Origin of the sequence: Dietzia alimentaria 72, from assembly GCF_000226215.1 — a bacterium.
GTDB lineage: Bacteria > Actinomycetota > Actinomycetes > Mycobacteriales > Mycobacteriaceae > Dietzia > Dietzia alimentaria.
This window is the reverse complement of record NZ_AGFF01000023.1, coordinates 516,976-558,719: the sequence shown is the minus strand read 5'-3', so window position 1 is coordinate 558,719 and position 41,744 is coordinate 516,976. Positions and strand designations below refer to the sequence as shown.

Below are 41,744 nucleotides of genomic sequence, written 5' to 3'. Positions count from 1 at the left end.
TCACCGCCGAACACAACTTCATGACCAGCGGGAGGGACTTCAAAGTTCCTCCCGCTGGTTTTATTTGTGTCCATTCCAAACTTCGTGCCGGCCAACCGGCACACGTAAGGTGAACGACGTGAACGAACCTCGGCAAGATAATAGCGACGGCTCGCCCCGCAGGGGCGATCGCGATGTACCCCGCCGGGGCGACCGTGCCTCGAACACCGACCGGAGAGATAACTCATCTTTCGGGGAACGCCGCGGCAAGCGCTACGACGGAAGGGGCGCAGGCCAGCCTGGCCGGGACCGTGATCATTCCGGTTCAGGACGATCGAGAGACGGTGATAGTGCTGGTCGGTCAACAGATGGTCAACGCTCCTCTCACCCTGTCCCGTCCGATAGCGCCAGGGGCCGGGCCCCCCGTGCAGGGCAGGGGCGGGGTTTGCCCTCCGGGGACCGTAGAGGAGGTGGCCGGCCCGAATCGCGCGGCGGCCGCCCTGGAAATGACCGCCAGCGGGAAGGACGGCCCGGACAGGACGCCCGTCACGCTGTTCGTGAGGACGAGCCCGCGCTCCCCGCGGACATCGAAGCCGCGGACCTCGACCTTGAGATGAGGCGAGACCTGCGCAGTCTCGACAAGGGAAATGCGGACATCGTGTCCAGACACCTGGTCGCAGCGATGTTCTTCGTGGACGATGACCCGGAACGTGCGCTTGCACACGGCCGTGCAGCCAAGAATCGTGCGGGACGAATCGGTGTGGTCCGCGAGACTCTGGGTGTCCTGGCTTACCGTGCTGCGGAATGGTCCGAGGCCCTCGGGGAGCTTCGTGCCGCTCGTCGAATCTCGGGTGGTCCCGGGCTCCTTGCGATGATGGCGGATTGCGAGCGCGGCTTGGATCGTCCACAACGTGCGATCGAGCTCGCACGGGGCGATGAGTCCCGGTTGCTTGAGGGCGAAGATCTGGTGGAATTGCGCATCGTCGAAGCCGGCGCCCGCGTGGACATGGAACAACTGGATGCGGCTCTGGTGACCCTGCAGGACGCAGGTCTCGACGCCACCGCGACCGGAGAATCCGCGGCCAGGCTCGATTACGCATACGCGGAGGTGTTACTCGCCACCGGCCGTACCTCAGAGGCTGCGGAGTGGTTCGGTCACGCTGTCGCGGCGGATCCAGACCACGGAACTGATGCGGAGTCTCGATTGGCGGAACTCGAGGGCCAGGCACCGCAGTGACCGCGACCCTCGCAGCTGCCCACGATGCCCTGTTAGTCGATCTCGACGGAACCTTGATCCGTGGGTCCCAACCCATCCCCGGTGCCAGCGATGAGCTGGAGCGTTCAGGTCTTCCGGTTGTGTACGTGACGAACAACGCGAGCCGGGCACCTGCAGATACCGCAACTCATCTCCGCGACCTCGGCTTCGATGCCCACGCGTCCGATGTCATGACCAGCGCTCAGGCAGCTGTGGTGATGCTGTCCGAATATGTTGGCAGCGATGCGAAGATCCTGGTTGTGGGGCACGACAGTTTCCGCGATCTCGTTCGTGCGGCCGGGTACGACGTGGTGGCCTCCGCTGATGACCAGCCACAAGCCGTACTTCAAGGTCTCTCGCGAGAGCTGACCTGGGCTGATCTGGCGGAAGGGTGCCTGGCTATCCGAGAGGGCGTTCCGTGGATTGCTTCCAATACAGACGCCACGCTGCCCACGGAACGCGGCCTTCTCCCGGGCAACGGGTCGCTGGTCGCCGCGATGCGGACCGCGACTGACCGCGAGCCCGTTGTCGCTGGCAAGCCTGCGGCCGGGGTACTGCTGGCGGCTGCCGAGCTGGCCGGTGCGTCGCGTCCGCTCGTGATCGGCGACCGTCTCGACACCGATATCGAGGGCGCAGTTGCTGCCGGGATGGCGTCGCTCCTGGTCCTGACCGGGGTTCACGGAGTATCCGACTTGTTGTCGGCGGAGCCCGCGCGACGTGCCAGTCATCTGTCGCATGACCTAAGCGCCCTCGCACTGGCGCCTTCGGCAAGTGAGATCGCCACCGCGGTCGATCTGGCGGCGACCGCTCGGGACGGAGTTCTGCACGTAGAAGAGTGCCCCGCCGACCTATCCGGTGTCGCTTTGGCCCGCAGCGTGATCAAGGCCGGCTGGCGGCAGCAGACAACAGCCGTCACCTCCACTCAGTCGGAGATGCGGTCCCGGCTCACCGATGCCGGATTCGTCGTCGGCTAGCGTGGAGACCGTGAGCACTTCCGGACCCGAACCACGCCCCGGGCCAGTGGGGCCTGATATCGACGAACTCCGCGCGTCGTTCGACGACTACCTCAGCGGCTCGGCGGAGAGCGGAACCAGCGAAGCTGAGGGCTCGGACCTGACGGTGAGCGATGACCAGGTTCATGCACTTGATTCGGCACACGAGCTCCTCGCCCGCGCGCTCACCTCACTGGACACCACGCGTTGATGGCAGCCAAGCGGATGCGCCTCGATGCGGAGCTCGTGCGACGTAAGATGTCCGACAGTCGCGAGCGTGCACGTGACCTGATCGACTCCGGACGGGTGATCGTCAATGGCGTCGCCGCGACAAAGCCCGCCACCCAGGTTGAACCGACCACCTCGATCGCGCTGTCCGACTCCGACGAACCCGACTGGGCCTCTCGTGGGGCGCACAAGCTCGTGGGCGCACTAGAGGCGTTCGAGGAGATCGAGGTAGAGGGCGCACGCTGTCTCGACGCGGGTGCGTCGACAGGAGGATTCACCGATGTACTCCTGTCCCGCGGCGCTGCCAGGGTCGAGGCCGTTGACGTCGGCTATGGCCAGCTCGTCTGGCGCCTGCGTAGCGATGACCGAGTGAATGTCCACGATAAGACCAACGTCCGGTCGTTGACGCCCGAGCAGATCGGCGGGGTGGTAGATCTCGCGGTCTCCGACCTGTCGTTCATCTCTCTGGCCTTGGTTCTTCCGGCACTCGCGGCATGCGTTCGACCCGGCGGGTTCCTCCTGCCGATGGTCAAACCGCAGTTCGAGGTGGGGAGGGAGAGAGTCGGCCAGGGCGGCGTGGTCCGGGACCACGCCCTACGGATCGAGTCTGTGACCGATGTCGCTCGCGTTGCGGCCTCGCTCGGGCTGGAGCCGCTCGGATGCGTGGCAAGTCCACTTCCCGGTCCCTCGGGCAACGTCGAGTACTTCCTACAGCTGAGAAACTCCGGAGCCGGTGAGGCCGTGGAGATGAATGCCGATGCAGTGGCGGCGATACGCACCGCTGTCGAGGAGGGGCCCCGATGACCAGCACTACGGTGACAGGTGGTTCCCGACGGATCATGCTGGAGGCCAACCTCGAAAGGCCCGAGATCGTGGCCACTGTCGCTCAGGTTGTCGATGACTGTGCGGCTCGGGGTATCGCGGTGCGGATGCTCGCGGGCACCAGTCGCAAGGTCTCCACGGGTAAGGGCGTCGAGTCGGTACCGGATACCCCGACCGCGGCGGAGGGCTGCGAGCTAGTACTCGTGCTCGGCGGCGACGGTACGTTCTTGCGGGCCTGCCAGTACGCCTCTGCCGCCGACGTTCCGGTTCTGGGAGTGAATCTGGGGCACGTCGGGTTTCTCGCGGAATCCGAGGTTGCCTCGCTGAGCGGTGTGGTGTCGCAGATCGCTGACCGCGACTACCGGGTGGTGGAGAGGATGACCGTGGAGGCGACGGTCATCCACGGGGACACGGTTATCGGGCAGGACTGGGCACTCAACGAGGTCAGTATTGAGAAGGTTTCCCGTCAGGGTGTTCTGGAGGCGTCGGTCGAGATCGACGGGCGACCGGTGAGTGATTACGGATGCGACGGGATGTTGGTGTCCACACCGACAGGGTCGACAGCGTATGCGTTTTCGGCCGGCGGACCGATCGTGTGGCCCGAACTCGACGCCATCCTGGTGGTCCCGAACAACGCACACGCCCTCTTCGCGCGGCCGATGGTCGTGGCACCTACCTCCCAGGTCGCGGTCGAGACGGGGGTGCGGTCCGGACCTGCTGTGGTTGTCCTGGACGGTCGTCGGGTGTTCGATGCGCCAGCGGGCAGCCGGGTCGAGGTGATCCGGGGTAGACGACCGGTGAAGTGGGTGCGTCTCGACGAGTCACCGTTCACCGACCGATTGGTCACGAAGTTCGAGCTGCCCGTCACCGGGTGGCGTGGTCGGTCGAACGTCGACCCCCTCACCTAGGGTGGGTGCGTGCTCACGGAACTACGGATCAGCGGCCTCGGCGTCATCGACGAGGCCGTAGCCGATCTATCTCCCGGCCTGTCTGTCCTGACCGGCGAGACCGGGGCGGGCAAGACAATGGTGGTCACAGGGTTAAGGCTGCTGGCGGGCGGCCGGGCTGACCCCGGACGAGTTCGTAAGGGCGCGACCAGAGCCGTGGTGGAAGGCCGCTTCGACCTGGGGGCGGTCGACACCATGGATCCTGCGGACCGCCACGAGTTGAACGAGCTGCTCGAGGACACCGACGTGGATCTTGACGAAGATGGCAGCGTGATAGCCGCCCGCCGAGTCGGTGGTGACGGACGGTCCCGGGCTCGTCTGGGAGGACGATCCGTCCCCGCAGGGACACTGGCGCGGTTCTGTGCCCCCGTGCTGGCCGTGCACGGTCAGAACGACCAGCTGAGACTGTTGCGTCCGGACCGGCAACGCGACGCGGTGGACTCCCACGGCGGGGAAGGTGCCAGGGTCGCGCTCGAGGCCTATCGGGAGACCCACCGGAGATGGCGGGAGGCGGAGAGCTCCCTGTCCGAGCGCACGGGCCGTGCCCGCGAGTTGGCTCGGGAGGCTGACCTGCTGCGCATGGGGATCGAGGAGATCGACGCTCTGGCGCCGAAGTCGGGGGAGGAGGCGGAGCTCGACGCGCTCATCCGCCGGCTGACCGACTCCGAGGAACTACGTGAGATCGCGGGGCAGGCCCACGAGGTTCTCTCCGGGGACGGGGAGAGCGTGGAACCCGTTGTCGGGATCCTCGACCAGCTCCGCCAGCGACTCTCTGGCGCGGGGGACCCGGCTCTGGATCCCATCGCCACCAGCATCGAGCAGGCCGTGGCCGCGCTCGGCGACGCGGCGACCGAACTCGGTCTCTACCTGGCTGAACTACCGGTGGATGTTGCCGATCTCGACTCCGCTCAGGAGCGTCGACACGACCTGCGGGCACTGACCCGCAAATACGGCACGGATGTCGATGACGTGATCGCGTGGGCGGAGAGGGCTCGCACCCGGTTGACCGAGGTGGACACCTCCGACACCGCGGTCGCGGAACTCAAAGCGACGGTCGAACGTCTGTCAGCCGAACTCGTCGAGCGGGGTGCCGCGCTCACCGCGGTGCGCCGTGCGGCGGGGGAGGATCTAGCCCGGCGCGTGTCGGAGGAACTGGCGGAATTGTCGATGGGTGGCGCGGGGCTGGTTGTGCGGGTCACGCCGTCCGGGGAGGGCCTCACCGGAGCGACCGAATCAGGACTCGACGACGTGGAGTTGGCACTGGACGGGCCGTCGGGCGTCGTCCCTCTGGGCAAGGGCGCCTCGGGCGGCGAGTTGTCACGGGTGATGCTGGCGCTCGAGGTGGTTCTGGCAGAACGCTCCGGGGGCGGCACACTCGTGTTTGACGAGGTCGATGCCGGAGTGGGCGGACGCGCCGCCCTGAGCATCGGCAAGCGCTTGGCGCGACTGGCACGGACTCACCAGGTCATCGCTGTCACCCACTTGGCGCAGGTCGCGGCCTACGCCGACACCCACCTCGTCGTCCACAAGGACGCAGGGACCGTCGACAGTGATGGGGTGGTCTCCGGTGTGCGGGCCGTTGCGGACTCGGATCGGGTCACCGAACTCGCGAGGATGCTCGCGGGCATGGAGGACACCGACACGGGTCTCGCCCACGCCAGAGAGCTGCTCGATAAGGCCCAGGAACAGAAGTCTCAAGCTCAAGTCGACCGTTAAGGCGACACGCCGAGCCGACCTCCCTCGTCACTCGAATCACACGCGTGATACTCGGGCACATGAAGATGTCGGGTCTGCTCAGCCGCCGCTCCAACGACCTCGCCGGTGTCGCCGGCATCGTTCGTCAGGTCCGTGCGGGTTCACCGCTGTCGAGGAAGCTCGGTCCCAAAGACGTCGCCGTGCTCGACCTCAACCGGACCTCGGCCGACACCGCGCGGTGGCTCGTCGACGCTGGTGTCGCCGCCGTCGTGCATGTGCCGCGCGAGGGTGAGGACATGCTGCCGCGTGCGGCGTTCCGCATCCTCGCGGCATCGACCGTCCCCGTGCTGGAGGACGCCGACCTCTCAGAGGTCGCCGACGGCACCCGCGTGCGGATCGATGGTGGCATGGTCTATGCAGCCAAATCCGAGGACGAGATCGCGAGCGGCCGCGAGGCGGACTCGACCACCCTCCTCACGGAGGTCGACACGGCGGAGAAGGGCTATGTCGAGTCGGCTCTTGCGCACCTTGCCAACGCCACCGAGTTTCTCAGCATCGAGCACCAGCTGCTTCTCGACGGCGAGGGGTTGCCCGAGCTCGACGTCGAGTTCACGGACCGTCATGTCGTTGTGGTGACCGGTGGCGAGGTCTCCCGCGACCAGCTCGCTGATCTCAAGCCGTTCATCAAGGAGTACCGGCCGCTGCTCATCGGTGTCGACGGTGGGGCCGAGCTGCTGCGTTCGGCCCGCATGACTGCTGACGTCGTCGTCGCCACCCCCACCGAGGTCTCGGACGAAGTGCTCACCGATGTATCTGTCCTGGTGATCCCCGCTGATCGCGACGGTCGTGCCGAGGGGCTGGAGCGAGTCACCGAGCTGGGCGTCGGAGCCACCACGTTCCCCGCCGCCGCAACCGCGCGGGATATGGCGCTGCTGTTGGCCTTCCACGGGGGTGCCGAGATGATCGTGGTGACCGGTGAGGGCCGCGGGCTCGAGAACGCCTTCGGCGATTCCTCCGCTCCGTCGTCGACCATGGTCGATACCGCCGTCTCGTCCCGCCTGGTCCACGCCGACGCGTGCTCCACTCTCTACCGTTCGCGCGGGGCCGGGATCGGCGTCGCCCTCCTTGTCCTGGCGGCGCTGATCGCCGTGGCCGCCGTCGTGGTGGCGCGGGACTCGGCGCAAGAGCTGCTGGTCTGGGCCGTGGAGACCTGGAATTCCTTCGCGCTCTGGGTCCAGGAGCTCGTCCGTTGATCTCGCTGCGTCGCCATGTCCTGACGCTGGTCGCCGTGTTCCTCGCCCTTGCGATGGGGGTGGTCCTGGGGTCGACGTCCGTGGCGACGTCGATACGGGACGCGCTGGTGGACCGTGAAGAGACGACGGCGACGCGGCTCAAGACGGCAGAGGATGACCTCATGCGCAGCCGGTCGGCGGAGGATCGGCTAGACGCGCTGGCCGGGTCGCTGACCCCGTCCGTCCTGGAGAGTCGTCTCAAGGATCGCCCCGTGCTCGTCGTGGTGACGCCCGGCGCGTCCGACGAGGTCGTGCGTGCGGCGGCGGAGACTATTGCATCGGCCGGCGGGATCGACGCCGGGCGTGTGCGTATCACGGACAAGGCGGTCGACCCGGCCGCTGACGCCGAACTCGAAGCGCTTGTAGCTAACCTCCCGATCGGCGACGCGCCGGCCGAGGACGCCGACTTGGGCACGCAGCTGGGCACCGCACTGGGTCGGGCCGGCTTATTGCGCGCCGAGGACGCCAAGCCGCATCTGAACAACGAGGACCGCTCGACGGTGCTCACGACTCTCGCCGACGCCGGTGTGATCGACTTCGAGCCGGGCACCCTCCGGCCCGGGCAGCTGGCTCTGGTGGTGACCGGGCCGGGGGAGCAGGAATCGACGGCGGTGCGCGTGGCCGCACTGGCACGCACCCTGGACCGTGAAGGGGCGGGCGTCGTGATCGGTGCCGAGGTCGGTCAGCGCGAGGCATACGACGCGGTGACAGTCCTGCGATCCTCGGGTGAAGAGGACGTGTCGACGGTGGACTCGCTCGACACCGATGCCGGACTTCTGTCCTCCGGACTGGCCCTGGCGGAGCAGCTCGACCGGGGACAGGGGCACTACGGACTCAGGTCCGATGCAACCTCCGCCGCGCCGTCGCTCCCCCCGGTGTCGACACGGTGATAGCCTGAAGCCCCGTGGGGTGCACCGGAGCCACACCAGCATTCATTCATTCCGGCGTATGGACACGGGAGTCCCCTTGGCACTGAACCGAGCCACGTCGCGGTCTGCGACCAAGCACATCTTCGTCACCGGTGGCGTGGCGTCGTCGCTGGGTAAGGGGCTCACAGCCTCCAGCCTGGGACAGTTGCTCACCGCCCGAGGCCTTCGGGTGACCATGCAGAAGCTGGACCCGTACATCAACGTCGACCCAGGAACGATGAACCCGTTCCAGCACGGTGAGGTCTTTGTTACCGAGGACGGCGCAGAGGCCGATCTCGACCTGGGGCACTATGAGCGCTTCCTCGATCGGGATCTCAGCGCCAACGCCAACGTGACCACGGGGCAGGTGTACTCGGCGGTTATCGCCAAGGAACGTCGTGGCGAGTACCTGGGGGACACCGTTCAGGTGATCCCACACATCACGGACGCCATCAAGGAACGCATCATCGGGATGAGTGATCCCGACGAGTCAGGTCGCCAGCCCGACGTGGTGATCACCGAGGTCGGCGGCACGGTCGGCGACATCGAGTCCCAGCCATTCCTCGAAGCCTGTCGCCAGGTGCGGCACTCGGTGGGCAGGGAGAACATCTTTTTCCTCCACGTTTCCCTGGTGCCTTACCTGGCACCGTCCGGCGAGCTCAAGACCAAACCGACCCAGCATTCGGTCGCAGCGCTGCGTTCCATCGGCATCGTCCCCGACGGCCTGGTCCTGCGTTGCGACCGCGAGGTTCCCGACGCGCTCAAGGCCAAAATCGCCCTCATGTGCGACGTCGACCTGGAGGGCGTGGTCTCGACCCCCGACGCGCCGAGCATCTACGACATCCCCAAGGTCTTGTTCTCCGAGCACTTGGACACTCATGTGATCCGTAAGCTCAACCTGCCGTTCCGGGACGTGGACTGGACCGTGTGGGGTGACCTGCTTTCCCGCGTGCACGAGCCGCGTGAAGAGGTCGAGATCGCCCTCGTCGGCAAGTACATCGACCTGCCTGACGCCTACCTGTCGGTGACGGAGGCGCTGCGGGCTGGTGGATTCGCTCACCACGCGCGCGTCAATATCCGGTGGGTGGAGTCCGACAGCTGCGCCACCGAGGCCGGTGCGAGAGAGGCGCTGGGCGGTGTCGACGGCATGCTGATCCCCGGCGGTTTCGGGATCCGCGGGATCGAGGGCAAGCTGGGCGCGATCTCCTGGTCGCGCAAGAACCGTATCCCGCTCCTCGGCCTCTGCCTCGGGCTGCAGTGCGCGGTCATCGAGGCGGCCCGGTCGGTCGGTCTCGAGGGCGCTTCGTCAACCGAGTTCGACCCCGACACGGAACACCCGGTCATCTCCACGATGGCCGACCAGGTCGACGCGGTGTCCGGTAACGCGGATCTAGGCGGCACGATGCGTCTGGGGGCCTACCCGGCCGTGCTCGAGAAGGGTTCCATCGTCGCCGAGGGATACGGTGCCACCGAGATCTCTGAGCGTCACCGTCACCGGTTCGAGGTCGACAATGCCTACCGTGAGCGGGTCGCTGAGTCCGGACTGCGGTTCACGGGAACCTCGCCCGACGGCCACCTGGTGGAGTTCGTCGAGTACCCGCGGGACCAGCACCCGTTCTTCGTGGCCACCCAGGCCCATCCGGAGTACAAGTCGCGACCCACGCGGCCACACCCGTTGTTCGTCGCGTTCATCAAGGCCGCACTGGATTACGAGAACGAGATGCGGCTGCCAGTCGAGCCGTGGCGCGCAGATCAGACCGATGAGCCGCCCGGCGCCGGGGCGGGCACCGGATCGAACTCGAACGAGGTCTGAGGACCGTGTCGGACAGAGGTGCCCCGGGGTCCCATGACTACCGGACCGTCGCGAGTCGTCGGATCTTTGACGGCCGCGTGGTCCGGTTACGTGTGGACACCCTGACCATGCCGGGCGGGGGCACAGCCGATCGCGAGATCTGCGACCACGACGACGCCGTGGCGATTGCGGCGCTCGACGCCGGCAATCGTCTCGTCATGGTGCGGCAGTACCGCCACGCGGTGGGGGAGCGGCTCTGGGAGCTGCCCGCCGGACTGTGCGACGTGGACGGGGAGGAGCCCGTGGACACGGCGCGCCGGGAATTGGTCGAGGAGACCGGACTCGAGGCGCGCACGTGGCGTCACGTTATCCAACTGGTGCCGTCTCCCGGATTCAGCACCGAGCGGGTCCACGTGTATCTGGCGACCGACCTGCGCGAGGTCGACCGGCCCGAGCCGGAGCACGAGGAAGCGGACATGGAGATCGCGTGGATGCCCTTCGCGGAGGCGGTGGACGCCGTGCTGGACGGCCGGATCGTCAATGGGATCACCGTCGCCGGGATCCTCGCCGCCCGTGAGATAGACGACCGGTCCTGACGGGTCGCTCGGAATGGGATCCGAGGGTGGGGCCGCAGTGCAGATCCGCGGCTATCTGGACCACCTCGCCGTCGAAAAGGGGGCCTCGCCCCACACCCTGGCCGCCTACCGTCGTGAGCTCGATAGATATCGCCGTCATCTCGCCGAAGTAGGCGTCGACGACCTGGGGTCGGTCACCGAGGCCCACGTTGAGGCGTTCCGGGCCAGGCTGTCCACCACCGACCCCGATCGCGGTAACCGAATTCTGGCCCCGAGTTCCGTGGCCCGAGCACTGGCGGCTGTGAGGGGGCTGCACCGCTTCGCCGCGCGAGACGGAGTGGCAGCCGTCGACGCGGCCGCCTCGGTGACCCCGCCCCGTCCTGCCCGACGACTGCCCAGGGCCGTGCCGGTGGATCAGATGATCTCCGTGATCGAGTCCGCCGGTGACACCGCGACCGACACCGACCCGGCACGTCTGCGCGACCGCGCGATGCTCGAACTTCTCTACGCAACCGGGGCGCGTGCGGCGGAACTCGTGGGGCTCGACGTCGACGACCTCGAGGGGCTCGACCATCCCGAGGGCGGCACCGTAATACTGCGGGGCAAGGGTGGAAAGGAGCGCCTCGTACCAGTGGGGCGGCCGGCGTGCGACGCGGTGGGCGCCTACCTGGTGCGCGGGCGGCCGGCACTGGCGATCAAGGGGGGACCGGCGCTTTTCCTCAACACACGGGGCGGCAGGATCTCCCGTCAGACGCTCTGGAACACAGTCACGGTGGCCGCGGGGCGCGCCGGGGTCGACGCGGAGATCTCGCCGCACTCGTTCCGGCACTCATTCGCGACCCATCTCCTCGACGGCGGGGCGGACATCCGCGTGGTCCAGGAGCTGCTGGGGCACGCCTCGGTGACCACGACTCAGGTTTACACACTCGTCACCGTGGACACGCTCCGCGAGGTCTGGGCGGAGTGCCACCCCAGAGCACGGTAACGTGGCCGGAGACCGCCGCCTGGAGACCCGGGCGCGGATGACACGGTAACGAGAGGAGACGCGGGTGGCGCAGGACTCTGGGGCAATGGATCCCGCACTGTTCTCCCGCGCGGAGCTGTTGGGTGCCGACGACCCAGCAGCCGGTCAGGGTTTTTCGGCCATCCCCGAGCCCCAGCCGTTGACCACGCACGGCCCCGCAGTGGTGCTCTCGATGTGCAACCAGAAGGGCGGTGTGGGCAAGACCACCAGCACGATCAATCTCGCCGCCGCGCTAGCCGAGTACGGCCGCCGCGTGCTCGTGGTGGATCTCGACCCTCAGGGCGCGCTCTCCGCAGGTCTGGGAATCAGGCACCACGAGCTCGAGTTGACCGTCTACAACCTCCTGGTGGATCACACGGTCTCCACGGAGGAGGTGGTGGTCCGTACCCGGGTCGAGGGCGTTGACCTGATCCCCGCCAACATCGATCTGTCTGCTGCCGAGATTCAGCTGGTCAACGAGGTCGGACGCGAGCAGGCGCTCGGCCGCGCGCTGTACCCGGTGCTCGACCGCTACGACTACGTCCTCGTCGACTGCCAGCCCTCCCTGGGCCTGCTCACCGTCAACGCGCTCGCCTGCTCGGACGGTGTGCTCATCCCGATGGAGTGCGAGTACTTCTCGCTGCGGGGACTGGCCCTGCTCACTGACACGATCGACAAGGTGCGCGACCGGATCAACCCACGTCTACGTCTGACCGGGATTCTCATCACGATGTTCGATCGGCGCACCGTCCACGCACGAGATGTGCTCGGCCGGGTGGTCGAGGTCTTCGGCGATCAGGTCTTCGACACCCTCGTCACCCGCACAGTCCGGTTCCCGGAGACCACCGTGGCAGGAGAGCCGATCACAACGTGGGCGCCCAAATCTGCCGGTGCGCAGGCCTACCGGGCTTTGGCTCGCGAGGTCATCCAGCGCGGTAGGTGAGTAAGCCGGTGACCGGACTCGAGTCCTCGCCGGACGCGGACGGGGCGGCACCGGAAGCAGCTGTGGACGAGGTCGGGCCGCGGGAGTTCACCGTCCACCTCACCAACTTCACCGGGCCGTTTGACCTGCTGCTCAAACTCATCGACTCGCGACGACTCGACGTGACCGAAGTGGCCATCCACTCGGTGACCGACGATTTCATCGCGCACGCCCGCGAGCTCGGGGCGGAAGCCGGGCTCGAAGAGGTCACCGAGTTTCTCGTGGTGGCCGCGACCCTCCTTGACCTCAAGACGGCTCGGCTCGTGCCGTCCGGCGAGGTGCAGGACCTCGAGGATCTGGCTCTACTGCAGGCGCGGGACATGCTCTTCGCCCGCCTACTGCAGTTCCGCGCGTTCAGGCGGGTGGCGGAACTGTTCGCGGAACTGGACCGAAGCGCACGGCGCTCGTACCCGCGCACCGCCGGGCCGGACGAGGAGTTCCTGGGCCTGCTGCCGGAGGTCGAGCTGGGCGTCGACCCGGATCAGTTCGCCACGATCGCCGCTGTGGCGTTTCGTCCGCGACCGATCGAAGAGGTGGGGGTGGGGCACGTCCACACCCCGGTTGTCTCGGTTCCCGAGCAGGCTGCCCGGGTCCTCGAGCTGCTGAGGTTCCGGGGCCGGGGCGAATGGGTTGATTTTCAGGAGCTGGTCGCCGGCGTGGGGGAGTCCCTCGTCGTCGTCGCCAGGTTTCTCGCCCTGTTGGAGTTGTACCGGGCGCGCGCGGTCACGCTTGCCCAGGACGAGGCCCTGGGTGCCCTCCTGGTGAGCTGGACCGGCGAGGAGGCCGACGAGGTGACGCGTGGAAGGGACGAGTGGACGTGACAGCGGATGTGAACGGGGCGCCGGCGGCGCCGGACGGGGACGACGGGACAACTGAGCCCGATATGCACGCACCGCCACTGCGCGCCCGGTTGGAGGCGCTCCTGCTGGTGGTGGACCAACCCACACCGGAAGGAGTGCTCGCCTCGGCCGCCGAATCGACCGCCGGGGAGGTGGACGCGGAACTGCGCGAGTGGCGCGACGAGCTCACCGCTGCGGGTAGCGGGATGGACCTGCGGCGCAGCGGCGAGGGCTGGCGACTGTACACCCGTCGCGAGCTGGCTCCGTATGTCGAACGGCTCCTCACGGATGGTGTCAGATCCACCCTGACGAGGGCGGCTCTTGAGACCCTGGCGGTGATCGCCTACCGGCAGCCCGTCACCCGATCGCGTATCGCGGCGGTCCGCGGCGTCAACGTGGACGGCGTCATGCGGACCCTCGTGGCGCGCGGTCTCGCCGTGGAATGCGGCACCGACGCTGAGACCGGGGGCATGCTGTATAGGACGACGGAACTTTTTCTGGAAAGATTAGGGCTCGCGTCGCTTGACGAGCTCCCGGACATAGCCCCGTTGCTGCCGGACGTAGACCTCGTCGACGAGATGAGCGACGATCCCGCGGAGGACCCGCGGATACCTCTGGGGCGGCGCAGGAACTCCGCGCCCGACCCGGAACCACGACACAACGACGAAGAGATGTGACTGACCTATGACAGAGTCCGCTGGCCGAGACGGCGCACCGGTACGCCTACAGAAGATCCTCGCCCAGGCGGGGGTCGCTTCACGCCGGGCCTCCGAAGACCTCATCGCCCGAGGGAGGGTCGAGGTGGACGGCAAGATCGTGCGCGAAATGGGCATCAAGGTCGATCCCGCCACCGCGGTGATCCGCGTCGACGGCACCCGCATCGTCCTGGACGACACGCTCGTCCACCTCGCACTCAACAAACCCAGGGGATACCACACCACCATGGCCGACGAGCGGGGCAGGCCCTGCGTCGGCGACCTGGTCGCGGACCGGGTGGACGCAGGTCAGCGCCTGTTTCACGTGGGGCGTCTCGATGCCGACACCGAGGGGCTGCTCCTGGTGACCAACGACGGCGAGCTCGCCCATCGCCTGATGCACCCGTCGTACGAGGTGTCCAAGACCTACATGGCCACCGTGACAGGCGTGGTGGGCAAGGGCGTGGGCAAGCAGCTGCGCGAGGGTGTGGAACTGGAGGACGGGCAAGCAAAGGTCGATCAGTTCGCGATCGTCGACGTCCACGAGGGCCGATCACTGGTCAAGGTGGTGCTCCACGAAGGGCGCAAGCACATCGTGCGTCGCCTGCTGGCCGAAGTCGGCCACCCCGTCGAGTCGCTGGTGCGGACCCGCTTCGGCGCGGTGCCGCTCGGGGACCAGCGGGCCGGCACCTTCCGCAAGCTCAACCGCAAAGAGGTCTCCGATCTCTATCAGGCGGTGGGCCTGTGACCGCCACGCCCATCCGACGTCGTATCGCGATCGACGGCCCCGCCGGAACCGGTAAGTCGACGCTGGCCCGCACCCTGGCAGCACGCCTCGGGGGTGCCTACCTCGACACTGGCGCGATGTACCGCGTCGCGACCCTGCAGGTGCTGCGCGCCGGCATCGACCCAGAGAACGCCGCCGCGGTGGTCTCTGTCACCGCCGACCTGCCCTTGGAGATCGGCACCGACGCGGGGTCCGAACGCGTCCTCTTGGCGGGCGAGGACGTGAGCGAGGAGATCCGCACCGCCCACGTCACCGCGAACGTCTCCGCGGTGTCCGCCGTGCCGGAGGTCCGGGCGAACCTGGTCGAAGTCCAGCGCAGGCTCGCCTCAGCCGGCGGTACCGTCGTGCTTGAGGGACGCGACATCGGCACGGTGGTCCTGCCCGACGCCGAGGTGAAGGTCTACCTCACCGCCAGCGCGGAGATCCGCGCCCGGCGCCGCACAGACCAGGACCTGGCAGCCGGACGCGAGGCCGACTACGACCGGGTGCTCGCAGCCGTGATCGACCGGGACCGTAAAGATTCCAGCCGCGCCGCGAGCCCGCTCCGGCCCGCAGAGGACGCCGTGGTGATCGACACCTCCGACCTCACCCTCGACGAGGTCCTCGATCGACTGGTCGCACTGGCCGAGGGCATCCACGCGTCGCACGGCGCCACCGAAGAAGGGAACGCACAGTGACGACACATGAGGACTTCGACCTTCCCGCGGGCCCGCCAGAGGAGACCATCGAGGACGGCTGGAACGACGACACCGACTGGGAGTCCGTGGCCGAGGACTGGGCCGACGAGATCGGTACGGCGACCGAGAACGTGGAGATCCTGCCCACGGTCGCGATCGTGGGCCGACCCAACGTCGGTAAGTCCACCCTCGTCAACCGGATTATCGGCCGTCGTGAGGCCGTCGTCGAGGACGTGCCGGGCGTGACCCGGGACCGCGTGTCTTACGAGGCGCTGTGGAATGGTCGCGCCTTCATGGTTCAGGACACCGGAGGCTGGGAGCAGGACGCTAAGGGCATGCACCGGTCCATCGCCCAGCAGGCGGAGATCGCCATGAGCACGGCAGACCTCATCGTGCTGGTTTGTGACGGCACCGTCGGAATTACCGCCGCGGACGCGACGGTCGCCAAGAGTCTGCGTCGCTCCGACACTCCGGTAGTCCTCGCCGTCAACAAAGTCGACAGCGAGAAGGCCGAACTCGAGGCGGCGGAATTCTGGGGGCTCGGCCTCGACCAGCCCTTCGCACTCTCGGCGGCCCACGGACGGGGCACGGCGGACCTGCTCGATGAGATCATGAGGCTTCTGCCCTCCAAGGCCCGCATGCGTGAGGCCACCAACGCCCCCCGCCGCGTGGCGTTGGTCGGTAAGCCCAACGTCGGAAAGTCGAGTCTGCTCAACAAACTGACTGGTGAGGAACGCTCGGTGGTCGACAACGTCGGGGGCACTACGGTCGACCCCGTCGACTCGCTCGTCGAGCTCGGCGGCCGTGAATGGCGTTTCGTGGATACCGCGGGGCTACGACGCAAGGTCAACCAGGCGTACGGACACGAGTACTACGCCTCGCTACGGACTCGCGGTGCCATTGAGGCCGCGGAAGTGGTGGTGCTGCTCCTCGACGCGTCCGAGCCGATCACAGAGCAGGACCTCCGCGTGATCTCCATGGTCGCCGATGCCGGCCGCGCCCTCGTGATCGCGTTCAACAAGTGGGACCTCGTCGACGAGGACCGACGCTACGATCTCGACAAGGAGATCGACCGCGAGCTGTCCAGGATTCTGAGCTGGGCTCACCGGGTCAACATCTCCGCCACAACGGGGCGCGCGCTGGCCAAGCTGGTGCCCGCGATGGAGGCCGCCCTCGACTCGTGGGACAAGAGGATTCCCACGGGTCCACTCAATACGTGGATGAGTGAGGTCGTCGCCGCCACGCCACCGCCCATGCGAGGCGGGCGACTGCCGCGGATCCGCTTCTGCACCCAGGCAACCACTCGGCCACCGACGTTCGTGTTCTTCTCGACAGGATTCCTGGAGGCCGGGTATAGGCGCTTTCTCGAGCGCCGACTGCGGGAGACCTTCGGATTCGACGGTTCCCCGGTCCGGGTCAACGTGCGCGTCAAGGAACGACGACAGCGCAAGTGACCAGCCGATTGGAGTGCGCGCGCACGTTTGCGCTAGTCTGATCCAGTCGCCGCGCGAGAAGCGGAGGCGGACGGGCTGTGGCGCAGCTTGGTAGCGCACATCACTGGGGGTGATGGGGTCGCAGGTTCAAATCCTGTCAGCCCGACACAGAGAAACCCCGGGTCGGAGAAATCCGGCCCGGGGTTTCGTCCATTTGCCGAGGTTACAAAGAAGACACAGGGCGAGCTCGCCGATGAGTCCTTCACGATCAAAGTCGATTCTCGACCTGACAAAGGAACACTTGTGCCGGATTCACCGTTGAACCTGGTGTGATATTCCGTGGAAGTGACGCGTCCAGACGGGGCGCGGCCGAGGAGGGGCGCATGGGGGACGAGAGCACGGCGCACACCGCGCGGGATCGGATTGTGTCCGATATCGACCGGATGTGTCTCGGGGAGGGGCAGGCCCCTGTCGCGGAACTGACCGACCGCTCGGCACTGCTCGTGGCTTGCGGGTTGGTTGAGTCGCGTATCGGTGAGGTTGTGCGGGCGCGTCTGCAACGGAACCTGCAGTTCCCCACGGTCGGCGGCTTTCATCAGGTGCGCATCATCGAGGAGCAGCGTCACGATCTGCGACGAATAATCGCGACACCGGTGTCGTCGATGCTCCGGGTGGCCCTTCGAACCCGATTGGCCGAGCTGGACCGGAAGTATCTCGTTCTCCGGACGAGTTTCACGCGGGGGGCCGGGGTGTTCGCCTTCAGAATCAAGGACATCCGGGCGGACCGGCGACGTGGAGTCCACCTTGACACCGATGACCGCGGTCGTCTATTTGACGCGCTGGCGTCCACGCCCACAATGGCACCGGTCCCGCTGGTACCCAGGACGCTCGCAGAACTGGGCACGGTTGCCGCGGCCTACGGGCAACGGGGGATGGGACGAGTCGTCCTGCCCGAGCGGATGCAGACGGCGGTGCGTTCGTTGCCGTCGATACCTCAGATCCGTGCGGACCGGCGCCGGATCCCGGAGATGTATACGGCGATGCTCATGGAGGTCGGTGGGCTGTACGACCGGCTGTTGCGAGCGTACGCACGGGGCGGGCGTTCAGTCGAGGAAATCCGGTTACAGTTCGACGCCGAGAGTGAGGTCATGGGCCTTTCCGTGGACCTCTGCCGTTTGCGGGAGGCCGCTGCGTCGGCGGGCGTACCGCTGGCGAGTGACGGGTTCACCACGTTGACGGGTATGGGTGCGTCGATCGACGAAGTATGGGCTGAGGTCGTCGAGCGTGCGGTCGCCTTCCGCGAACTCGTGGAGTCCGTGGAGTCCCGTGCGGACACCGCCGTGGCGGAAGCGGAGAGGCTTGCTGGAATCGCGCGGGAGAACGGTGTCACCCCGCAGTCGTCGCCCTACCGTCCCTCGGCCGCGGACCTCGCGGCCGACCATCTGGCCGCTCGCGCAGGGGACCGGATGCTCTCCACCGAGGCGATGCGCAGACTGCGCGGTCAGATCGACCCGGAACGCTAGGGCTCGGACCGGCGGACCGGCGGGCCGCGCCTCCTTCGGCGCGATGGCCTGCGTACGGTGGTGGGAACTGTTCGTGACCGGGAAGGACTCCACGCGTGGGATTTGCCAACCGCTTCTGGAAGCTCATGGGCTCCACCCAGGGCCGCGACACCTCGCGCGCGCAGGTCACCGTCGAAGTGTCACACGGCTTCGATGACTGGGCGGCGGGACTGAACGACGACGAGTTCGCCGATGTCGCGCATGGCCTGCAACTCTTCGGTGATTCGGCGGAGGACCTCGCCAAGTTCCTCGCGCTGGCCCGCGAGGCCGCGAAACGGACTGTCGGACTGCGTCCGTTCGACGTGCAGCTCCAGGGCGCGCTTCGCATGTTCGCTGGCGACGTGGTGGAAATGGCCACGGGCGAAGGCAAGACCCTCGCGGGGGCGATCGCGGCGGCAGGGTACGCCCTCCAGGGGCACACAGCGCACGTCATCTCGGTGAACGACTACCTGGCTGCGCGCGATGCCCACTGGATGGGCCCGATGCTTGAACTCCTGGGCCTGTCGGTCGGGCACGTCACGGAAACCTCGAGCCGTGAGGAGCGGCGCGTGGCTTACGGATGCGACATCACCTACGGGTCGGTGTCGGAGATCGGCTTCGACGTCCTCCGCGAACAATTGGTGACCAACCCCGTTGATCTCATCGCCCCGACCACGGATGTCGCGCTTGTCGATGAGGCGGATTCGGTACTGGTGGATGAGGCTCTTGTGCCGCTGGTTCTAGCGGGCTCGACCTCAGGTGAGGCCCCGTCGGGAAACGTTCTGGCAGCTGTCCGAAAACTCCGCCCGGGACGGCATTACGAAACCGACTCCGAACGTCGGAATATCTTCCTCACTGAGGATGGCGCCGAGGCCATCGAGACGGAACTGGGCGTTGCCGACCTCTACGACGAGCACCACGTCGGCACAACGCTGGTGCAGGTGAACGTCGCCCTCCACGCGTGCTTCTTACTCCACAGGGATGTCGACTACATCGTCCGTGACGGGCGTGTCCAGCTTGTCAATGCCTCGCGTGGACGCGTCGCGGAGTTGCAGCGGTGGCCGGACGGACTCCAAGCAGCGGTAGAGGCGAAGGAGGGCGTCGCAGTCTCCGAAGCGGGGCAGATCCTGGACAGCATCACCGTGCAGGCATTCATTGGACGCTATAACAAGGTGTGCGGCATGACCGGTACCGCGCTCGCCGCCGGCGCTCAACTGCGCGAATTCTACTCGCTAGGCGTGTCCCAGATCGACTCCAACGCTCCGACTATCCGCTTCGACGAGGCCGACCGCACCTACATAGACGGCGACAGCAAGACCCGCGCGGTGGTCGAACACATCGCCCAGATCCACTCGACCGGACAACCGGTGTTGGTGGGCACTCATGATGTCGCCGAGTCAGAGGAGCTGGCCGCACGCCTTTCTGAGAAGGGTGTGAAGTCCGCAGTCCTCAATGCGAAGAACGATGAGGAGGAGGCCGCGATCATCGCGGAAGCCGGCGATGTCGGCAACGTGACGGTGTCCACCCAAATGGCTGGCCGCGGCACCGACATCCGACTTGGCGGCTCCGACGAATCTAGGCGCGAAGAAGTGGTCGAGCTCGGAGGCCTCCACGTGGTGGGTACCGGACGGCACCGGACCGAGCGGCTGGACAACCAGCTTCGGGGACGCGCGGGTCGCCAGGGCGACCCCGGTAGTTCGGTGTTCTTCGCGGCGATGGACGACCCGGTCGTCACGTCGGCGCTCGAGCAGGAGAAAATTCCGACCTCACACGACAAGATGAGTGGTCTGCTCAAGGGCAATCGTGGACGAGACGCCGTCGATCACGCTCAGCGCGTCACCGAGGGCCAGATGCTGGAGATCCACTCCAATACGTGGCGCTACAGCAGGCTCCTCGCAGAGCAGCGCGACATCCTCGCCGAGCGCCGCTCGGCGCTACTGCTGACCGAGAAGGCTTTCGACGAACTGACCGCGAACAATCCGGAGAGAAGTGCCGCGTTAGTGACCGAGCACGGGCGAGACGCCGTTGTGCAGGGTTGCCGGGACATCATGCTCTGGCATCTCGACCGCGGCTGGGCTCGCCACCTCGCGACCATGAACGATGTCCGGGAGTCGATACATCTCCGAGCGCTCGGACGAGAGAACCCGCTCGACGAGTTCCACCGGATCGCGATCGATCATTTCCGTGATCTGGCCTCAGACGCGGTGCGGGAGGCGGAGGCGACCTTCGCCGAGATCGAGTTCACCGATTCGGGGGTGGATCTCGAGGCCAATGCGATGGCGCGGCCCACATCGACGTGGACCTACATGGTCCACGACAACCCGATGGCCGCCGGCGGCAGTGTCTTCTCCGGGATGATGTCGACGTTCCGATGAGTGCGGCGCGCGAAGGCAGGCGGGAGACCGACCTCCGGGAGTGGAGAACTGGCGAGGGCAAAGTACTCGGTGCCAGGATTCCGACCCCCCGGGACGGTCATCTCTCGGCTGCGGTTCCGCCGGGACTTGGCCCGGAGCCACAGCCGAGCCGCCCCGAGGTGAGCGACAAGTTCTGGACTCTTCCGAATGCGATTTCTCTAGGGCGCATCGCCCTGATCCCGGTGCTGATCGTCAGCATTCTGAAGTGGGACGATCCGATGCTCGCACTATGGATCCTCGGCGCGCTGGTCGTCTCCGATTGGCTCGACGGGAAAATCGCCAGGCTATGGAATATGCGTTCTACCTGGGGCGAGCGCCTTGACCCGATCGCCGATCGGATCCTAGTGGCCGCGGTGCCGGTGACCTTCGCCGTGGCGGGGTACATCCCGGTGTGGGTAGTGGTAGTACTGCTGGCGCGTGACGCGCTCCTGGTGGTGTCGTTACCGGCCTATCGACGCCGCGACCTTGTCCCTGAGGTCACCTACCTGGGCAAGGCCGCGACATTCGCACTGTTCTGGTCTTTCCCGCTCCTGCTCGCCGGCCACGCCGGCGTGTTCGGGGGGCAGGCTCTGCAGATCGTTGGTGAGGCCTGCCTCTACTGGGGGGTCGGTCTGTACGTGTGGAGTGGGGGCATCTATCTGTGGCAAGCGTGGAGAGTTGTCCGATCGGTTCCCCCGCGCAGGATCGGATCGGCTGATGTGGGGCCGCCCGACAGTGTGTAATGTCGCCAGATGGAATTCGAAGTGAGCCACTCGAGAAGGGCACGTCAGTGAGCGATCAGAACATCCCCGACCAGCTCCGGTACACCGATGAGCACGAGTGGGTGGAGCGGGTGTCGGACACGCGTGTTCGCATCGGCATCACGGAATACGCGCAGTCCAAGCTGGGAGATATCGTTTTTGTGCAGCTCCCCGATGTCGGGGGAGAGACGGAGTCGGGTGAGCCGTTCGGGGAGGTTGAGTCCCCCAAAAGCGTGTCCGATCTCTACGCTCCGCTCACCGGCAAGATCGTGGAGGTCAACACGTCGTTGGAGACTTCTCCGGAGTTGGTCAACTCGGACCCGTACGGTGAGGGATGGATCGTGGTGCTTGAGGTCACCGACGCGGATGACCTGGAAGCGCAGCTCGAGCAGACGCTCGATTCCGATGGCTACGCCAAGATAACGGAGAGCTGAGCCGTCACCGGCCCCGCGTTTGCGAAGTCCGGCATAGAATCAACAGCACCGCACGGTGAGCCCTCGTTGGGCTCGGACGAGGAGAGACGAACGTGACCGAGAACAAGAACATGCCCGAGGCGACCGCCGAGACCACCTCGGTGTTCCGGGCTGAGCTCCTCAACGAGTCCGAGCAGCAGGCGGCGCAGTCCGACTCCGCTGTCACCGGCGTTGAAGGCCTGCCCGAGGGGCAGGCACTGCTGGTGGTCAAGCGCGGACCGAACGCCGGGTCACGATTCCTCTTGGACCAGGCCACGACGTCCGCCGGTCGTCACCCGGACAGCGATATCTTCTTGGACGATGTGACGGTTAGTCGGCGTCACGCCGAGTTCCGCAGTGAATACGGCAGCTTCACGGTCGTAGACGTGGGTTCGCTCAACGGCACCTACGTGAACCGCGAGCCCGTCGATTCTTCGGCGCTGTCGAACGGCGACGAAGTACAGATCGGTAAGTTCCGTCTCGTGTTCCTGACGGGTACACCCGGGCAGTGACCGCCGCCGGACAGGGCGCCCCCAAAGAGGACTACCTCTCCATCGGCGGCGTCATCGCACTTTTGCGTCCGGACTTCCCGGATCTGACGGTGTCGAAGGTCCGGTTCCTCGAGAACGAGGGGCTGGTCACCCCTGACCGGACCGATAGCGGTTACCGGCGTTTCAGCGTTGAGGACCGCGAGCGTCTCCGCTACGTCCTGACCGCCCAGCGGGATCGGTACCTTCCGCTGAAGGTGATCCGGCAAGAACTGGATGCTCTTGATTCGGCGATCGCCGACGGTTCCACCACGGCGCTGCGCCCACGGCCCGGGGCGGACGTTGTTCCGGGCTCGGCGCCGGATGATTTTCGCAGCGATACGGTCAAGCGGCTCACGCGTGAGAACATCGTGGAGCAATCTGGTGTGGACGCCTACTTTGTCGATGCGCTGGTCGATGCGGGTTTGATCGCGGCCGGGGCCGGCGGATTCTTCGATCCCGAGGCTGTGCTGATCGCGCGCACGGCGAACGATCTCGCCACCCACGGGGTGGACGTGCGCCATCTCCGGGGGTTCCGCACCGCTGCCGACCGCCAGACTGGTCTGATATCTCAGATTGCTGCCCCGGTGGCCCGGCAGGGCGACGCTGACGCCCGCGATAGAGCCGCCGAGCTCGCGCGTGAGATCGCCGCGCTCTCGGTCGCCCTGCATTCGACCCTCGTGACCGTCGCCGTTCGGCACGCGCTCGAGTCCTGACATCACACGGCATCTCGCCGCGGAGTGGTTCACGGCTACCCTGGGTGTCGTGGGAGAGGCGGAGAACATGGGAAAGAACATGCGTGAGGTCAACGTGGTCGGGGTGCGCTTCGAGGAGCCGGAGTACACACCCGTTTTGATCCTCCACGAGAAGGATGGCGGTCGGTACGTCCCGATCTGGATCGGCGCGGCGGAGGCGGCGGCGATCAGCCTGAAACAACAGGGAGTTGAGCCGAGCCGGCCGCTGACCCATGATCTCGTCGCCACGTTGCTCGAGACCTTCTCCCAGACTCTGGAGAAGGTCGAGATCGTCGGGGTCTCGGACGGCACATTCCTGGCGGAGCTGGTCTTCGAGGGCAAGCGTGTTTCGGCCCGTCCCTCAGATGCCGTTGCGGTGGCACTGCGGACGTCGGCCCCGGTTCTCGTGAGCCGTGAGGTGCTAGACGAGGTGGGGATCTCCCTCGTGGAGCAGGGCGAAGAGGAGGTGGAGGCCTTTCGCGAGTTCCTCGACCAGGTCAGCCCGGATGATTTCCTCGGTGGTGGGGACGATGCGGGGAAGCCGGGGGAGTCGTCGCGCTGAAGGGGTATGACCTGCGGGTATCTTGCTCACTCCAGTCACATGAGCACCAACGGGCAAGTAGCGACGCAGCCTAAAGTTCAACTTGAGGTTGAGGTTTACCGCGTGTCCTATTGATAGTGGGACCCGGCGGGCATAGCGTTGCCGTCAGTGAACTACACCGATGGTGTTCACGCGTTCAGGATCCGGGTCGCGAGGCCCGGTACCGTGCAGCCGCGATCGTGGCTGCACCCACAGCTTGAGGGAGCAAACGTGGCCGACCACACCCGGGTTCCGGAGCCGTCCCCCACCGGAACGACTACCGAGAATCTTTTCGGAGTCACCGACGAAGCCACGCAGGCCACGTTCGATGAGGTGCAGCCGGGGCTATTCCCCGATGACGGCATACCTGACGGCACCAGCGGTTACCGAGTGCCGATCGCCTGCCAGATCGCGGGGATCACCTATCGGCAGCTCGACTACTGGGCTCGCACCGACCTGGTGGTGCCGTCGATCAGGAACGCCGCCGGATCCGGTAGTCAGCGCCTGTATTCGTTCAAAGACATCCTGGTTCTCAAGATCGTCAAGCAGCTACTCGACACCGGGATCTCGCTCCAGAACATCCGCAAGGCAGTGGACCAGATCCGCTCGCGGGGAGTCCAAGACCTGGCCACCATCACGCTCTTTTCGGATGGACGCACGGTGTTCGAGTGCACCTCCAAGGAGGAGGTGTTTGACCTTTTGCAGGGCGGGCAGGGTGTATTCGGCATCGGCATCGGTGGCGCCATGCGCGAACTCGCGGGTTCGATCGCCGATTTCCCGGCTGAGAAGGTTTCCGCCGAGGACATCATGGAGCCCGTGGAGGATGAGTTGGCAGCCCGTCGCCGGGCCCGCTCCTCGCGCCGTACGGGCTGATCCGCTCGGGTCGTCTAGACTGGCGCTGCGTTCATGCGTCCCACGGGAGAGTTCCGCTGCATCCGCCGCGGACGCCGAAGGAGCAACTCCTCTCCGAGAATCTCTCAGGCACCCCGGACCGTGCGGTCGTCGAACGCCTCTGGAGAGCGATGGAACAGACCATCCGCCCACGGGGAAAGCGAAGCCCTGAGAACGGGCCTCGTGAATCTCTCAGGCGCCGGCGTATGCCGGCAGGGGACAGAGCGGAGAGGGTAGCACCGGCCCGCCGGCCGCCCGGACGGGCGGCCCAGCCCCCCGAGGAGCACCTGTGACGACGACCCCACACACCGCCCGGAACCGAGGCGAGTTCGTCGCCCGCCATCTGGGACCCGATGCCGACGGTCTTGCCCATATCCTGGACACGATCGGTGTGAGTTCCCTGGGTGAGCTCGCCGAACGCGTGGTTCCGCCGGTGATCATCGACGAAGTCGGTGCTGACGGGCGTGCTGCCGGGATCGACGCCCTGCCCGAGCCGCTGTCAGAGGCCAAAACCCTCGCTGCACTGCGTGAATTGGCTAACCGCAACACTGTCGCGGTGTCGATGATCGGCCAAGGCTATTACGACACCCTCACCCCGCCGGTACTGATCCGCAACATCATCGAGAGCCCCGCCTGGTACACGGGCTACACCCCGTACCAGCCGGAGATCAGCCAGGGCCGCCTTGAGGCCCTGCTCAACTTCCAGACGATGGTCGCCGACCTCACGGGCATGGACATGGCTAATGCTTCCATGCTCGACGAGGGGACGGCCGCAGCGGAGGCGATGACCATGCTCCGACGGGCGAACCGCTCGTCCAAAAGCAACCGTTTCGCCGTCGACGTGGACGTGTTCCCCCAGACCGCAGCGATCATTGCCACCCGCGCCGAGCCGCTGGGGGTCGAGATAGTCACAACCGACCTTGTCAACGGTGGGCTTCCCGAGGGTGAGTTCTTCGGCGCGCTCGTCCAGACGCCCGGTTCATCCGGTCGAGTCGCCGACATCGCCAAGCTCATCGAGGAGTGCCATGAGCGAGGCGTCCTGGTGGCCGCAGGTGTGGATCTGCTGGCCGCCACCGTCTTTACCCCGCCGGGGGAGAAAAGTGCCGACGCATGCTTCGGCACGACTCAGCGCTTCGGCGTACCGATGGGTTTCGGCGGGCCCCACGCGGGATTCCTGGCCTGCCGGACTCCGCACGCGCGTAACCTACCGGGGCGTCTGGTCGGGGTGTCGACGGACGCGGACGGTCAGGTGGCCTACCGTCTCGCGCTGCAGACCCGCGAGCAGCACATTCGACGTGACAAGGCAACGTCTAACATCTGTACCGCACAGGTGTTGCTCGCAGTCTTGGCGGCGATGTTTGCGTCGTACCACGGAGCCGAGGGACTGACGGCAATCGCTCGTCGCGTGCATGCGCACGCGACTGCACTGGCGGACGGGCTCAGCGCAGCTGGCGTCGAGGTGGTCCATGCGGACTTCTTCGATACCGTTCTGGTCCGGGCCCCCGGGCGCGCGGACGAGGTGCTCGCGGCCGCGGCCGATCGTGGAGTGAACCTGTGGAAGGTCGACAACGGCACTGTGTCGATCTCCTGCGACGAGGCCACCACTGCGGAGCACATCGGCATCGTCCTCGAGTCGTTCGGCGCCGGGCCGGGCTCTGCTGTTGAGGTCGTATCGGATTCGGAGGTCGGCGACCGCACGAGTGAGTTCCTCCAGCACGAGGCGTTCGTCCGCTATCGCACTGAGACGGCGATGCTTCGCTACCTGCGCGCGCTCTCGGACAAGGACATGGCGCTAGATCGGACCATGATCCCCTTGGGGTCGTGCACGATGAAGCTCAACGCCACCACGGAGATGGAGCCCATCACCTGGCCCGAGTTCAACCGCCTCCACCCTTTCGCCCCGGCTGAGCAGAACGTGGGCATCCGTGAGTTGGTCTCGGACGTCGAGCAGTGGCTCGTCGACATCACCGGGTATGCCGCGGTCAGCCTGCAGCCGAACGCGGGCAGTCAAGGCGAATACGCCGGCCTACTAGCGATCCGCGATTTCCACCGCTCGCGCGGCGACGACGACCGCACGGTGTGTCTGATCCCGTCGTCGGCCCACGGCACCAACGCGGCGTCCGCAGTGATGGCGGGAATGAAGGTCGTGGTGGTGGCGTGCCGTGAGAACGGCGACGTGGATGTGGACGACCTGCGGGCGAAGGTGGACAAGTACTCCGCCGAACTGTCGGCGATCATGATCACCTACCCGTCGACTCACGGTGTCTACGAGCACGACATCGAAGAGATCTGTGCAGTGGTCCACGACGCCGGCGGTCAGGTCTACATCGACGGCGCAAACCTCAACGCGCTGGTGGGCGTCGCCCGCCCAGGCCGGTTTGGCGGTGACGTCAGTCATCTCAACCTGCACAAAACGTTTTGTATCCCGCACGGTGGTGGCGGGCCGGGCGTCGGTCCCGTAGCCGTGGCGGAGCACCTACGCGAGTTCCTCCCCGGCCATCCGCACGTGGACGGCCTGGGTTCGGGGGGAGTGGTGTCGGCGGCGCCCTTCGGTTCGGCATCGATCCTGCCCATCACGTGGGCCTACATCCGCATGATGGGCGCAGACGGCCTCCGTGAAGCCACCCTGACCGCAATCGCTAGTGCCAACTACCTCGCTCGCCGGATTGGTGAGCACTTCCCCGTGCTGTACTCGGGTGAGGGTGGCTGGGTGGCGCACGAGTGCATCCTCGACCTGCGTCCTTTGATCGACTCGGTGGGGGTGTCGATCGACGACGTCGCGAAGCGTCTCGCCGACTACGGATTCCATGCGCCCACGATGAGTTTCCCGGTCCCCAATACCCTGATGGTGGAACCGACCGAGAGTGAGGACCTGGCTGAGCTTGATGCCTTCTGTGATGCCATGGCGGCGATTCGGGCGGAGATCGACAAGGTGGCAGCTGGCGACTGGACGGTGGACGACAATCCGCTGCGCGGCGCCCCCCACACAGCCGAGAGTGTCTCGGCGGACGAGTGGGAGCACGCGTACCCGCGTAGCGTGGCCGGTTACCCGCTGGGGCCCGCGTGGAGGCCCAAGGTGTGGCCGGCGGTGCGTCGGATCGACGGAGCTTACGGCGACCGGAACCTGGTCTGCTCGTGCCCCCCGTTGGAGGCGTTCGCACAGGACTGAGGTCAGTGGGTCCGGTGTTGTCGTACCGGCGTGGCACCGTACGCGGCATGACGACGACCGGACCCCGCCCAGCCCCTGCCCTTCCCGCTGCCTGCCTCGCCTGGTGTCGTGCCCAACCGCCCGCACTTCTCGTGGCCGATGAGTACGTCGAGATCGATCTCGACGTCTGGAACCTCCGGCTGGCGGAGAAGAGCGTCGACCTCAGATTGGTAGCAGGGGGGCCGGACGGCGGCCGCGTTGAAGCCGGAACGGGTTATCTGCGCCGCAGTGATCTGTGGGCCGCCGGTCGCCGTGCGCGAGGAAGTATCGAGGAGTCGGTGATCGCGCTCTACATGTGCGCAGCCTGGCTTTCAGGACACCCGCTACGCACGGGCATACGGCGGGGCCTACCGGACTTCCGCGTTCCAGAAGATGACCGTGGGAGCCAGCGTTCGGTTTCGTGCCACGGTTACCCGCTGGTCCTTCACGACGTCGTGAATTGGATCGACTCACCCGCTGAGGCCATGAACCTCCTGCGTCATGGTGCCCTGGAGGGCCGTGCAGGGGGTGGCGTCCCCGATCTCGGTTACCCGCTCGCGTCGCTCTATCTCTCTGCATTGGGCATGGCCTGGTCGCAGCAGAGCATCGTCCCCGTAGATCCCGCTGGCATCGGAACGCTTATTCACTCAGGATGGACGGAGGTCGATCCTGTCAGTCGGCTCACCCCCCGCCGGTATCAGAGCTATCTCGACGTAGTCTCCGAGTGGGCCGGAGAGGCTGCGGTGGACCCGCTGGTGGTGGAGATGTGGCTCGTACGCGACTGGCACGAGCGGCGTTCTCCGGCTACCCAGGTGGACGCGTCGGAACGAACCCCTCCGGGCAGCCGGCCGCGGTGAGACGGGCCAATTTTAGGTGTCGCGGAGCTTGCGCTTGAGGAGCTTGCCTGACTGATTACGAGGGAGCTCATCCACAAACACGACGCGCTTCGGCACCTTGAACGGCGCCAAGTGTTCGCGTGTGCCGTCGATGATCTCCTGTTCTGCGGCGTCTGCACCCTCCTTGAGAACGACGACCGCCGTCACGGCCTCGATCCACCTATTGTCAGGAGTTCCGATCACGGCGACCTCGGCTACCCGCTCGTCCATGTAGACGGCGTCTTCGACCTCGCGTGAGGCGACCAGAACACCGCCGGTGTTGATGACGTCTTTGATCCGGTCGACAACCTCGATGAACCCCTCGGCGTCCCGCACCACGAGATCACCGGAGTGGAACCACCCATCGCGGAAGGCTTCGGCTGTTGCCTCCGGCTTGTTCCAGTAGCCCTGACACAGCTGCGGCGACCGGTAGACCACCTCACCTCGTTCGCCATCGGCAACGTCAACACCAGCCTCGTCGACGACGCGCGCCTCGACGAAGAACACTGCGCGGCCCGCACTCGCCGGGCGGGCGTCATGCTCCTCGGGTCGGAGGACGCACGCGAGCGGTCCGATCTCGGACTGCCCGAAACAGTTGTAGAAACCGAGGTCGGGGTAGTGAGCGCGGAGTCTCTGCAACACGGTCACCGGCATGATCGATGCGCCGTACTGCGCCTTTTTCAAGCTTGACAGGTCGCGCGTCTCCAGATCGGGGTGGGAGGCGAGGGGGACCCACACGGTGGGGGCGAGGAAGAGCGAACCGATCTTGTCGACCTCCACGCGGCGCAGGATCTCCGGGATGTCCGGAGCTGCCATGAGATGCACGGTGGCGCCGAGCGACAGGTATGGCAGTGCAAACACGTGCATAGCGGCGGAATGGTAGAGCGGCATGGTGACCAGAGGTTCGTCGTCCGCCGCTAGATCGAGGGTGAGGATGCAGCTGACGTACTCGTGGACCAGTGCCGAGTGCGTCATCATGGCGCCCTTGGCTCGGGAGGTAGTCCCGGAGGTGTACAGGAGTTGCGCCAGGTCATCGCCGGTGGCGGGGGAGTCCACCGGAGTGACCGGCCCGCCGGCACGTGCCACACCGAGCAGGGTGTCGGTCTCGTCCTCACCCGTTGAGGGCAGGAGGGCCAAGGAGTGCAGGCCGGGCAGGGACTCCAGCACAGTGTCGAGGGTGGCGGCCTGGGCGGGGTCCACCAGGACGAGGGAGGCCCCGGAGTCGGTGAGAAGGTAAGCGAGCTCACCCCCGGTGAGAGCGTAGTTCACCGGGACGTGGGTGAACCCGGCGCGCGAGATGGCGAGAAACGCAATGAGGTAAGCGTCGGAATTTATGCCATAAGCGGCGATTCGGGCACCCTGCTCAATTCCCCGGTTGGCAAGAAGGGCGGCGACCCGGTCGACGGCGGCGTCAAGTTCAGCGTAGGTCCACCGGCGGTCCCCGAATGTCAGGGCGATGCGGCCGGGGTAGCGCGAGGCAGAACGGCGGAGAACCGCGTCGATCGTGCCTGAAGCGACGGCCGGGTTTGCGGGGAATGAGGCTGTGGTCATCTCGTGAGCCTATCGATCGACCGCTCCTTCAGGCTCCGGTTCCGAAACGGTTCCCCCGTCTGCGGCGCACCGAAGCGGAACAGGCACGCAGTCGTTGTCTCAGTCGCGCTTTCGGATGAGGTCCAGCACTGGCGCGGGGATCGCTCCGCTGGCTTCACGTGGCGTCCAGTGCTCGCTCGGCACCCATTGCGAGCCGCACCCGCGGCAGGCGAAGAGGGGCTCATCCCGGCGTTCCACAGGGGTCTTGTTCCATTTGCACAGATCGCGGCAGGACCGCACGCGCAGTGGCTTGTTGTCCGGATCTGGTTCGCGTCGCGCGAATGCGCGGAGGGGGTTGCAGCTGGACATGTCGGTGTCCAGATTAGTCCGTCCGGTTAACTCCTCGTCGGTATCGTGGGCGGAATCACCGAGAGGACGGAACTCACAGATGACGGAATGTCCGTGTGGGGGCGGGGAGAATTTGGGGGCATGCTGCGGCCCGCTCGTGGAAGACGGGATGCCGGCCGAAACGGCGGTGCAGTTGATGCGCTCCCGGTACAGAGCGTTTGCCCTCGGCCGCGAAGATCATCTCTGGCGCACATGGCACCCGCGTACTAGGCCGCCTGCGGTGGAAGTGGGAGGCGTCGAATGGACTGGTCTTACTGTTGTCGATGTGGTGGCGGGGGGCCGGACCGACGAACATGGTGAGGTCGAGTTCGAAGTTCGCTTCGCGGGTTCGGATGGGCCGGAGGTGTTGCGTGAGCGCTCGCGTTTCGAGCGCCGGGGCGGACGGTGGACCTACCTGGAGGGTGGGGATCCCGCTGTAAAGCCTACTAATCCGTAGGGTCGGAGGGCTGACGAGTCACGGTGATCGACCCGATCGTCCGCGGGCTGGTCATCTCGATCCGGCCGATGCGGGTGCCTCGTGGCATGGTCCAGGCGACCGTCCCCTGAATCTGCTCGCCGGTTGTGGTCATGACCGAAGGGACGAGCGGGTCATCGATAACTCCCGCCGGATTCTCGATCTGCTCGAACCGCGCACCAGCCGGATCGAACGCAGAAAAATCTGCTGGCCCCAGAACAGGCTGTCCCGCGGATTGCACTGCTCGCACGTCCACCGCCATCACGACGTCCGAGTACATGGACGAGGGCACGATTCTCAGGTTGGACAGGGTGACGGTGGCATCCCAATTCTCGGCGCCTACCGGGAACGGTCGGTCGAACTGCTGGGAGGTGGGCACGGGGCCGGATTGTTCCCTGGCAGGCGATGCGCCCACGCGCTGATCTGCATCTGAACTAGAACAAGCTCCGGTCAACGTGGCGGCCGCGATGAGAACGGCGGCGAGGGTGGCGCGGCGCATTGGGCGCTCCTGATGCTTCGATCGTGGGCCGGGCTCGTCCCGGCAGGTGGTTATCTTACTGCTCGCTGTTCTCCGGATCATCGGCGGCGTGAAGGTCACGCCACCGACGGCCGGCGACTCGTCGTGCGAGATCCGAGTAGATGTCGTCGAGTTCCGCCGAGATCTCAGTTAGCTGAATCTTGAAGTTGACCGGGACAAACACCCGGTCGACGAACTCCGACTCGGCCTTGATCGTGCCGCCGTCGAACACATATCTGCACCAGAGTGAGTCGCGGTTGAGAATCGCCACCTCGATCTCCGCCGCGGCGGCGTCCTCGACTCCGGCGACGAGCAGGCTTCGGAAGACGATGAGCGGCAGAGACCGGTGAGCGCGGATGAAAAGCAGGACGCGCCCTGCGGGGACGGTGAAGACGCCGTGTTCGTCAGGTTCGAGCCGCTGGTGATACACCTCCGCGAGTGCCGTCCCTATCGCGCGAGTGGCCTGGTCCGGATCGGTGATGGGCAGGGGCCGGAAATCGGTGTCGTCGGAGAGTCCGTCGTTCGTCGTGGGTTCGATCGACTCGACGGTGTCCGGACTTTTGGCATCGTGGAGAAAGACTGGGCGGGGGATCCCGAAGACGCGTTCCATCGTCCCTGCGACCAGGTGTGCCAATTCGCTGGCTCGCGCGACGGGGAGTCCGATCCCGGGGCGCGATTCGTCGCCACCGGCGTCTGCGGACTCGGTTTCCGCCGCCGGGTCACCGGATCGGCCGGTGTGCCAGCCGAGTGCGACTAGTTGATCCAGCTGTGCCGGGCGGAGTGGGGTCGGAGCGTCCTCGGAGCCGCCGCTGGAGACCTCGGCGTGGAGGTGGCCAGGCTTATCGGCGGTGAACCTGATATAGGAAGTCTGTGTAGAGGGGGCACCGAGTACCGGCACCGACACATCGAATGTCGCGCCGGGGACGAGGTCTTGCAGGAGCCCTGCGAGGCGGGCAGCGAAGTGCTCCCATCCAGCGGTGATCGACGCATCGACGTCGAACTCGGATTCCGGCATGCATCGCAGTCAACCACCGAGCCGCCGCATCCGTCAGCGGATCGACGCTGTCCGTCGCCTCAAGTTCGATCTCAGGCCGGTGAATGCCCGGCTTGGTAGTCCGCCCAATACTCGTCCGAACCGTCGAACCCAACCCGGATCTGGCCCCCGTGCTCGATGATCTCGGGCTGGATGGGGGAGATGGTGCGCTCATCTGCCAGAGCCGAGGCCACATCTACATACTCAGCCAGCCGGCGGAGCTGCGCCCAGGTCGGCGGCAGCAGCATGGAGCGGCCCTGGCGAAAGTCCTCGAGTAGATCGAGGGGGCGTGCCCACATTGTGAGGTCCACCTCGCTGGTCTGATCGTCGGGTTCCTGACCGACAGGCAGGGCCGCGACGAAGAAACGCGTGTCGTAACGTCGCTTCTCTGCCGCCGGGGTGATCCAGTGGTCGAAGGGGCGTAACCGACCGGCGGCGAGGGAGAGTTGGTTGTCCTCGAGAAAGCGACTGAGCGTGAGCCGATGGCCCTCGAGTTCCGCGCGGCTGGAGTGATAGCGTCCCGCGTCGGACACCGGGTCGCCGTCGAGGTGGTCAGCGAGCAGGACGCCGCACTCCTCGAACGTCTCGCGTGCGGCAGCACACACGAGTCGCCGAGCCCGCGGCTCATCACAGCCGAGACGATCGGCCCACCACGCGGGAGCGGGCCCGGTCCACGCAAGATCAGGATCGTCGTCGGAGGCGTCGACGCCCCCACCGGGGAAGACGGTCATGCCCCCGGCGAACGCCATCCCTTTGACGCGTCTCGCGGCAAACACCTCCGGCCCGGTGTTGGAGTCGCGGATCACCATCACGGTGGAGGCGTCCTTGATCGATGGAGTGGTGGAGTCCCGGACCTCGGTCATGGTGCCAGTCTCGCCCGGCGGGGGGAAGCTCATCGCACCGGGGTCCGGGAAAGGGCCGTTAGGCCTGCTGAGGCCTTCCGGCTGGGGAGGGAAGCGCGCCGTGGAGAACTCGACGGACGTGATCTGTGAACTCTTTGCGGCTGTCACGGCTGGCGGAGCGTTCGACTCCACACCGCACGATGGTCATGTACATGACGTCGTACACGACCTGTGCCGATGCATGGAGGCTCTCCGGAGCGGCGTTGTCGGCGGAGTACCGGCCCAGGATGACAGTGATGATCCCGCGGAGTTCACGCAGGATCTGCTGCGCTTCCGCGCGGTGGGGGCCAGGTTCCCCGAACAGGGTTTCGCGGTGGTAGGCCGCGATATTCTCTGGCTGATTGTCGACTGCCAGGAGCAGCGGGTTGCACAGCACGACCAGATCCTCGACCGGGTCACCGGTATCGGGAATGGTCTCGACCATTGCCCGGAACTGGTCGTTGGCCACCATGCACAGGAGCTCGCTTTTAGACTGCGCGTACCGGAAAAGGGTCCCGGTTCCGACCTCGGCCCGATCTGCGACCTCTTGGGTGGTGACCGAGGAATAGCCGCGTCGTGTGAACAGATCCCTGGCGGCCGCGTGGATCCGCCGCTGTTTGTCGGCCTTGTTCTGCTCTCTGCGTCCGGGCTCGCGGACCGAGGTCATGAGAACCACTCTGTGGGCTTGCCGGCCACCAACAACAGTGAGAACACGATTGCCACCGCGATGAGCGCGATGAGTAGCGACACGACCGGAGACCTCAGTGCAAAGGCCAGAACTCGCTCCGGGAAAGACAGGGGTTTGTCGCCGCCGGGACCGAGACGCCAGGGGCCCTCAAGTAGGCCGCGACGATCGACGGACCGGTCGAATGGCACGGTCGCGTACGGGACGACAGCTGACACCAGCCCCAGGAGGCCCGTCCTCGCAGACCAGCGCTTGTCGGTCCAGACCGCCACCGTGGCCACGACGTAACAAAGGAACACAAACCCGTGGATGCCACCGCCGATCCTGGTGGCCCAGTCGAGTTCAAAACCATACTTACCAATCATGCCCAGGATCAGCAGGGTCCACGTGATCACCTCCGCGAACGCGAGCCTCGTGTACAGGGTGCGGGGGGTCACGGCGGGCCTCCATCGATCGGTTGGGGGTTCGCCGCACATCGTACGGGCCCTCGACTCTGTGACCGGCCACACCCTGCCGCCTGCGTCACCCCGCGAGGGTGAGGGACGAGAACCGAACCTCCCCGGCCTCATCGCTGGCCTCGAGATCCACCACTCCCTCGATGGCCCAGCCGTGGTCACCTTCCGGGTCGTCGAGGACCTGGCGAACCCTCCATGTCCCCGGTTCCACACCGGCGCCGGTTTCGGTCACTGAGAAAAGCGCGGGGCCGCGCGCCTCCGGGCCGATACCAATCGAGTCGTACTCGTCCCAGTAGGCGTCGATCTCGGTGTCCCAGTTGGGGTGCTCGGGTACGAACTCGTCCGTCTGCACCAGTCGTTCGATGTCGTCCCTGGCCAACAGTTCCACCCGGCGGAACATCGCGTTGCGGACCATCACCCGGAACGCGCGGTGGTTCGCGGTGACCGGCCGCGAGCTCCCGGCGGTCTGTCCGAATGCCAACTCGGCAACCTGCTCGGCCGTCACGTTCGGGTCGGTCAGCAGTTCCCACTCGTCGAGCAGGCTGGAGTCGACCTGGCGGACGAGTTCGCCGAGCCACTCCACCAGGTCGTCGAACTCCTCGGTGCGTAGGTCGGCCGGCACGGTCTGCCGCAACGTGCGGTAGGCGTCGGTGAGATAGCGCAGGACCGCGCCCTCTGAGCGGCCCAGGCCGTAGGCGGAGACGAGGTCGGAAAACGTCATGCCCCGTTCGACCATCAGCCTCACGACGGATTTGGGAGAGGGCTCGATTCCCGAGACCCAGGGGTGCCCGGCGCGATACACGTCGTAGGCGTCGGCAATGAGGTCACCGAGCGGTGTGGGCCAGGAGATGTCCTCAACGAGTTCCATCCTCTCGGAGTATTCGACGCCGTCGGCTTTGAGCGATGCGATCGCCTCGCCACGGGCCTCGCGCTGTTGTGCGTAGAGGATGGGGCGGGGGTCGTCCAACACTGCCTCGATGATCGAAACCAGGTCGAGTTCCGGTGAGGCGGAGTCCGGATCGAGGACCTCCATCGCGGCTATGGCGAACGGGGCGAGAGGCTGGTTCAGCGCGAAGTCTCGCTGGAGGTCGACGGTCAGCTGCACGTGGCGGCCGTCTCCGTCCGGTTCACCGAGCCGTTCGACGATCCCCGCTGATTCCAGCCCTCGGAAGAGTTCGATCGACCGGAGCACGTGCTGGCGGGTCCGGGCGCGGGTCTCGTGGGAGGCCAGCAGTAGGTTCTTCATGTGGGCGTAGCAGCTGCCCGGCCTGGAGATCACGTTGAGCAACATCGAGTTGCTCACCTCGAACCGGCTGGTGAGCTGCTCGGGTTGGGCGCCGACAAGCTTGTCGAAAGTGGACTGCGACCAGTTGACAAAGCCCTCTGGGGGCTTCTTTTTGGCGGTCTTGCCCTTCTTCTTAGGGTTGGCGGCCGCCTTCGCCGCAGCCTTGACGTTCTCGATCTCGTGTTCGGGGGCCAGGACCTCGACGTAGCCCTGGGTGTCGTAGCCCGCACGCCCGGCACGACCGGCGATCTGATGGAACTCACGCGCTTTGAGAACACGCTGGCGGCGACCGTCGAACTTGGTCAGGCCGGTGAACAGCACGGTGCGGATGGGGACGTTGATACCCACGCCCAGGGTGTCGGTGCCGCAGATGACGGTGAGCAGCCCGTCCTGGGCGAGCCGCTCGACGAGGCGGCGATACTTGGGGAGCATCCCCGCATGGTGGACGCCGATGCCCTGGACAAGGAGTTTGCGGAGGGTGCGTCCAAAAGCAGTGCTGAAGCGAAAGCCGCCGATTTCCTCGGTGATAGCGGTTTTGCGCTCCTTGGGGGCCACAGCCAGCGACGTCAGTGCTTGTGCCTGCTCGAGTGCTGCGGCCTGCGTGAAGTGGACGATGTAGACGGGCGCCTTGTCGTCGCGCAAGAGTAATTCGACCGACTCGTGGACCCCTGTGAAGGCGTAGTCGAAAGATAGGGGGACAGGGCGCTCGGTACCACCGATGTACGTGCAGTCGCGTCCGGTCCGCACGCGCAGGTCTTCGACCAACCAGCCGACGTCTCCGAGGGTCGCGGACATGAGGAGGAACTGGGTATCTGGCAGTTCGATGAGTGGGACCTGCCAGGCCCAGCCGCGATCGGGTTCGGAGTAGTAATGGAACTCGTCCATCACCACTTGACCGATCTCGGCCGCTGCCCCCTCGCGTAAAGCGATGTTGGCCACGATCTCGGCGGTGGCGCACACGATGGGCGCGTCGGCGTTGACGGCGGCATCCCCGGTGAGCATGCCCACGTTCTCGGCGCCGAATACCTCGCAGAGCGCGAAGAACTTCTCGCTGACCAACGCTTTGATCGGAGCGGTGTAGTAACTGCGTTCGCCGCGAGCCATGGCGGCGAAGTGCGCGCCCAGCGCGACTAGCGACTTCCCGGATCCGGTGGGCGTAGCAAGGATGACGTGGCTCCCCGCAGCGATCTCGAGGACCGCTTCTTCCTGGGCGGGATACGGGGTCAGGCCCCTGTCGGCAGCCCAGGCGACGAAGGCGTCGAAGACCGCCTCTTCGAAGAGATCGGAGGGGACGTCGTCCAGGTCTGTGAGGAGATCGGGCAGATGCACCCGACCGAGCCTAGCCGCCCGGCCGGGTGCACTCATTCCATCACTGGTCCGCGCCGTGCTCACCTTCGCCGGACTGCTGTGCGAGGAAGCGCTCGAACTCGGCTCCGATCTCGTCTCCGGACGGTAATGGCTTGCCGCCGGGGTTGAGCGAGTCGGAGCCCTGGCGGGCCTCAATGAACTCGTCGTACTGCTTCTCCATGAGTTCCACCGCGGTCCGGACCTCCGCGTTGCCCGAGATCTGAGCGTTCACCTGCACGGTGAACTCCTCTGCGGCCTCGTCGAGTTCCCCCGTGGGCAGGTCTAGCTCGGTTACCTTGGCGACGCTGCTGACCAGATGGCTCACGGCCGCCGGGTAGGCGGTCTGGGAAAGGTACTGCGGCACGTGGACGGTGAAGCCCGCCGACGGGATTCCCTGTTCGGCCATGCGCAGTTCCAGGAGGCTGCTGATGTTGCCCGGGATGGAGAATTCGCCGGGCCAAGCGGTGAAGCCGCGGATCAGGTCCACATCGCTGGCGTGCGCGCTCGAGTTGGTGGGCCGTGTGTGCGGCACGCTCAGCGGGATCGCGCCGAGTCCGACGGACATGCGGACCCCGAAGGATCCGGCCAGATCGATCACGGATTCGGTGAATCCGTCCCAACGCAGGTCGGGTTCGAGACCCGACAGCAGGAGGAATGAGGTGCCGTCCGCGGCCTTGACGGCGTGCATCTGGATTGTGGGCTCGGCGTACTCCGCGAAGTGGTCGAACGAGTACTTGAGTTGGGGGCGACGCGAGCGGTAGTCAACCAACTCATCGACGTCGAATTCCACGATCAATTGTGAGTCCAGCTTTTCGCGAAAGTGCTCGGTGGCGCCCTGAATCGCCTGGCCGGCGTCGGAGAACCCTTCGAGACCGTGAACGAGAACCGGTCCGCGACCGTCCTCCGAACGCAGGTCCGGAACGGGTTGAACTAGTCGGTACAGATCGCTGTGCCTGGCCATGTCGTCTCCTCTCGTCACCACAACCCGTCCACCGGGTGGAGGGGCTCGCCCGGTCGTCCATCCGGGACGGGGGGTTCACCACTTTGTCAACGTCATGGGCCCGCTGTTGATTCCCGTCGGGGTTCCCACATGTCGCGTGTCCTCCACAGGCGACGGGCCGGATGTCCGTCACGGGCGGGTTCCTGCCATGCCCGTATCCGATGGTTGAGCCGGTGCAGGGCACCAGCGGACCGCTTCCCGCGACGGGGACGGACGTGTGACCGATGACGAGACGGGTGGACGGCGATGAATTCAAACGCATGGACGGACGAGGGCGGAGCGAACGAAGAAGGCACGACCGAGCGAACGGTGGTGATCTCCTCTCCTGAGGAATTGATCGCTTCGATCCCGTCGATGTTGGGTTTTCCGCCGGGGCCCGGTTCGGTGGTGGTGATGTGCGGCAGGATGACGGACGGCGGACAGGGTCCGGTCGTACGAATGGATGTGGACGAGTTGCTGGGCGACTGGATCGACCCGGATGAGGACGACACCCTGCTCGGTGGATTCGATCCGGAAGCGGGGGCCTCCGACGATCCCGGGAAAAGTGCGAGAGTGCCTTTGCGCTACGGCACGGCGCAGGGGCTTGCACGGTTCTGCGCACGAGAAGGTGTGACGGAGGCCCATCTGGTGGTGGTCCACGAGGACTGCGCCGACGAGTACGGGGCGGGGCTGCGTGCACAGGACGCGGCCTCCGCCTTCGATTACTGGCTCGGTGGGGCGGGTACGAAGGTGATGGCCGCGTACGGAGTGGGGGAGTTCGCCGTGGGTGCGCCGTGGATCGACCTGTTCGGCATGGTCCGGGGTGTGCAGGTGGACCCGGATTCCACCCAGATCGCGGCGGTGCATGCATTTGACGGTCGCGTACGGGCGGATTCGCGACACCAGATCGACAGCTTGTACCGGACTCGGGATGCTGACGCACGCGATGTCGATGCGGGCGAGGTCGGTGTGCGCGGTTCCGAGGCCGGGGAACGCTTGGGGGAGCCGGGGCGCAACCCGTCCGCGGCCTCGGTCGTCGGTGCGGTGGAAGCCCACGGTGACGCGGTGCGACGGCTCGAGGTGGGGGAGGAGGTCGACGACGACGAGTTGGCCATCCTCGGGAGGTCCCTGCTCGTAATCGCCGTGCGGGACGAACTCTACAAGGGTCTCGCCCAGCGGGGGCTGAGCGATGGCGACGGCCGCCGCACGTTGTGGTGGGCGATCGCGCGCCGTCGACCCGGACGCGAACGCTCGGTGGCGCTACTGCTGTTGGGGGCGGCAGCGTACTTCTCGGGCAGCGGCGTCCACGCGTGGTCAGCGCTGACCGCGGCACTCGACGCGGATGCCGGAAACTCGCTGGCCGGGCTCCTTCTGCACGGTCTCCGCCACGGCCTCGCCCCCGAGAGGTTACGCCGCGTGGCCGAGGTGGCCTGAATTCAGCGGGGTGCGGAGTGGGCGCGGTCGCCCAACGCCTCCGTGAACGCCCAGGCGTCCTCGACGATCGTCCGGAGGTCTGTGCGGGTGGGCTTCCAGCCGAGTTCGGCTATCGCCTTCTCGCTCGAGGCGACCAGGACCGCGGGGTCCCCGGCGCGGCGCGGCGCCACAAGGTCCGGAATGGGGTGTCCGGTGACCTCGCGGCAGACATCGATGACCTCGCGCACCGAGAAGCCTTCTCCGCTGCCCAGGTTGAGAATTCGATGGGTGCCGGGGGAGTTGGACTCCAGGGCCAGCAGGTGTGCGTCGGCGAGATCTGCGACGTGAATGTAGTCGCGGATGCAGGTCCCGTCGGGTGTGGGCCAGTCGTCGCCGAAGATCTTGATCTCGTCACGATGTCCGAGTGCCACCTGGAGAACCAGCGGGATCAGATGGGTCTCCACCACGCGGTTCTCGCCTGCGGTGCCGTACGCGCCGGCGACGTTGAAATATCGGAGGCTGGTCGCAGCGAGACCGTGGGCCGCCGCGTAGGAGGTGATCGCGTGATCAATCGCGAGTTTGGTAGCGCCGTACGTGTTGGTGGGGCGTGTGGGCATGTCCTCGGTGATCGGGACCTGCTCCGGCTCTCCGTACGTGGCGGCGGTGGAAGAGAAGACGAGGTTGCTCACTCCGGCGGCGCGCATCTTCTCGAGCAGATTGAGGGAGGTGACGACATTTCCCTGCCAATACTCCCCGGGCTTCTCCACTGACTCGCCGACGAGCGAGCGGGCCGCGAAATGGAGGACGCCGTCGAACGAGGAATCCAGAACATCCCCGGCGAGTTCGGCGACGTCGCCCTCGATGAAGGTCGCCCCGCTGGGAACGCCGGCACGGTTACCGGTCGACAGGTCATCCACCACCACGACCTCATGGCCGCGTTCAAGCAGGACAGTGGCGCAGACGCCTCCAACGTATCCGGCGCCCCCGGTGACGAGGAGCTTCACAGGATCTCCACCTGGATGGCGTGGGCGTGGTCGCCGTCCAGCTCGACCCGATGGCCGTCCCCGGAGTCGAGCTCAACCAGGTGGCCGCGGCGGGTGGCGGTCACGGTCTTGAGGGGTTCGACGCCCGCCCGGCGGAACTCGGAAATCAGCTCGGCATCGATCTGGACGTTCTCGCCGATCGCCTGGATGCGGACACGTTGCGCGATGTCGTTCTCGAGTGCGGAGAGGCGGATGTACTCGGGTTCGTCGTCCGCCGGGGCCGTGTAACCGATTAGGTCCAGACCGGGGATCGGGTTTCCGTACGGGGACGTGCGGGGGTCTTTGAGCACCTCGATCAGGCGACGCTCGACGTCATCACTCATCACGTGCTCCCAGCGGCACGCCTCGGCGTGAACCTTGTCCAACTCCAACCCGATCACGTCCACGAGGAGACGCTCGGCGAGTCGGTGCTTGCGCATCACACCGACCGCCAGCTCACGCCCCGTGGCGGTCAACTGCAGATGACGGTCGGGTGCGACCAGAACCAACCCGTCGCGTTCCATCCGCGCCACCGTCTGGCTGACGGTCGGGCCACTCTGCTCGAGGCGCTCCGCGATGCGCGCACGCAGCGGGATCACGCCTTCCTCCTCGAGCTCGTAGATCGTGCGGAGGTACATCTCGGTGGTGTCCACCAGGTCCTTCACGCTGCAGTCCTCCACATTGAGAAGTCGTTCGTTCATCCCGGCGGGTGCAATCACCGACCGAGTCCTGCTCACAAGCCTACCGTCGGGGCTCGAACCGGGGTGGAGAGCGCGCTATCGGCGGCGGACACCGCGCGCGGACGCGTAGATTCGCAGGTGACGCGCCCCACTCTCGCCGCGGGGTGCACGGGCCGGGATTGACCCGGCGATACGGGGAGGACGGTAGCCATG

General features: G+C 66.3%; 40 protein-coding genes, 1 tRNA gene and 1 riboswitch (1 of these 42 running past the window's edge). Of the genes, 31 read left to right on the top strand and 10 right to left on the bottom strand.

All coding sequences use genetic code 11. From position 1 onward, the window contains the following. Nucleotides 1-424 precede the first annotated feature (424 nt). The 28 genes from ON04_RS12055 (at nt 425) to ON04_RS11920 (ending at nt 28,824) form a co-directional block, all read left to right on the top strand. The gene (locus ON04_RS12055) at nt 425-1,216 is read left to right on the top strand and encodes a tetratricopeptide repeat protein (protein WP_193350608.1); all 792 of its coding nucleotides are present in this window, start codon (nt 425-427) and stop codon (nt 1,214-1,216) included. Next, nucleotides 1,213-2,208: an HAD-IIA family hydrolase gene (locus tag ON04_RS12050; RefSeq protein WP_010541879.1), complete on the top strand. Its 996-nt coding sequence runs from the start codon at nt 1,213-1,215 to the stop codon at nt 2,206-2,208. The genes ON04_RS12055 and ON04_RS12050 overlap by 4 nt, the downstream gene beginning before the upstream one ends. 10 nt (nt 2,209-2,218) lie before the next feature. Next, complete coding sequence (locus tag ON04_RS12045) at nt 2,219-2,437, top strand: hypothetical protein (RefSeq protein WP_141564748.1); 219 nt, start codon at nt 2,219-2,221, stop codon at nt 2,435-2,437. After that, nucleotides 2,437-3,258 (top strand): TlyA family RNA methyltransferase, encoded by an 822-nt coding sequence (locus tag ON04_RS12040; protein ID WP_010541877.1) that lies wholly within the window; start codon nt 2,437-2,439, stop codon nt 3,256-3,258. The genes ON04_RS12045 and ON04_RS12040 overlap by 1 nt, the downstream gene beginning before the upstream one ends. After that, complete coding sequence (locus ON04_RS12035; protein ID WP_010541876.1) at nt 3,255-4,184, top strand: NAD kinase; 930 nt, start codon at nt 3,255-3,257, stop codon at nt 4,182-4,184. Before ON04_RS12040 ends, ON04_RS12035 begins: the two co-directional genes overlap by 4 nt. A gap of 9 nt (nt 4,185-4,193) precedes the next feature. Then, the gene (gene recN, locus ON04_RS12030; protein ID WP_010541875.1) at nt 4,194-5,939 is read left to right on the top strand and encodes a DNA repair protein RecN; all 1,746 of its coding nucleotides are present in this window, start codon (nt 4,194-4,196) and stop codon (nt 5,937-5,939) included. A gap of 59 nt (nt 5,940-5,998) precedes the next feature. Continuing rightward, complete coding sequence (steA, locus tag ON04_RS12025; protein WP_010541874.1) at nt 5,999-7,171, top strand: putative cytokinetic ring protein SteA; 1,173 nt, start codon at nt 5,999-6,001, stop codon at nt 7,169-7,171. Next, nucleotides 7,168-8,100, top strand: coding sequence for a copper transporter (locus ON04_RS12020; RefSeq protein WP_010541873.1), 933 nt, complete (start codon nt 7,168-7,170; stop codon nt 8,098-8,100). Before steA ends, ON04_RS12020 begins: the two co-directional genes overlap by 4 nt. A 58-nt stretch (nt 8,101-8,158) precedes the next feature. Continuing rightward, complete coding sequence (locus ON04_RS12015; protein ID WP_010541872.1) at nt 8,159-9,931, top strand: CTP synthase; 1,773 nt, start codon at nt 8,159-8,161, stop codon at nt 9,929-9,931. Between the two features lie 5 nt (nt 9,932-9,936). Further along, entirely contained in the window at nt 9,937-10,506 is a 570-nt protein-coding gene (locus ON04_RS12010; protein ID WP_010541871.1) for an NUDIX domain-containing protein, read from the top strand. Between the two features lie 13 nt (nt 10,507-10,519). Then, a complete protein-coding gene (locus ON04_RS12005; RefSeq protein ID WP_010541870.1) occupies nt 10,520-11,470 on the top strand; it encodes a site-specific tyrosine recombinase XerD in 951 nt (316 codons plus the stop codon). 85 nt (nt 11,471-11,555) lie between these two features. Beyond that, complete coding sequence (locus ON04_RS12000) at nt 11,556-12,431, top strand: ParA family protein (RefSeq protein ID WP_010541869.1); 876 nt, start codon at nt 11,556-11,558, stop codon at nt 12,429-12,431. A gap of 8 nt (nt 12,432-12,439) precedes the next feature. Further along, complete coding sequence (locus ON04_RS11995; RefSeq protein ID WP_033444285.1) at nt 12,440-13,291, top strand: segregation and condensation protein A; 852 nt, start codon at nt 12,440-12,442, stop codon at nt 13,289-13,291. Beyond that, a complete protein-coding gene (gene scpB / locus ON04_RS11990) occupies nt 13,282-13,986 on the top strand; it encodes an SMC-Scp complex subunit ScpB (RefSeq protein ID WP_010541867.1) in 705 nt (234 codons plus the stop codon). Before ON04_RS11995 ends, scpB begins: the two co-directional genes overlap by 10 nt. A 7-nt stretch (nt 13,987-13,993) precedes the next feature. Beyond that, the gene (locus tag ON04_RS11985) at nt 13,994-14,752 is read left to right on the top strand and encodes a pseudouridine synthase (RefSeq protein WP_010541866.1); all 759 of its coding nucleotides are present in this window, start codon (nt 13,994-13,996) and stop codon (nt 14,750-14,752) included. Continuing rightward, nucleotides 14,749-15,468, top strand: coding sequence for a (d)CMP kinase (gene cmk, locus ON04_RS11980; protein WP_010541865.1), 720 nt, complete (start codon nt 14,749-14,751; stop codon nt 15,466-15,468). Before ON04_RS11985 ends, cmk begins: the two co-directional genes overlap by 4 nt. Further along, nucleotides 15,465-16,922, top strand: a complete 1,458-nt coding sequence (der, locus tag ON04_RS11975; RefSeq protein WP_010541864.1) for a ribosome biogenesis GTPase Der — start codon at nt 15,465-15,467, stop codon at nt 16,920-16,922. Before cmk ends, der begins: the two co-directional genes overlap by 4 nt. 71 nt (nt 16,923-16,993) lie before the next feature. Next, nucleotides 16,994-17,067, top strand: a tRNA-Pro gene (locus ON04_RS11970). Nucleotides 17,068-17,284: 217 nt separating this feature from the next. Continuing rightward, on the top strand, nt 17,285-18,424 hold the full coding sequence (locus ON04_RS11965; protein ID WP_010541863.1) for a hypothetical protein: 1,140 nt from the start codon (nt 17,285-17,287) through the stop codon (nt 18,422-18,424). Nucleotides 18,425-18,549: 125 nt separating this feature from the next. Continuing rightward, complete coding sequence (secA2, locus tag ON04_RS11960) at nt 18,550-20,817, top strand: accessory Sec system translocase SecA2 (RefSeq protein ID WP_238529317.1); 2,268 nt, start codon at nt 18,550-18,552, stop codon at nt 20,815-20,817. A 158-nt stretch (nt 20,818-20,975) separates the two neighbouring features. Next, nucleotides 20,976-21,578, top strand: a complete 603-nt coding sequence (locus ON04_RS11955) for a CDP-alcohol phosphatidyltransferase family protein (RefSeq protein ID WP_010541861.1) — start codon at nt 20,976-20,978, stop codon at nt 21,576-21,578. A 47-nt stretch (nt 21,579-21,625) separates the two neighbouring features. Beyond that, nucleotides 21,626-22,030: a glycine cleavage system protein GcvH gene (gene gcvH / locus ON04_RS11950; RefSeq protein WP_010541860.1), complete on the top strand. Its 405-nt coding sequence runs from the start codon at nt 21,626-21,628 to the stop codon at nt 22,028-22,030. 110 nt (nt 22,031-22,140) lie between these two features. Then, a complete protein-coding gene (gene odhI, locus ON04_RS11945; RefSeq protein WP_193350623.1) occupies nt 22,141-22,560 on the top strand; it encodes an oxoglutarate dehydrogenase inhibitor Odhl in 420 nt (139 codons plus the stop codon). Beyond that, nucleotides 22,557-23,291, top strand: coding sequence for a transcriptional regulator FtsR (gene ftsR / locus ON04_RS11940; RefSeq protein ID WP_010541858.1), 735 nt, complete (start codon nt 22,557-22,559; stop codon nt 23,289-23,291). The genes odhI and ftsR overlap by 4 nt, the downstream gene beginning before the upstream one ends. Nucleotides 23,292-23,370: 79 nt before the next feature. After that, nucleotides 23,371-23,871: a bifunctional nuclease family protein gene (locus ON04_RS11935; protein ID WP_033444283.1), complete on the top strand. Its 501-nt coding sequence runs from the start codon at nt 23,371-23,373 to the stop codon at nt 23,869-23,871. A 249-nt stretch (nt 23,872-24,120) separates the two neighbouring features. Continuing rightward, nucleotides 24,121-24,762, top strand: a complete 642-nt coding sequence (locus ON04_RS11930) for a MerR family transcriptional regulator (protein WP_010541856.1) — start codon at nt 24,121-24,123, stop codon at nt 24,760-24,762. A 33-nt stretch (nt 24,763-24,795) separates the two neighbouring features. Next, nucleotides 24,796-24,893: riboswitch (glycine riboswitch) on the top strand. A gap of 176 nt (nt 24,894-25,069) precedes the next feature. After that, the gene (gene gcvP / locus ON04_RS11925; protein WP_010541855.1) at nt 25,070-27,949 is read left to right on the top strand and encodes an aminomethyl-transferring glycine dehydrogenase; all 2,880 of its coding nucleotides are present in this window, start codon (nt 25,070-25,072) and stop codon (nt 27,947-27,949) included. Nucleotides 27,950-27,996: 47 nt separating this feature from the next. Beyond that, nucleotides 27,997-28,824, top strand: coding sequence for an 8-oxoguanine DNA glycosylase OGG fold protein (locus ON04_RS11920; protein ID WP_029458320.1), 828 nt, complete (start codon nt 27,997-27,999; stop codon nt 28,822-28,824). A gap of 12 nt (nt 28,825-28,836) precedes the next feature. On the opposite strand, the gene ON04_RS11915 is transcribed toward ON04_RS11920, so the two are convergent. Further along, nucleotides 28,837-30,393, bottom strand: a complete 1,557-nt coding sequence (locus tag ON04_RS11915; RefSeq protein ID WP_010541853.1) for a fatty acyl-CoA synthetase — start codon at nt 30,391-30,393, stop codon at nt 28,837-28,839. A gap of 115 nt (nt 30,394-30,508) precedes the next feature. Here ON04_RS11915 and ON04_RS17295 point away from each other — a divergent pair, with 115 nt between their 5' ends. Further along, nucleotides 30,509-31,216: a YchJ family protein gene (locus ON04_RS17295; protein WP_337998990.1), complete on the top strand. Its 708-nt coding sequence runs from the start codon at nt 30,509-30,511 to the stop codon at nt 31,214-31,216. On the opposite strand, the gene ON04_RS11910 is transcribed toward ON04_RS17295, so the two are convergent. From ON04_RS11910 to ON04_RS11880, 7 genes are all read right to left on the bottom strand, one after another. Then, nucleotides 31,206-31,733, bottom strand: coding sequence for a hypothetical protein (locus ON04_RS11910; RefSeq protein WP_010541851.1), 528 nt, complete (start codon nt 31,731-31,733; stop codon nt 31,206-31,208). The two genes, ON04_RS17295 and ON04_RS11910, sit on opposite strands and share 11 nt — an antisense overlap. Nucleotides 31,734-31,788: 55 nt before the next feature. After that, the gene (locus tag ON04_RS11905) at nt 31,789-32,766 is read right to left on the bottom strand and encodes a TY-Chap domain-containing protein (RefSeq protein ID WP_010541850.1); all 978 of its coding nucleotides are present in this window, start codon (nt 32,764-32,766) and stop codon (nt 31,789-31,791) included. 71 nt (nt 32,767-32,837) lie between these two features. Next, nucleotides 32,838-33,647 (bottom strand): NUDIX hydrolase, encoded by an 810-nt coding sequence (locus tag ON04_RS11900; RefSeq protein ID WP_010541849.1) that lies wholly within the window; start codon nt 33,645-33,647, stop codon nt 32,838-32,840. 58 nt (nt 33,648-33,705) lie between these two features. Next, nucleotides 33,706-34,332: a TetR/AcrR family transcriptional regulator gene (locus ON04_RS11895; RefSeq protein WP_010541848.1), complete on the bottom strand. Its 627-nt coding sequence runs from the start codon at nt 34,330-34,332 to the stop codon at nt 33,706-33,708. Then, a complete protein-coding gene (locus ON04_RS11890) occupies nt 34,329-34,787 on the bottom strand; it encodes a DUF3817 domain-containing protein (RefSeq protein ID WP_010541847.1) in 459 nt (152 codons plus the stop codon). Before ON04_RS11890 ends, ON04_RS11895 begins: the two co-directional genes overlap by 4 nt. A gap of 85 nt (nt 34,788-34,872) precedes the next feature. Further along, nucleotides 34,873-37,419: a DEAD/DEAH box helicase gene (locus ON04_RS11885; protein ID WP_010541846.1), complete on the bottom strand. Its 2,547-nt coding sequence runs from the start codon at nt 37,417-37,419 to the stop codon at nt 34,873-34,875. Between the two features lie 40 nt (nt 37,420-37,459). Further along, complete coding sequence (locus ON04_RS11880) at nt 37,460-38,398, bottom strand: proteasome assembly chaperone family protein (RefSeq protein WP_010541845.1); 939 nt, start codon at nt 38,396-38,398, stop codon at nt 37,460-37,462. Between the two features lie 285 nt (nt 38,399-38,683). Between ON04_RS11880 and ON04_RS11875 the strand changes: the two genes are divergently transcribed. Beyond that, a complete protein-coding gene (locus ON04_RS11875) occupies nt 38,684-39,850 on the top strand; it encodes a DUF4192 family protein (RefSeq protein ID WP_010541844.1) in 1,167 nt (388 codons plus the stop codon). Between the two features lie 2 nt (nt 39,851-39,852). On the opposite strand, the gene galE is transcribed toward ON04_RS11875, so the two are convergent. Beyond that, entirely contained in the window at nt 39,853-40,833 is a 981-nt protein-coding gene (galE, locus tag ON04_RS11870; RefSeq protein WP_010541843.1) for a UDP-glucose 4-epimerase GalE, read from the bottom strand. Further along, nucleotides 40,830-41,516, bottom strand: a complete 687-nt coding sequence (locus ON04_RS11865) for an iron-dependent transcriptional repressor DtxR (protein WP_010541842.1) — start codon at nt 41,514-41,516, stop codon at nt 40,830-40,832. Before ON04_RS11865 ends, galE begins: the two co-directional genes overlap by 4 nt. A 225-nt stretch (nt 41,517-41,741) precedes the next feature. On the opposite strand from ON04_RS11865, the gene ON04_RS11860 reads away from it, so the two are divergent. Continuing rightward, nucleotides 41,742-41,744, top strand: partial view of an acetoin utilization protein AcuC gene (locus tag ON04_RS11860; RefSeq protein WP_010541841.1) — the beginning only. The gene runs 1,230 nt beyond the window's last position; the window shows 3 of its 1,233 coding nt (coding positions 1-3); its start codon is at nt 41,742-41,744; its stop codon lies beyond the right edge, outside the window.

Coding starts and splice junctions, on each gene's coding strand:
- ON04_RS17295 (WP_337998990.1), top strand. CDS start 30,509: ATGAGGTCCAGCACTGGCGCGGGGATCGCTCCGCTGGCTTCACGTGGC.
- ON04_RS11880 (WP_010541845.1), bottom strand. CDS start 38,398: ATGGCCAGGCACAGCGATCTGTACCGACTAGTTCAACCCGTTCCGGAC.
- secA2 (WP_238529317.1), top strand. CDS start 18,550: ATGGGCTCCACCCAGGGCCGCGACACCTCGCGCGCGCAGGTCACCGTC.
- ON04_RS11905 (WP_010541850.1), bottom strand. CDS start 32,766: ATGCCGGAATCCGAGTTCGACGTCGATGCGTCGATCACCGCTGGATGG.
- ON04_RS12005 (WP_010541870.1), top strand. CDS start 10,520: ATGGGATCCGAGGGTGGGGCCGCAGTGCAGATCCGCGGCTATCTGGAC.
- ON04_RS11965 (WP_010541863.1), top strand. CDS start 17,285: ATGGGGGACGAGAGCACGGCGCACACCGCGCGGGATCGGATTGTGTCC.
- ON04_RS12035 (WP_010541876.1), top strand. CDS start 3,255: ATGACCAGCACTACGGTGACAGGTGGTTCCCGACGGATCATGCTGGAG.
- steA (WP_010541874.1), top strand. CDS start 5,999: ATGAAGATGTCGGGTCTGCTCAGCCGCCGCTCCAACGACCTCGCCGGT.
- ON04_RS11895 (WP_010541848.1), bottom strand. CDS start 34,332: ATGACCTCGGTCCGCGAGCCCGGACGCAGAGAGCAGAACAAGGCCGAC.
- ON04_RS12040 (WP_010541877.1), top strand. CDS start 2,437: ATGGCAGCCAAGCGGATGCGCCTCGATGCGGAGCTCGTGCGACGTAAG.
- ON04_RS11935 (WP_033444283.1), top strand. CDS start 23,371: ATGCGTGAGGTCAACGTGGTCGGGGTGCGCTTCGAGGAGCCGGAGTAC.
- ON04_RS11875 (WP_010541844.1), top strand. CDS start 38,684: ATGAATTCAAACGCATGGACGGACGAGGGCGGAGCGAACGAAGAAGGC.
- ON04_RS12000 (WP_010541869.1), top strand. CDS start 11,556: ATGGATCCCGCACTGTTCTCCCGCGCGGAGCTGTTGGGTGCCGACGAC.
- ON04_RS11915 (WP_010541853.1), bottom strand. CDS start 30,393: ATGACCACAGCCTCATTCCCCGCAAACCCGGCCGTCGCTTCAGGCACG.
- ON04_RS11985 (WP_010541866.1), top strand. CDS start 13,994: ATGACAGAGTCCGCTGGCCGAGACGGCGCACCGGTACGCCTACAGAAG.
- ON04_RS11920 (WP_029458320.1), top strand. CDS start 27,997: ATGACGACGACCGGACCCCGCCCAGCCCCTGCCCTTCCCGCTGCCTGC.
- ON04_RS11900 (WP_010541849.1), bottom strand. CDS start 33,647: ATGACCGAGGTCCGGGACTCCACCACTCCATCGATCAAGGACGCCTCC.
- odhI (WP_193350623.1), top strand. CDS start 22,141: ATGCCCGAGGCGACCGCCGAGACCACCTCGGTGTTCCGGGCTGAGCTC.
- ON04_RS12015 (WP_010541872.1), top strand. CDS start 8,159: ATGGACACGGGAGTCCCCTTGGCACTGAACCGAGCCACGTCGCGGTCT.
- ON04_RS11910 (WP_010541851.1), bottom strand. CDS start 31,733: ATGCGCCGCGCCACCCTCGCCGCCGTTCTCATCGCGGCCGCCACGTTG.